The following is a 55233-nucleotide window of genomic DNA, read 5'->3' on the forward strand; positions in this document are numbered from 1 at the left end:
CAGGCAGTCTGCATCAGTCGGGAACCAAGCCTGAAACTCCCCAAGGGACTTAGGATAGTGGGTGCTGGCATGAGGAAGTTCCATTGCCCCAGTCTACGCTCAACTCCGGTTAAATGGATAACCCAGTCGTGAAAAATGGAATTGGAGGTGCGCGCTTCGATATCCCGGCGTACCGGCACGCACCGCCGACGCAATGGCGTCCCTCACCAAACCACAGTCCGGTGCTCCTGAAGAGGCGAGGCGCAATCCGGCCGGGATACGTGACCGATTATCGACGGATCGATCCACGCGCGCTATCGGTATCGCAAGCGCCCATGCACGCCCGCTTATTTACTCAATCACTCAACTGAGTAACAAATTCGCGCAGCACGTCGGCGATCGACTTGCCGTGCATGGCCGCGTGAACCTTCAGTTTCGTGTGCTCGGCGCGCGACAGGTCGAAATTCACGCGCACGGGCTTTTCCTGCTCGATGAAAACATTGGCCGGCGCCGCGGCGCGTGCCTTGCTCGGCCTGCCCGCTTTCAGTGCTGTTCCGTTTCTGGTGGACATGATGATTTACTCCGTTACTCAACTGAGTTTCGCGCGGATCTCGCCGGCCAGCGCGCGGATCTCGGCCGCCGCGTCGCTGGCGGGCTCGGCATCGAGCACGGTTGTGCCGCTCGCGGCCGTGCCGGGATAACTCACGCGCTGCGTGATGCGCGATTCGAGCACTGGCAGCCCGTAATCGGCCAGCGCGCCGGTGATCTCGTCGCCGATGCGTGTGCCCTTGATCGCGCGCGAAACGACGAACGCCGCCTGCAGTTTTCCGTCCGTGACCTCGATGCGCTGCTTGACGAGCTCGACAAGATCGGCCGTCGCCCAAACGTCGTAAGGCGAGGGCTGCACCGGAATCAGGATGAACGTCGCCGCCTTGATCGCGCTGATGGCGAGGTCGGCCGCCTGGGGCGCGCCATCGATCACGATGAAGTCGTGCGCCGCGACGCTTTTCAGGTCGCGCTCGATCGTCGAGCGGTCGATGCCGACCACCGGCACCGGCTGCTCCTCGCGCATGTCGGCCCAGTCGCGCGCTGCCCTGTGGACCGGAGTCGAGACGAGCAGCACGCTCGCGCCGTCGAGCTAGAGCGCCCGCGCGAGATGCGTGGCGATCGTCGTTTTTCCCGAACCGCCTTTTTGATTTGGAACCGCGATAACTTCCACGCCGCGCCTCCGGTTGTGTCTGACGCGGCCGAGTTTATACTCAGGCACTCGTTTGAGGAATTGAGTCGAAACTGCCAACGATGAAAAAAAGCAAAACGACGCTAGTTTCGCTTCTGGTATGCTTGGCCGGCCTCGCCGCATCGGGGAATGCATCGGCAATCTCAATCCGGGGCATGCGAAGCTGCGGAAAATGGACAGAGAGCCACGCCCCGGGCCAGTCTACATCCGTCGAGAGCGTAGCGCAGGAGGCTTGGCTCGCCGGATATCTCTCGGGCCTAGCCTCGGGGACAGGCATCGATCTCATCGCCGGAACGGATAGCCAATCCCTCTTTCTGTGGGTTACGAACTACTGCCGGGCCAATCCGCTGAACGATACAGCCGACGCTGCGAATGCGCTTGCGGATGAGCTGCAACGCCGACGGCGCTGAGCACGGACACTCCCGGCTGCGGATGGATCGCCCCGGAGGCTACGCGCTTTTCCTCATTTGAGTAAATGAGCGAAGAGTTTGTGGGGGAAACGCCGCGCCGGCAGGACGCGCCAGAATCGCGCGTAGCGCGGTGGCGGGTGCGCTGACATGCGCGTATATGGACCGACGCGTCAGACGGGCGCTTCTGGTGGGGGAAGGGGCCCGTTTTGTTGTGTCGGGAAACTGGAAACCCCGCAGCGGCAGCCCATCTCACGTTTCGCCCTGGCAGAGGCGGGGACAGCCATGTGAGCCCGCCGGAGTCCACGATAACCGGGATTGCGTGGCGCACCTCGCCACGGCGCCACCAGAACGCGCGCCGCGCTTGTGCTATCCCTTGCTCGACCTCGGCGCGCAATACCGCCTGCCCGGCATTCCTTCGCGCGTGACGCTCGCCCTGGGTTCCTGCCGCTCAATAGTTTCGCCCCCCGTGTAAAGCAACAGTGCCTTCGAGAGCAGGCGCGCCCCGAGGCGCTCGGTGGGTGCATCGGCGCGTCCGGCAATTTCCGTGAGCCTTTCGCGGTCGACATCGCTGAGCCAGACGACGATGAGCAAGCCAAATACGGGCATGATGGGACCTCCGCGCGAGGTAGTCGACCTCGTGATTGTCATGCCATGGCCAGACACCGGAACCGGCTGCGCGTTGACGCGAAATGCCTACACAGACCCAGAAAGCAAAAAGCCCAGCCGGTGAGGGCTGGGCTAAGTGCTTGAATTCTCTGGGGTGGCTGATGGGACTCGAACCCACGACGACAGGAATCACAATCCTGGACTCTACCAACTGAGCTACAGCCACCACTAACATCCGCTTGACTTGCTCTAAAAACCTGTCTCGCCGACGAAGAAACGAGATTATAGGGACTAGGTGGTGGTTTGCCTAGTCCTTTATTCAAAAATTTCGATGGGCTCGCGCAGATGCTGTCTTGCTTCGTCGAAGATGGTCAGATCACGGGCCGCAAGTCGCTTGCTGTCGGACAAAACTCGACGCCAACCACGCGCACCCGCTTCGCCGCGATACAGCCCAAGCGCATGGCGCATGATCGCGCCGAGATAGGTGCCGCGCGCCATTTCGGTCGCGCAATACCCGATCAGTTTCGCTTCGACCTGCTCGCGCGTCAGCGGCGCCTGCGCGGAGTCGTAGAAGCGCGCGTCGACATCGGCGAGCAGGTAGGGGTTGTGATACGCCTCGCGCCCGAGCATCACGCCGTCGACGTGCTGAAGATGCGCGTCGACTTCGTCGAGCGTCTTGATACCGCCATTGATGACGATTTCCAGCTGCGGAAAATCGCGCTTCAACTGATACGCGTAGTCGTACTTGAGCGGCGGAATCTCGCGGTTTTCCTTCGGGCTCAGGCCCTTCAGGATCGCGTTGCGCGCATGAACGATAAAGACTTCACAGCCGGCTTGCGCGATCGTGCCGACAAAATCGCGGACGAAGCCGTATTCCTCGACCGTATCGACGCCGATGCGGTGCTTGACCGTGACTGGCACCGATACGACGTCGCGCATCGCCTTCACGCAATCGGCGACGAGTTGCGGCTCGTTCATCAGGCATGCGCCGAACGCGCCGCGTTGCACGCGCTCGGATGGGCAGCCGCAATTCAGGTTGATTTCGTCATAGCCCCATTGCTCGCCGAGCTTGGCCGAACGCGCGAGATCGTCGGGCTCGCTGCCGCCGAGTTGCAGCGCGACTGGCGCTTCGTCGGGCGTGAATGCGAGATGACGCGGCACATCGCCGTGCAGCAGCGCGCCGGTCGTCACCATCTCCGTGTAAAGCCAGGTATGGCGCGAAATCATTCGATGCAGCGAGCGGCAATGGCGATCCGTCCAGTCCATCATCGGGGCAACGGACACGCGGCGGGGGCTGGGAGTGCGAGGTAAAGACATGGAGCGGCCAGGCGGCTTGAATCAAAACAATAATTTTACCGCAAGGCCAGAAACCGCCGGGCGCTGGAGCCATATCACTGTCGCGACAGAGGCGGGCACCGGTTCGTCAATGCGTCAATGCGTCAATGCCTTAATGCCTTAATGTCCATGTCCCCCCATCCCGCCGCCACTGCTCCACGAGCTGCCGCCGCCGTGCATGCCGCCGTATCCGCCACCGTGCCATCCGCCGTCCCCGCCATGCCATCCGCCGTGCCCGCCGTGCCCGCCACCGCCATGCCATCCGCCGCGCCCGTGCCAATACCCATGTCCGTAATAGCAGCACGACCCTCCGAAACCGCCATAGATACCAACCGAGCCGTACGCCGGTCCGTAGTAAGGCGGTCCATACGCGTAGGGATAGTAGGGTTGCGCATAGCCGTAGCCCGCTGGCGGCGCGACGACGCATCCAGTGATGCTCGCTGCCGCGGCCGCTAGCAGCGTCATCGATGCAATGAGCCTGGTCACGATTTTCTCCTTCCCTTCACGTAAACCTCAGAAAAACCGCGCGCAACGGAGTTCAGCCGCGTTTGTGTCCGAGCGTTACCGGCGCCGGCGCGGCGGTGCGCGCTCGGGGCTTCGACCACGCGAGCCGTTGCCGCGACGTTCGACCGTTTCGCCAATCTTCTCGCGCATTACCGAGCGGCGTTGCGGTAACACTTCGTTAACGATCTGATACGTTACTGAAGGCAGTGGCTGCTAACTTCCATCGGACGATTCGTCGTTTAAGTCGGAAGCGATTCGCGTGCCCGCCCCGTTCGATCATCTGCTCAAAGGCAACGTGCTGTATCGCCAGGGCATGCGCGACAACGAGGCGGAATCGCTTGGCGCGCTCGCGCGCTTTGCCGACAAATACCCGTTCAACTTCATCAACGTCGGCCTCATTCATCTCGCGCTGCCGAACGCGCGCATCAATCATGGCCGCCGCTCGCCATTACATTCTGTCTATCGATTTTCTCGCGCATTTTTACGACGTGGCGTTCGGCTGCCACCTCGGCGAGCTGGGCCGCTGTCAGCGCGCGTACGATGCGTTGATAACGCACTGGCGGCGCGTTCTACACGCGGGCGTGATGATCGAGATCGAGACGAGGAGCTGGTCGACGCTTGCGAAGCGAACGTGCGTCGCATGCTCGCGCATTGCGGGCTCGAGTGAGACGAACGTTGCCTCGCATTTCGCGAGACGATGCGGCGTGTCAGTACCGCGAGTTCCGCACAGATGCGCCGACCGTTGTATCGAACGTCGATGCGGCGCTGGCAGCCGCGAGGCGAATTGCGTGAACCGCTATGGGAAGGTCTCGGACCCCACCTGTTGGCGGCCGACACTCAACGCGCGATCACCGATACGTGATGCAGCCACGGGTACACGCCGGCAATGAACGCCGCGTAGATCGCGGCCATCGTCACGCCGGCGGCCGTGCCCCAGATGTCGCGCGAGGCGGCGCCCTGGCGAAAATGCACAGGCAGTCCGACCACGACGTAGCCGATCACGAAGAACAGGATGACCGCGCGCACCGGCGACAGATCGTGGCCGATGAATTCGAGCAACGCCGACAGGCTGAATTGCGACATGGACATGCAGGGAATCACGAAGGCGGGGGGATCGCACGGCGCCGGAACACATCGAAATTGTTCAGCGAATGACGACTGATCCGCTTCACTCTCGACGTTTCACAGCGCGACGACCTATGCCGATTAAAGGCCACGCAAACGCGATCCGCAAGAAAAAACCTGTATGAATTTGTACTGTCCTACATTGCTTGCAGTTTGCCTGCGCCGCGACTTTCAGCCGGCCTGGCAACGCTTTCACGGCCACGGTCTCAACGCTCCAGGGGCTTCGGTTTGCGCAAGGGGGCGAGCAGCGGTTTCAAGCCGTTGTGATCGATCTCGTGCATCAACGCGAGCAGACGGCCAATCTCGCCGGGCGGAAAGCCTTGGCTCGCGAACCAGTTCAGATAGTGGCCGGGCAGGTCGGCGATCACGCGGCCTTTATATTTCCCGTAGGGCATCACGCGCGTGACCAGCAATTCGAGGTGTTCGTGATTCATGGCAACGAAGTCATGATGAAACGCGCATCGAGAGCGCAAAGCGCGCAACGCGCAAGCACCAGGCGGCGCGCTGCAACGCATGGCCCCGCATTCTAGCCTTGCTGCAGGTAATGCGCCGGCGTGATAACGTCTGCGCTTTCCGTTCACCTCTTCAACAGGACAAGTTAGATGGAATACCGCAGACTCGGCGACTCCGACGTGCAGGTTAGCCTGATTGGTCTCGGCACGATGACGTGGGGCGAGCAGAACACCGAGCAGGAAGCGCATGCGCAGATCGACTACGCGCTCGATCACGGCGTGAACCTGATCGATACCGCGGAAATGTATCCGGTGCCGCCGCGCGCCGAAACGCAAGGCTCGACGGAGCGCTACATCGGCACGTGGCTCGCGCAGCACAGGAGCGCGCGCGAGAAGATCGTGCTCGCCACCAAGATCGCGGGCCCCGCGCGTCAGCCGCACAATCCGCGTCATATTCGCGGCGAGGGCAACCAGTTCGATCGCAAGAACCTGACCGAGGCGCTCAACGACAGCCTCGAACGTCTGCAAACGGACTACGTCGATCTGTATCAGCTGCACTGGCCCGATCGCAGCACGATGACGTTCGGCCGTCCGTCGTATCCCTGGGTCGACGACGCGTACACGGTGCCGATCGAGGAAACGCTGACGGTACTCGCCGAATTCGTGAAGGCTGGCAAGGTGCGCCATATCGGCGTGTCGAACGAAACGCCGTGGGGCGTCGCGCAGTTTCTGCGCGCGGCCGAAAGACTCGGCTTGCCGCGCATCGTCAGCATCCAGAATCCGTACAGCCTGTTGAACCGCACGTACGAAGTGGGTCTGTCGGAGTACGCGCATCGCGACAACATCGGTCTGCTCGCGTATTCACCGCTCGCGTTCGGCTGGCTGTCGGGCAAGTACGAAGGCGGCGCGCGTCCTGCCGGCGCGCGCATCACGCTGTTCGAGCGCTTCCAGCGCTATAGCAAGCCGCAAGCCGTGCAGGCGACCACGCGTTACGTCGAGCTCGCGAAGCGCCACGGCATGACCCCCGCGCAATTCGCGCTCGCGTTCGTCAATAGCCGGCCGTTCGTGACCAGCAATCTGATCGGCGCGACCTCGCTCGAACAATTGAAGGAAAACATCGCCAGCGCGGACGTGAAGCTGTCGCCGGAAGTGCTGGCGGAAATCGACAGGCTGCACGAGCTGCAGCCGAATCCGGCGCCTTGATGTCGAGGTAAGCGCGACGCGCTTGCCGCGGTGGCCCCGGTCGATTGCCGGGGCGGCCGCGCAAGGCGCGGCGAATCACTCGGCGTCGGCCGAACTCAACCCGCGGCCTTTGCCGTATCCACCGTCTCGCGCTTCGCCGCAAGCGGCGAATTCTCGCCGAGATCCCAGAACAGTCCCGCCATCATCTGCAGGCCCTCGCGCACCACCGGAGCCAGAAGGTGCTCGTTCGGCGCATGCTGCGAGCAGGCCGGATAAGAATGCGGCACCCAGATCGTCGGCAGACCGAGCGTGTCGGCGAATGCCTCGTTCGGCAGCGTGCCGCCGAGATTCGGCAGCAGCGCGGTCTTCTTGCCGGTGGTCGCTTCGAGCGACGCGATCGCCCACGTGACCCACGGATCGTCGGGATCCAGCCGCGTGGCAGGCGCGCCGCGTTCGACGTCGATTTCGACCAGCTGAAAACCGTGCGCATCGAGATGCGCGCGCAGGTGCTCGCCGAGGTTTTCCCAATCGGTGCCGACCACGAAACGCAACTGGCAGACCGCGAACGCCGACGGCGGAATCGCGTTGACCGGGTTCTCCGGATTGCCCGCCTTGAAGGCCAGCACTTCGAAGCTGTTCCAGCCGAACACGCGCTCGGGCGCGGAAAGACCCGGCTCGCCCCAGTTATCATCGACGGTGGGGTCGCCCGGACCGTTGCCCACCGTGATGTCGGCAAGTGCGCGGCGCACGGCCTCGGGGATCGGCGGCGGACGCAGGCCGTCGACTGCGATCACGCCGCGCGCATCGACGAGACTCGCGAGCGCGTTGGCGAGCACCGTCGCCGGATTGCGCAGCAAGCCGCCCCAGTTGCCCGAGTGATGCGCGCCGTCGCGCAGGTTCAGCGACAGCCTGAAATTGACCGCGCCGCGCGAGCCGAGAAACACGGTCGGACAACGCGCTGCGAGACGCGGACCGTCGGAGGCGATCAGCACGTCGGCGGCGAGTTCGTCGCGATGCGCATGGCAGATCGCGTCGAGCCCCGGTGAGCCGGTTTCCTCACCCATCTCGATCAACAGCTTCGTGTTGAAGCCGAGTTTGCCGTCGCGCGCGGCGAGCGTACTCGCGAGCGCGGCGAGGTTGATCGAGTGCTGGCCTTTGTTGTCGGCGGTGCCGCGACCGAACCAGCGCTCGCCTTCCACGGTCACCGCCCACGGCGTCAGCGGCGCGCGCCACTGGCTGTCGTAGCCGCGCACGACGTCGCCGTGGCCGTAGATCAGCACGGTCGGCAGATGATCGCCTTCGTGACGGTTGGCGATCAGGAACGGACCGAAGCCATCGACCGGGTTATCGACGATGCGCGTGCTGAAGCCGAGGCGCTCCGCTTCGGGCTGGATTTCGTCGGTCAGATAGGACAGCAGCAGTGCGCTGCGATCGCTTTCCTGGCTTTCGGTGCGAAAACCGACGCGACGGTTCAGATCGGCGAGAAAAGCGCCGGATTCGAAGTGCCGGGTGGCAAGCTCGATGGCCTGGTTGCGGCTCATGTCGATGTCTCCGATGCGGGGGATGGGTGAAGGGGCGGAGGGCCGCGAGGCTCGATGCTCGGCGCGGCGTTCAGGCGAATCGTCTGCAACGTGATTGCGACCGATTCTAGAAGCGCGCCATTTTTGTCACAATGATCATGTTTCGAAGCTTGCCTTGCCGGAAAAGCAAAGCGTCGCGCGTCGGCTCGAACCGCGGCACCCGCCCACCCATGGCACCGTTGCAACTGATTCGATCGAGGCGTCCAGGATGGCACGTTCACTGCATGGCATCGCGTTGCGTTATTTCGTCGAAGTCGCGCGCGGCGGCTCGCTGAGCGACGCGTCCGAGCGGCTGCACGTCGCGGTATCGGCGATCAGCCGGCAAATCGTGCGGCTCGAAAGCGAGCTCGGCGTGACGCTGTTCGAGCGGCGTCCGCGCGGCATGGCACTGTCCGAGGCCGGTGAGCGGCTGCTTGCGTACGCGCAACGCAGCCTGCTCGAAGCCGAGCACGTGATGAAAGAGATTAGCGGCCTCGCGAGCTTGCACGGCAGCCGGATCAAGATCGCGACCGCCGAGGGTTTTGCGGTCGACTTCCTGCCCGCCGCGATTGCGGATTTCCGCGCCGAGCACCCCGGCATCGATTTCACGCTGACCGTGATGTCGCCGGCCGACGCCACTCGCCACGTGCGCGACGGCGACGTCGATATCGCGCTGTCGTTCAGCCTCGCGCCGGAGAAGGGCGTGAAGGTCGAGCACACCGAACGCGCGCCGGTGTTCGTGCTGCTGCGCGCCGATCATCCCCTTGCGGCGCGCGCGAAACTGTCGCTCGCCGAGGTGAGTCGCTATCCGCTCGTGTTGTCGGAGACGGGCACGACGATTCGCCAGTTGATCGACATCGCGTGCGCGCTCGAAGGCATCCTCCTCGAGCCGGACCTGATCTGCAACAACAGCGGCGCGAGTTATCGCTACGCGCAGCGGTCCGGAGCGATCATGTTCACGGGGCTGCTGTCGGTGCGCGACCGCTATGCCGACGACGGCTTCGTCGTGATTCCGCTCACCGACCCGCAGATGCGCCAGCGCAGCATCCAGGTGCAGACGATGGCGGGGCGCGAGTTGCCCCCGTCGGTGCGCACGTTTCGCGACCATCTGATCGCGCGGATCGCGGATGCGAAGCCGGTCGGGGCGCAGGCGTCGAAGCTCGCCGGTGGGGGACGCGGTAAACGTACGCCGCGGCGCCCGCGAGCCGATGCATGAAATGCGACACTTGCCACGCACTAAGCGGCAAATGTTCTCCCGGAATCCGAATCACGACCTAAACTGTGGTGGACGGCAAGGACGGCCCTGAGAAAACGACCCTGATGGTGCGCGCCACGATCAGGGGAAACGCGGAACAATGACAGTCGAACCGCGGACCTGCCGCCCAGCCCGTGATGCTGCGATGCACACAAGCGGCAATAGATGGACCCAAATAGAAACGCGGCGCGTCGTCCCGATGGCGCGTTGCCCACGACAGAGCGATAGGACCAACACAGCCATGGCGCAACAGAAAACCAATCCAAAACTCGAGCAGGCTCTCACGCGCGGTGATCTCGCGATCCGTCAGGCGAACTCGGCGCGAGCGACCGCCTTGTTGCGTGCGCTCGCCAAGATGATCGTCGATGCGTCGGCGACCATCGGCGTGGAAGCCTTCACGCTGATTCACGACGGCGACAAGATCTACGATCCCGCCGATGGTCTATGGCCACAGGCGCTGCTGATTTCGCTCGACGGTCCGGTCGAGGACGCCGATCCCGACGAATTGCGCACGGTGCGGCTGATCGCGGATGATCCGGTCACCGTGTTCCGGGTGGAATGGCAGCGCGCCGATGGCAAGATCGGGCGTCACGAGGGCGGCCCGTTCGCGACGGTCGCGTTCATCTCCGACGTCGACATTCCGTGGACCGATGACGAGGACTGAGCGCGCGCAACGATAGCAAACACGCCGTGCGACGGCCGACGCGGCGTCGTCTTGCGGCGGGTGCAGGCGCAACGCGCCGCCCGCGCGTTCGGCTTACTTCATCATGCGACGCCGAAACAGGATCGCCGACACGATGAAGCCGCCGACTGCATAAGCGGCCAGCACGCTCACATGGAGCGCCGCGTGCTCCATCGGCCGACCGAGCATCGCCGGGCGCATCAGATCGACCGCATTGGCGAGCGGCAGCGCGGCAGTCACCGCTTGCGCGGCGCCGGGCAGTTGCGAGATCGGAAAGAACACGCCGGAGAGCAGCAGCATCGGCGTGAGCACGAGCGTCTGATAGAACATGAAAAAGTCGTATGACGGCGCGAGCGCCGTCACGATCATCGCGAGGCTCGCGAACGCGAGACCGGCCAGCACGATGACCGGCAGCGCGAGCAGCATCGACGGAAAACTCGCATAGCCGAGCGCGCCCGCCACCAGCATGATCGCCACACCCGACAACACCGATTTGCTGGCGGCCCACACCACCTCGCCGAGCACGATATCGCCGAGCGTGAGCGGCGTATGCATGATCGCTTCCCACGTGCGCTGCACGTGCATGCGCGAAAAGCCCGAATACATCGACTCGAAGCTCGCCGACATCATCACGCTCGACGCCACCGTGCCCGCCGCGAGGAACGAGATATACGACACGCCGTCGACGTGCCCGACCATCAGCCCGAGCCCGAGGCCTAGACCGAACAGATAGATCATCGGATCGGCGAAGTTGCCGAACATCGACGCGATCGCGAGCTTTTTCCACACCAGGTAATTGCGGCGCCACACCGCGATCCAGTTCGTGGCATTGGCGGGGAAGGCACCGAACGGTTCTTGCGCCGATGGCGTGCCGTCGTGGGTTTCGTAAGTACGTGCGTCCATCAAGTGTCTCGCTATGGGTTCAGTCCTGCATTTCGCGACCGGTGAGCCGCAGAAACACATCCTCGAGATTCGCCGGCCGATGCAGATAGCGCAAATCGGCGCGCTGCTTGAGGCGCATATGCACGGGCTGCGCGTCGTTCACGTAACAGAACAGCGTCTCGCCGCTGATCTCGGTGCGCTCGGCGAGCGGCGCGAGTTCGTCGCGCAACGCAAACGGATCGGGGCCGTAGATCTCGATCACGTCGCAGCCGATTTCGGACTCGATCAACTCGCGCGGCGCGCCTTCGGCGATCTTGCGGCCTTCCTCGATCACGCACAGTCGATGACAGAGCCGTTCGGCTTCTTCCATGAAGTGCGTGGTCAGCAGGATGGTCTTGCCGCGCGCGAGCAGCGAGCGCAGCCGCTCCCAGATCAGATGGCGCGCTTGCGGATCGAGACCGGTGGTCGGCTCGTCCATGATCAGCACGTCGGGATCGTTGATCAGCGCACGCGCGAGCGTGAGGCGCCGCTTCATGCCGCCCGACAGTTCGCTCACGCGCGCGTCCGCCTTGTTCTCGAGGCGAGCGAATTCGAGCAGACCCGGCACCGCCGCGCGACACTGCGCGGCGCTCATACCGAAGTAGCGACCGAATACGAGCAGATTTTCGCGCACCGTGAAATCGGGATCGAGGTTGTCGAACTGCGGCACCACGCCGACGCGCGAGCGCGCGAGGCGCGCGCGGCCCGGGATCGGCTCGTCGCACAGCCGGATCGCGCCGGCGTCGGGCGCCGCAATGCCGAGCAGCATGCGCAATGTCGTGGTCTTACCGGCGCCGTTGGGGCCGAGCAGCCCGAAGCATTCGCCGGTGTTCACATGAAACGACAATCCGTCGACGACCGTTTTTTCGCCGTAGCTTTTCCTGACCTGATGGAATTCGATGGGGGCGGTGGGCATGGCTCGAGCAAGGTTCCGGAAAAAGACACAACGTATGCGCACGACACACAACATACCTGCGATGCACGCATTGCGCACGCGAAGCCGCTTACTCCAGGTATCGGATCGCTGATGCGAGCGGGTGTCCGGGAACGCGTCATGCGTGGGGTGCGATGCGCTCGTCGGTGTCGATTGGCGCCGCTGATTGGCGGTGCACGACTGGCACGTCAACAGGCCCGCAGTGTGTCGACGCAGCGTTCGCAAACGAAGTTTTGCAGTGCGGCATACGTGTGCAAACGCTGCGTCGGGTCGCCCAACGCTTGTGCAGACTGGATCGGCATGCACCGAGTATGCACTTAGCGTTTTCCATCCCTTGCAAGCCGAATTGCGGCGCACCATGATTGATTCAGACCGCGCTTTCCGCGCGAATGGAGAAAACAGATGGCGAGCTACCAGAAAATCCTGTTGTGCTACGACGGCTCGCGCGAAGGCCGGAAAGCCCTGCGTTGCGGTGCCGATCTGGCGTTGGAACTGAAGGCGGAAACGCATCTGCTGTCGGTCGTCGACATGCGTTCGAGCATCGCGCAGAGCGCGGGCCTGTTGACGGACGTCGCCTGCAGCAGCTTCGAAAAAACGGCCCGCGAGATTCTGCAGGAGGGCGTGAACTGGCTGACCGAGCGAGGCGTGAGCGCGCAAGGGCATTTCGCATTCGGTCATCCGATCGACGAGATCGCCAATCTTGCCAACGAGTTGCAGGTCGACCTCGTGGTGGTGGGTCATCGCTGCCGGACTGGTTTGTCGCGGTGGTGGATGGGGGCGGGCAACACGCCACTGCTCGACCGCGTGTCGTGCAGCATTCTGGTGGCGTGCTCGTCCGCGCAGGAGCAGCAGCAGGCGGCTGCGGCGTAATAGGCTAGTGAGGGACGCGAAGCCGCGCGCCCCGTCATCTAGCCCAGATGTGAATAGACCCTGTCGCGTGGCCGGCCCCGATGGCCAGCCACGCATCCCATCCGGCCAGGCTTCATCTCACTCGTTCAGATTGATCGCCGCGAGCTTCCACGTGACCAGACCTTCGCGACGAAAGATTGCCGAATAATTCGCGTTACCTTCGCCACGCCGGTACGTGATGACAAACTCGTTGAGACTGCGATAGCCGGCCGTGCTTTGACGCCCGGGCGGCGGTGCGCTTGCCTGCGTGGTGGTGTCGCCCGCGGCTGGTGCGGCCGGCGCTTCGCCGCCCGCGGCTGGCGGCGCGGACGGTTGCTCGCCCGGCGTGCCACGCGGCGGCATGCCGTTCAGCAGCGCCGCGACGCCGTCGGGTGTCGCATAGGCATCGACGAGCGGGCCGATCAGCGTCACGCCGATCACCGCGCCGATCGTGGCCATCTTGTTGCCGGCATCCGCCTCGAGCCGGCGTGTCAGCATGGCGCCCACCTGTTGCTTCAGGCTATCGCGTAGCGCGGGAAAGTCCACGTACTGATTGACGGTTTGCACGTCGCGCGCATCGGCGGCGCGTTTGAGATTGTTCACCGCGAGATACGGTGACGCATAAATAAAGCCCAGCGCGGCAATCACGATCACCACGATCAGCGTGATCAGCAGCGGCCGGGTGGCGCTGCCCTGTGTGCGTTTCCGAATTGGCATCGAATGGGACTCCACGTCAGTGATGATCAACGTCGAGCACGGCGAGGTCGGAACGATCCCATCCCACGCGAATCTCTGAACATCCGAAGTGCTTGTTGCATGCGTACTCAGGATTCGCTCAGGCTTCGAACACCGCGCCGTGCACGTTGGCTTCGTCGGCTATGCAGCGATCGATCATACGGCATACGGCGTCGACCGTGCCGACCATGATCAGTCGCGACGGTCCATGATAGACCCGCACCGGCGCGCGACGCGCGGGCTCGGCGATGTTCAGCGCCGAATTCAGCGACACGCGCGCGAACGCCGGCAACGACGACGGCAGACCGGAAGCTTCGGCAGCCGCGTCGAACAGCGACGGCGTGCGCGCAGCGGGCGCCTCGATTAGCGCGCAGGGCGTGAGCTTGCGCAGATGGCGCAGACGGCCGAACTGGCGAAAGGGCAACAGGCGGGCAAGGCGTTCCATGAGTCTCTCCAGGCGATTCGGCGTAGATGCGGGCGTAGATGCAGGCGTAAATGCGGCTTGGGTCGGACAAACCGGCGCAAGCGTTCTGGCGACAGCGAAAGATCAGAACTCGCTGGGGCGGATCAGCCCGACCGCGATCCCTTCGAGCGCGAAATCGGCGCTGCCGGTTTCCACGAAGATGTTGTCGTAATCGGGGTTTTCGGCGATCAGTTCAATGCCGTTCGGCCGGCGCTTCAGACGCTTGACCGTCACGTCGTCGCCAAGCCGCGCAATGATGATCTGGCCGTCCTTCGCTTCGGTGCGCTTTTGCACCGCGAGCAGGTCGCCGTCGAGAATGCCCGCGTCGCGCATCGACAGGCCGCGCACCTTCAGCAGGTAGTCGGGCTTGCTCGAGAACAGCGCCGGGTCACACGCGTAGTGCTGCGAGATATGTTCCTGCGCGAGGATCGGGCTACCCGCCGCGACCCGGCCGATCAGCGGCAACGACAACTGCATCAGGCCCGCATGCGGCAGGGTGAACTGATACGGCGCGTCCTCCTGCCCGGACAGCAGGCGGATGCCGCGCGACGCGCCGGCCGCGAGTTCGATCACGCCCTTGCGCGCCAGCGCGCGCAGATGCTCTTCCGCGGAATTGGCCGAGCTGAACCCGAGTTCGGCGGCAATTTCCGCGCGAGTGGGCGGAAAGCCGGTGCGTTCGATCGCGCGGCGGATCAGATCGAAAACCTGCTGCTGTCGTGCGGTGAGTTTTGTCATGGCCACTGTATGTATGAACAGGTGACTGTATTTTTATACAGTATTCGGCGCATTTCAAGCTTTACTTTAAGTTCGGCGCAAGGGCCACGCTGGGGCGTCGTTTATCGGCGACATGACGGCGTTGTCGGCGTCCCAACCGCCGGCGCATCTGTCGTTACCACTTTTGAGTATTAAAAAATGAAGAAACATTATTTTTAATAATGAAAGCGCTTCGATAGACTGGCCTCCGGTTGGCGCTCATGTGCACGTGACCGCGACGCAGAACAACACCAGACGCTCATCAGCGGACCATCACGCGGAGAAAAATTGAAATGAACCATCGGCATATGGGGCTTGCGGCTCGAACCGGAAAACTGATCGCGGCGCTCGCCGTCGGCGCGGCGGGTGCGTTCGGCATGTTGGGCGCAAGCGGCGTCGCGCACGCCGACACCACGCTGTTAAACGTGTCCTACGATCCGACGCGCGAGCTGTATCAGGACATCAATCAGGCATTCGGCAAGGAATGGAAGGCCAGGACCGGCGAAGCCGTCACCTTCAGGCAGTCGCACGGCGGCTCGGGCGCGCAGGCTCGCTCGGTGCTCGACGGACTGCAGGCCGACGTCGTGACGCTTGCGCTCGCCTATGACATCGACGCGCTCGCGAACAAGGGGCTCGTCGACAGGAACTGGCAAAAGCGTCTGCCGGACAACGCATCGCCGTACACGTCGACGATCGTGTTTCTGGTGCGCAAGGGCAACCCGAAGCACATCAAGGATTGGGACGATCTGGTGAAACCGGGCGTGTCGATCGTGACGCCGAATCCGAAGACCTCGGGCGGCGCGCGCTGGAACTACCTGGCCGCGTGGGCGTACGCCGAGCATCAACCGGGCGGCAACAACCAGAAGGCCAGGGAGTTCGTCGGCAAGCTGTACAGGAACGCCGGCGTGCTCGATTCGGGCGCGCGCGGCGCGACCACGAGCTTCGTGCAGCGCGGTATCGGCGACGTGCTGATCGCGTGGGAAAACGAGGCGTTCCTCGCGCTGAAGGAGTTTGGTCCGGACAAGTTCGAGATCGTGGTGCCGTCGGTGAGCATTCTGGCCGAGCCGCCGGTCGCGGTGGTCGACAAGGTCGTCGACAAACACGGCACGCGCAAGCTGGCCGAGGCATATCTGAACTTCCTGTATAGCGAGCAAGGTCAGGAGATCGCCGCGCGCAATTTCTATCGTCCGCGTTCCAGCAAGGTGCCCGCCGATCTGACCGCGAAGTTTCCGAAGCTGAAGCTGTACACGATCGACGATTCGTTCGGCGGTTGGACCAACGCGCAGAAGACCCATTTCGCGGACGGCGGCGTGTTCGATTCGATTTATCAGCCGCAGTAAGAACCACCGCCTGAATCACAGCCAGGGGAAAAAGGCGCGCCCAATGGGCGCGCTCGGCTAACCGGGGTCCGGTGGCCAGCAGTGCGGCAGTACCGCAGTACGGCAGCACGGCAAAACGAACAACCGCGCGAGCATCAACCATGAACGAGTATCCAGCATGACCACGTTGACCTTCCGCAAGCCGAGCGCATTGCCCGGTTTTGGCCTGACACTCGGCATCACGGTGGCTTATCTGAGCGTCGTAGTGCTGATTCCATTGGCGGCGACCTTTCTGAAAACCGCGACGCTCGACTGGGATCAGTTCGTGCGCGCGGTCACGTCGCCGCGTGTGCTCGCGTCGTATCGGCTGACGTTTTTCTCGGCGCTAGGCGGCGCGCTGATCAACGCGGTGTTCGGCTTTCTCGTCGCGTGGGTGCTGGTGCGCTACACGTTTCCGTTCAAGCGTATCGTCGATGCGGTCGTCGATCTGCCGTTCGCGTTGCCCACCTCGGTGGCGGGCATTTCGCTCGCGGCCGTGTATGCGGGCAACGGCTGGATCGGCCAGTTCCTCGCGCCGCTCGGCATCAAGATCGCGTTCACGCCGGCGGGCGTGCTGGTCGCGCTGACGTTCATCGGCCTGCCGTTCGTCGTGCGCACCGTGCAACCGGTGCTCGAGGAGTTCGAGCGCGAGCAGGAGGAGGCGGCCGCGTGTCTCGGCGCGTCGCGCTGGCTCACGTTTCGCCGCGTCGCGCTGCCGGCCGTGTTGCCGGCGCTGCTGACCGGCTTCGCGCTCGCCTTTGCGCGCGCGCTCGGCGAATACGGCTCGGTAATCTTCATCGCCGGCAATGTGCCGATGAAGTCGGAGATCACGTCGCTCCTGATCATCACGAAGCTCGAGCAATACGACTATGCGGGCGCGACGGCGCTCGCGGTCGTGATGCTGGTCGTGTCGTTCCTGATGCTGCTGTCGATCAACACGCTGCAGTGGTATCTGCAGCGGCGCACGAGCCGCGGCAAGACGGGATCGGCGCCAGTGGTCACGAGCGTCGCCGCTATCGGTGGGGGTGTGCAATGAGCCGCGTTCCGACCCACCCGGCGAGCGTGGCGCGTCGCCCCGATCCGGTCAGCGAGCCGGCGCTCGTGCGCCGGCTGCTGATCGGCCTCGCACTGCTGTTTCTCGCGCTGTTTCTGGCCGTGCCGCTCGCCGCGGTGTTCTACCAGGCGCTGAACAAGGGGCTGCGTTTTTACTTCGAAGCGCTCGCCGATCCGGATGCGCTGTCGGCGATCAAACTGACGCTGCTCACCGCGGCGATCGCGGTGCCGCTGAACCTCGTGTTCGGCCTTGCGGCGTCGTGGTGTATCGCGAAGTTCGAATTCCGCGGCAAGGCGCTGCTGACCACGTTGATCGATCTGCCGTTTTCGGTGTCGCCGGTGATCTCCGGCCTGATCTACGTGCTGATGTTCGGCGCGCAGGGCTGGTTCGGCCCGTGGCTCGAAGATCACAACGTGCAGATCATCTTCGCGGTGCCGGGCATCGTGCTCGCGACGATCTTCGTCACGTTCCCGTTCGTCGCGCGCGAGCTGATTCCGCTGATGCAGGCGCAGGGCAACGACGAGGAAGAAGCCGCGCACGTGCTCGGCGCATCGGGCTGGCAGACGTTCCGTCGCGTCACGCTGCCGAACGTCAAGTGGGGTCTGCTGTACGGCGTGATTCTGTGCAATGCGCGCGCAATGGGCGAGTTCGGCGCGGTGTCGGTCGTGTCGGGCCATATTCGCGGGCAGACCGACACGATGCCGCTGCACGTCGAAATCCTCTACAACGAGTACAACTTCTCGGCCGCGTTCGCCGTGGCCTCGCTGCTCGCGCTGCTGGCGCTGGTCACGCTGGGACTCAAGTTGCTGGCCGAGCGTCATATGTCGGCGGAACTGTCGGCGGCGCGCGAAGTGCCTGCGTACGCGGGGCCCGTGTCGCCGTCCGGCGCTTCGCAGGCCAATAGCGCGCAGTCCGCTTCGCATTCGTTTTTCGTCAACGCCACGCCTGCGTCGCAGCGACATCCGCTCAAGCAAGGAGAGCTGTAAATGGGTATCACCGTTCGTAACCTGCAAAAGCGCTTCGGCGATTTCGTCGCGCTCGACAACGTGTCGCTCGACTTTCCGCCGGGCGAACTCGTCGCGCTGCTCGGGCCGTCCGGTTGCGGCAAGACGACGTTGCTGCGTGTGATCGCCGGCCTCGAATACGCGGACGGCGGCCGGGTCGAGCTGCAAGGCCAGGATGTCGCGGCGGTCGGCGCGCGTGAGCGCGAGGTGGGTTTCGTGTTCCAGCACTACGCGCTGTTCCGGCATATGACGGTGTTCGAAAACGTCGCGTTCGGGCTGCGCGTGAAGCCGCGCAAGGAACGTCCGTCCGAGAAGGTGATTCGCGAGAAGGTGCATGAGTTGCTGAAGCTCGTGCAGCTCGACTGGCTCGCGCAGCGCTATCCGTCGGAGCTGTCCGGCGGCCAGCGCCAGCGCATCGCGCTCGCCCGTGCGTTGGCCGTGGAGCCGAAGGTGCTGTTGCTCGACGAGCCGTTCGGCGCGCTCGACGCGAAGGTGCGCAAGGAACTGCGCAGCTGGTTGCGTCGCCTGCACGACGATCTGCATATTTCGACGATCTTCGTCACGCACGATCAGGAAGAAGCGCTCGAAGTGGCGGACCGCATCGTCGTGCTCAATCGCGGGCATGTCGAGCAGGTCGGCAGCCCACAGGAGGTGTACGACCATCCGCAGACGCCGTTCGTCTACGAGTTTCTCGGCGCGGCGAACCGCCTGCACGGCAGCGTCGATGCGCAAGGCTTCGTCGTCGATGGCGCGGCGCTGCCGGTCGCTATCGCGGCGGGTTTTAGGGGCCCGGCGTTCGCCTATGTGCGGCCGCACGATCTGCAGTTGTATCCGCAGGCGGCGGGGCATCGCGAGGGCATCGTCGTCGACGTGCGGCGCGTGGTGACGCTCGGCGGTTCGGTGCGCGTCGAGCTCGCCGGTCGTGAGGGCAATCTGCTCGAAGCCGAACTCGATCGCGAAACGTGGCGTGATCTGCAACTCGCGATCGGCGATGGCGTCACCGCGGTGCCACGCGCGCTGCGGGTGTTTCCGGCGCAGTGAGGTGGCGGCGCCGCTGTGCGGCGCTGATGACAAGAGAGAACGTATCGGCCGTACCGCGTGGATCGCCTGGCATGTGCGGCTCCAATAACTCAACTCTGGCGGAACCGGAGACACAACGATGAATTTCCAGCAATTGCGCTTCGTGCGCGAAGCCGTGCGGCAGAACATGAACCTGACCGAAGTGGCGAACGTGCTCTACACGTCGCAGTCGGGCGTATCGAAGCAGATCAAGGATCTCGAGGACGAACTCGGGGTCGACATCTTCATCCGCCGCGGCAAGCGTCTGACCGGGCTCACCGAACCGGGCAAGGCCGTGCATCAGTTGATCGAGCGGATGCTGCTCGATGCGGAGAATCTGCGCCGCGTCGCGCGTCAGTACGCGGATCAGGACAGCGGCCACCTCGTCGTCGCGACCACCCACACGCAGGCACGCTACGCATTGCCGAAGGTGATTCGGCAGTTCACGTCGGTGTTCCCGAAAGTGCATCTGGCGCTGCGCCAGGGCAGCCCGCAGCAGATCGCGCAAATGATCATCAACGGCGAGGCGGATATCGGCATCTCGACCGAGGCGCTCGACCGTTTTCCCGACATCGTCACGTTCCCGTGCTATTCGTGGCATCACGTCGTGGTGGTGCCGAAGGATCATCCGCTCGTCGGCCGAGCGAATCTGACGCTCGACGAGATCGCCGAATTCCCGATCGTCACCTACGACCAGGACTTCACCGGCCGCTCGCATATCGATCAGGCGTTCGCGAAAGCGGGTGCGTTGCCCGACGTCGTGCTGACCGCGATCGACGCCGACGTGATCAAGACCTACGTCGAACTCGGCATGGGCATCGGCGTGGTCGCGGCAATGGCCTACGACCCGAAGCGCGACAGCGAACTCGTCGCGCTCGACACGCAGCATCTGTTCGAGGCGAGCACGACGCGTGTCGGCTTGCGCAAGGGGGCGTTCCTGCGCGCGTACGCCTATCGGTTGATCGAGATGTTCGCGCCGCAGTTGAGCGAGGCGGACATCGCGGCGCAGTTGCGCGAGGCGGCTTAGGGCTGCGAGCAGCTTAGGGTGGGACTTGCACCCGTCGTCGATACTTGTGGTGATGAGTGCAATTGGGCACCGCATGAGATTTAAGCCCGCTCGCGCGTTGCGCACGCTCGCGCAAGCCGAACCCGCGTCCGGTCTTCCACGCATGGCGACGCGAAGCGCATCGCTTACAATCGCCGCCATGAATACCTCGACTTCTCCCCCTCTCCCGATTCCCCCCGGCCATAGCACCGCGCCGACGCTGCCGCGCATCGCGGTGCTCGCGACCGGCGGCACGATCGCCGGCGCGGCCCCGGATGCGGCCAATACATCGGGCTATCAGGCGGGCGTCGTCGGCGTCGATCAACTGCTCGCGGCGGTGCCGGCGCTGTCCGCGGTCGCGCGAATCGCGCCCGAGCAGATCGCCAGCGTCGACAGCAAGGACATGTCGCTGCCGCTGTGGACCACGCTCGCGCAACGTATCAACACGCTGCTCGCGACGGACGACGTAGACGGCGTGGTGGTCACGCACGGCACCGATACGCTCGAGGAAACCGCCTATCTGCTGCATCTGACCGTCAAATCGGACAAGCCGGTCGTGCTGACCGCGGCGATGCGCCCAGCGTCGGCACTCTCCGCCGACGGTCCGCTGAACCTGCTAAACGCGGTGACGGTCGCCGCGCACGCGGCGGCACGCGGGCAGGGCGTGCTGGTTGCGTTCAACAACCGGATTCACAGCGCGCGCGACGTCGTGAAAACGAGCACCTATGCGGTCGATGCTTTCCAGTCGCCTGAGATTGGCGCGCTCGGCTGGGTGCAGGATGGCCGCGTCGAGTTCCAGCGCGGCGTGGTGCGCGCGCATACGGTCGCGAGCGAATTCGCAATCGATGCGGCGTGGCCGCAGGTGGAGATCGTCACGAGCTATGCGGGCGTGTCGCGGATCGCCATCGATGCGCTGGTGGCCGCGGATGTGCGCGGCATCGTCGTGGCGGGAACGGGCAATGGCTCGATCCACCAGTCGTTGCAGCAGGCACTGGCGGATGCCGCGTTGCGCGGCGTGGCGGTGGTGCGCTCGTCGCGCGTGGGTTCGGGGCATGTGATGCGCAACGGCGCGGCGGCCGACGATGCGCTCGGTTTCGTCAGCGCCGGTTCGCTGAATCCGTACAAGGCGAGGGTGCTGGTGATGCTGGCGCTGGCCGCGGGCCACACTGCGCCGGCGGCGTTGCAGAAGGTGTTCGATACGTATTGATTGGCGAATCCGACAGCCGGACACCCGACGACGACGTCTGACCGACCAAGGCTTCCCCGTCACCGACGGGTGCCGCTGCGGACCCCACTTGCCGCTCTCAGCCCAGAGCGGCGCGATTTGCCCGTTACGCCGCGCCGGCAACCCAAGCTGCCGTGCAACGAACGGGCGCCCCACCTGTGTTCACCGTGACGTCTCCGATGCCGAAGCGGCAACCGGCGGAATCAACGGCGAGCTGAACTGAAGAGGAAGCACGAAGACCTCAAGCCGCCTTCGCTTCCTCGCTATCCGGCGCCTGCGCGACCTCATGATTCGCCATGATTTCGAGCGCGCGCACCATCGCCGAGTGATCCCACGCCTTGCCGCCGTTCGCGGCGCAGACGCTGAACAGTTGCTGCGCGCTCGCGGTATGCGGCAGCGCGATGCCGAGCTTACGCGCGCCATCGAGCGCGAGATTCAAGTCCTTCTGATGCAGCTCGATCCGGAAACCCGGATTGAACGTGCGCTTCGTCATGCGCTCGCCATGCACTTCGAGAATCCGCGACGACGCGAAGCCGCCCATCAGCGCGCGCCGCACGCGCTCTGGGTCGGCGCCCGAGCGCGACGCGAACAGCAGCGCTTCCGCGACCGCTTCGATGTTCAGCGCGACGATGATCTGGTTCGCGACCTTGCAGGTCTGACCCGCGCCGTTGTCGCCGATCAGCGAGATGTTCTTGCCCATCAGTTCGAACAACGGCTTGGCCAGCGCAAAGGCTTTCTCGGGACCGCCGACCATGATCGTCAGCGACGCATCCCGCGCGCCGATTTCGCCGCCGGACACCGGCGCATCGAGATAGTCGACGCCGAGCGCGTTGATCTTCTTCGCGAACGCCTGGGTGTCGAGCGGCGAGATCGAGCTCATGTCCATGACGAGCTTGCCTTTGGTGAGGCCGGCGGCGACGCCGTCGTCGGCGAACAGCACGTTGGCGACGTCCGGCGTGTCCGGCACCATGATGATGACGATGTCGGCGGCCTGCGCGACCGCGGTCGAACTGGCGACCACGCTCGTGCTCTTCGCGATGTCGTCCGGTACCGGATACGCGCCGTTCACGAACAGCGAGTGACCGCCCTTGATGAGGTTGCGCGCCATGTGCGCGCCCATGATGCCGAGTCCGATGAAGCCGATCTTTGCCATGTGTGTGAATCTCCAGGGTTATAGGGGGCGTGCGTTGAGGCTTCAGGGTTCCATCAGGAACCCCAAGGCGCCTCAAGCCGCCGCATGCGCCGCGCCGCGCCACGCACCTGACCTGCCACGCTTTGCACCCAGCCGAGGCCGGCATCGGTCGTCGTGCGCGGCTTGTATTCGCAACCGACGTAGCCGTCGTAGCCGAGCGAGTCGAGCAGCGCGAACAGATACGGATAGTTGATCTCGCCGGTGCCCGGTTCGTGCCGCCCGGGGTTGTCCGCGAGCTGGATATGCGCGATCTGCGCGAGGTTCTTTTCGATCGTCGCCGCGAGTTCGCCTTCCATCCGCTGCATGTGATAGATGTCGTATTGCAGGAACAGATTGTCCGAGCCGACCTCGCGAATCACGTCGAGTCCATCGCGCGAACGGTTCAGCGCGAAGCCCGGAATGTCGTACGAGTTGCATGGCTCGACGAGCAGCCGGATGCCGGCCTTCTTGAGCTCGCGCGCGGCAAAGCGCAGGTTGTCGACGATCGTTGCGCGGGCGGTGTCGGCGTCGACGTTCGCGCCCGGAATGCCGACGAGGCAGTTCAGTTGCGGCACCTTCAACGCGCTTGCGTATTCGATCGCGCGGCCCACGCCTTCCTGAAACTCGGCGACCCGATCGGGCAGGCACGCGATGCCGCGTTCGCCGGCTTCCCAGTTGCCGGCCGGCAGGTTGTGCAGCACCAGCTTGAGGCGGTTCTGTTGCAGACGTGCGCTCAATTCGGCGATCGAATACGGGTAGGGAAACAGGAATTCGACGGCATGAAAGTCGGCGTTGGACGCTGCCGCGAAACGGTCGAGGAACGGCACTTCGTTGAACAGCATCGTCAGGTTCGCTGCGAATTTAGGCATGGTGCTTTTGTCTCTCAGGTCGGTCAGGGAGTGGCGCGCTGGTCGTGATGAGGCGAGGGCGCGGAGCATGAACTCAGCCCTCGCGCATCGAGCGCGCTGAATGCTGCGAATACCGCGAAGACGCAACGCTCAATCGAGCAGGCTGATCGCCGTCGGCGCGTCCTCGCGCTTTTCCGCGAGTTCCTCGAACTCGTTGATCGCGTCGATCTCGGTGCCCATCGAGATGTTGGTCACGCGTTCGAGAATCACTTCGACGATCACCGGCACGTTGAACTCGGCCAGCATCGACTGCGCTTTTTGCAGCGCCGGTTTCAGCTCTTCCGGCTTGAACACGCGAATCGCCTTGCAGCCGAGACCTTCGGCGACGGCGACGTGATCGACGCCATAGCCGTTCATCTCCGGCGAGTTGATGTTCTCGAAGCCGAGCTGCACGCAGTAGTCCATTTCGAACGCGCGCTGCGCCTGGCGAATCAGCCCGAGGTACGAGTTGTTCACGACGACATGCACGTACGGCAGCTTGAATTGCGCGCCGGCCGCGAGCTCCTCGATCATGAACTGGAAGTCGTAGTCGCCCGACAGCGCGACGATCGGCCGTTGCGGATCGGCCGCGCGCACGCCGAGCGCCGCCGGAATCGTCCAGCCGAGCGGGCCGGCCTGGCCGCAGTTGATCCAGTTGCGCGCCTTGTACACGTGCAGGAATTGCGCGGCGGCGATCTGCGACAGGCCGATCGTGCTCACGTAGCACGTGTCGCGGCCGAACACCTGGTTCATCTCTTCGTAGACGCGCTGAGGCTTCATCGGCACGTTGTCGAAGTGCGTCTTGCGCAGCATCGTGCGCTTGCGTTGCTGGCAATCGGCAACCCACGCGGCGCGATCCTTCAGCTTGCCCGCGGCCTTCCATTCGCTGGCGACTTCGACGAACAGTTCGAGCGCGGCCTTCGCGTCCGACACGATGCCGAGATCCGGGCCGAACACGCGGCCGATCTGCGTCGGTTCGATATCGACGTGCACGAACTTGCGCCCCTTCGTATAGACATCGACGCTGCCGGTGTGACGGTTGGCCCAGCGGTTGCCGATGCCGAGCACGAAGTCGGACGCGAGCATCGTCGCGTTGCCATAGCGATGCGAGGTCTGCAGACCGACCATGCCGGCCATCAGCGGATGGTCGTCGGGAATCGCGCCCCACGACATCAGCGTCGGGATCACCGGCACGCCGAGCGTTTCGGCGAACTTCACGAGCAGGTCTTCGGCTACGGCGTTCAGCACGCCGCCGCCCGACACGATCAACGGCTTGTCGGCATCGTTGAGCAGCGTCAGCGCTGCCTCGATCTGCTTGCGGGTCGCCTTCGGCTTGTAGACCGGCAGCGGCTCGTACGTGTCGATGTCGAATTCGATTTCGGCGAGCTGCACGTCGATCGGCAGATCGACCAGCACCGGGCCCGGGCGGCCCGAGCGCATCAGATGGAACGCCTGCTGGAACACACGCGGCACCAGCGCCGGCTCGCGCACGGTCACGGCCCACTTGGTGACGGGCTTGGCGATCGATTCGATATCGACGGCCTGGAAGTCTTCCTTGTACAGACGCGCGCGCGGCGCCTGGCCTGTGATAGCCAGAATAGGAATCGAGTCGGCCTGCGCGGAGTACAAACCGGTGATCATGTCGGTGCCGGCGGGGCCCGAGGTGCCGATGCACACGCCGATGTTGCCCGGCTGCGCGCGGGTGTAGCCCTCGGCCATGTGCGATGCGCCCTCCACATGGCGCGCGAGCACGTGGCTGATGCCGCCGGCTTTGCGCATCGCCGAGTAGAACGGGTTGATCGCGGCGCCCGGCACGCCGAACGCCGTATCGATGCCTTCTTTTTCGAGCACCAGAACAGCGGCGTCGACGGCTCTCATTTTGGCCATGAATGTCTCCTCAAGGTCGGGAATTACGTCGGTTGAGGGACACTGTAGGCCTGCGCCAAAGGTTTGATAAGATCAGTCCGGGTCGCTTATTCCGAAACAAAAAGTATGGAATGACGTGAAGCCCGGCGCACGGCCGGCATCAGCCCGACAAGAGACAGGTGGGAGACGAGCATGGACCGCTTCAAACAGATCGAAACCTTCGTGCGGGTCGCCGATGCGGGCAGTCTCGCGGCGGCGGCGCTTGAGGAAGGGGTGTCACCGGTGATTCTCGGGCGGCGCATCGATGCGCTCGAGAAGCGCCTCGGCGTGAAGCTGATGTATCGCACGACACGGCGGCTCGTCGTCAGCGAGGACGGCGCCGCGTTTCTCGAACGCTGCCGCGGGCTTCTCAGCGAATGGGATCAGGCGGAAAACGAACTGAGCGCGGGGCGCCGCGCGGTGAACGGCCATCTGATCGTGTCGGCGCCCGCCGCGTTCGGGCGTAAGCACGTCGCGCCGCTCGCGCCTGCATTTCTGCGCGACAAACCCGAGTTGCAGATGTCGTTCAATCTGACCGACCGGGTCGTCGATCTGGTGCGCGAGGGCTACGATCTGTCGATCCGCATCGGCGGCGCGGTCGATCCGAACTTCGTCGCGGTGAAGCTCGCGTCGAACCGGCGCGTGGTGTGCGGTACGCCCGACTATTTTCGCCGACACGGCAAGCCGAAGACGCTCGAGGATCTGCCGGCCCACAACTGTCTCGCGTTCAATCTGCAAGGCGGGCAGAACCGCGGCTGGTATTTCCGCCGCAACGGCAAGCTCGCGACGGTGCGGGTGGGGGGCTCGCTCGACTGCAACGATGGCGAACTGCTGCATCGCTGGGTTTCGGAGGGGCTCGGACTCGGCTGGCGTTCGACGTGGGAAATCCAGCGGCAGCTCGCGCGCGGCGAGCTCGAAACCGTGCTCGACGAATATGCGCTGCCCGATTACGACATTCTTGCGGTCTATCCGCAGCAGCGCTTCGTGCCGGCGCGCGTGCGCTATTTCATCGACTATCTGAAAGACGTGTACGCGAGCGACGACTACTGGAACCGGCCATCGTACTAGCTGGCGAGCGGGGCGCGCAGGCGATCGCGATCTTTCTTGCGAATGGTCGCCTGAGTCGGGAATAAACTCGGTCTATGGCCAGTTCTGCTGTGAAAGACACGTCAGGAACGACACCGCGCGGGACGCGCGACAGCGACCCGCACGACGCAGCCGCCATGCCCTTGGAGGGGCTCACGTGGTCCAGACCGATTCAGACGCCGATGCCGATGCAGCGAAAAGCCGCCGCTTCCAGCAGCTGGCGTTGCCGCATCTCGACGCCGCGTACAACCTCGCGCGCTGGCTGTGCGGCAATCCGAACGATGCCGAGGACGTCGTGCAGGAAGCGTTCATGCGCGCGTTCCGCTTCTTCGATACGTTTCGCGGCGACTCTGCGCGGCCGTGGCTGCTCGCGATCGTGCGCCGCACCTGGTACACGGAATGGCGCCGTCGCGCGCCGTCGCACGACATGCTCGAATTCGACGAAACGATGGACGACGCGACCCTCGACGGCTGGAGCGCGGGCGGCGACGATCCGCAGACGCTGCTGATCCGCGACGAGGATGCACGCCAGGTACACGACGCGTTGGCGCGTTTGCCGGTCGAGTATCGCGAGGTGCTGATCTTGCGCGAGCTCGAGGAGATGGGATATCGGGAGATCGCGGTGGTGGCCGATGTGCCGATCGGTACGGTGATGTCGCGGCTCGCGCGTGGGCGGCGCAAGCTGGCGGAGGTGTTGATGGCGCTGCAGCGAGGCGGGGGGGAGTCGGTTGGCGGGGGGCGCAAAGGCGGGCAGGGTGATCGGCGCGGGTCGACGCAAGCGCCGCTGGAGCAGGGGGCGCAGTCCGGGCGAGTCGTGCAGTCGGCGGCAGTCGCGCCCTCGGGGTCGTCCACGCCCTGCGCGCCGTCCGACCGGCCACCGCGAAGTTCCGGCGACGGCCGCGCGGCATCATCGGCGGTCGTGCCCGCCACCGCAACAGTGACGCAACTCCGGGCGTTTGCCGACGGCCGGCCCCTCAACATTCCCGGCGCTGCCGCCGACCCCGCTCAGGAGACGCCGGATGGACTGTAACGAAGCTCGGCCGCTCCTCGAGGCGAATGCCGATCACGAACTGCCGGCACCCGATGCGCGCCGGGTCCAGCAGCATATCGAGAGCTGCGACGACTGCCGGCGCGCGAGCGACAACCTGCGCGCGCTGAGCGGCGCGCTGCGCGCGGCGCCGTATCATCGGGCGCCGCAGTCGTTGCGGGCGCGGATCGTGGCGGGCTTGCCCGGCGCGGTCGAGGGAGGAACTGCGGGGTTGGCCACGACGGCGGCGCCTGAAGATGCGGAGGAGGAGTCTACCGGCAGCGCTAGCGCCGGGCTGACCGACATGGCGACGTACCAACCTCAGCGTCAGCGTCGTTGGGCGCGGCGGCCCGCGTGGCTTGACCGGTGGCTCAGTGGCTTCAGCGGTCCGGGTCGCTCGGGCGATTCACGCGGCCGGCTAATCGGCTTCAACGGACCGCATGCCGCTGGCGGCGCCAACCGCGTGGTCGCGCGCGGCGGTCTCGCGGTGCTCGTGATTGCGCTGTGTGTGGCCACCGCTGTCCTGACGCTGACGCTGCGCGGTCCCGCCGAATTCACGCCATTCACCGACGAACTCATCGAAAGCCATGTGCGCGCGCAGGTTTCCGGCCGCGACATCGACGTAATTTCGACCGACCGTCACACGGTCAAGCCATGGTTCAACGGTCGGCTCGACTATTCGCCGCCGGTCGAGGACCTCGCGGCGGCTGGCTTCGCGCTGGAGGGGGGCCGGCTCGACTACCTCGCGCACCAGCGGGTCGCGGTGCTCGTGTACCGCTACGGCAAGCACGTGATCGACGTGTATGTGTTTCCGCAGTCCACGACGCGTGGCATTGACGGCGCGGCGCCGGCATCGCTCGCCCACGACGGCTATTCGATCGCGCACTGGGACGCGGCGGGCATGACCTGGTGGGCGATCTCGGACGCCGCACCCGATGCGCTCAAGGGACTCGAAGCGGCGCTCAGAGCGCGTTTGCAGAGCGGCAGCCAGCGCACGGAAGCGGGTTGAGGGGCAAGGACGGCCCGACTTCCGCGACCCCCCACCCTAAGCTCTTGAAAACACATCCGATTCCGCCGCCGAATCGGCGGAATTCCTTGCAACCCGTCCCCATTCGGGTTAGACTCTTGGGCTTCTCACTTGCCGCACCGGTTCCGACGCCCGGGCGGCTTCTATCCAAAAGTCAGCACAAGGAGTGTGTAATGCGTCATTACGAAATCGTCTTTATCGTGCATCCCGATCAAAGCGAGCAGGTGCCCGCCATGATCGAGCGTTACAAGAGCACGATCACGTCGCACGGTGGTCAGATCCACCGCGTCGAAGACTGGGGCCGTCGCCAACTGGCCTACATGATCGAGAAACTCGCGAAGGCTCACTACGTCTGCATGAACATCGAGTGCGACCAGACCACGCTCGACGAGCTGGAACACGCGTTCAAGTTCAACGACGCCGTTCTGCGTCACCTCATCGTCAAGATGAAGAAGGCCGAAACCGGCCCGTCGCCGATGATGAAGGAAGTGCAGCGCGAAGAAGCCAAGAAGTCGGCAGCAGCTCAGCCGACCGAAGCGCAGGCTTAAGACTCGTTATTTAAGCTGCCAGACACGCAGCGTCGCTCCGCTCACGTACACGAAGACATAAACAGGTACATGAACCGGCTGCAACTTACGGCGAGCGTCGTCGAACGCGAACCGGTGCGGTACACCCCCGCCGGCGTTCCGATTGCAAGCTGCACGTTGCACCACCGCACGGAAGTCGTCGAGGCGGGCATTGCCCGTCAGGTCGAACTGACCATGCAGGCGGTCGCCGCGGGCGAAGCGAGCGGTAAGCTCGAAAACTGTCGGATGGGCGTCGAAACGCTCTTCACAGGTTTTCTGGCTAAAAAGCACCGTAACGCGCGAACTCTGGTATTTCACATCACAGCATTGCAGGACATTGGAAAGGACTAATCATGCCCCGCCCGACTGGTAAGAAATTCGACAAGCGTCGTCAGCAACAGAACCCGCTCTTCAAGCGCAAGAAGTTCTGCCGTTTCACGGCTGCTGGCGTCGAGTACATCGACTACAAAGACATCGAAACGCTGAAGGACTTCATCGGCGAGAACGGCAAGATCACGCCGGCACGTCTCACGGGTACCAAGGCGCATTATCAACGCCAGTTGGACACGGCTATCAAGCGCGCACGTTTCCTCGCGCTGGTGCCGTACACCGACCAGCACAAGGCCTAACCCGACGACGCGATAAGGAGCATCCGAATGCAAATCATTCTTCTGGAAAAAGTCGTCAATCTGGGTAACCTCGGCGACATCGTGAAGGTCAAGGACGGTTACGCACGTAACTTCCTGATCCCGAACAAGAAAGCTCGCCGTGCAACGAAGGAAGCCCTCGCTGAATTCGAAGTGCGCCGCGCAGAACTCGAAAAGCACGCCGCTGAAAAGCTGGCAGCCGCTCAGGCTCAAGGCGAAAAGCTGGCAGGCCAGACCGTTCAGATCAAACAGAAGGCTGGCGTCGACGGCCGTCTGTTCGGCTCGGTGACGAACGCTGACATCGCCGAAGCGCTCGGCAAGCAAGGCTTCGCAGTGGAAAAGGCGCAAGTGCGTCTGCCGGAAGGCCCGCTGAAGATGGTTGGCGAGCACCCGGTTCAGGTTTCGCTGCACACCGACGTTCTCGTCGATGTGACGGTGGCCGTGATCGGCGAGCACGTCTAAGCTGACCGCATCTAAGCATCAGGCAGGATCAGCCAGCGTATTGCTGGTGAAGAGCAGGGGCCGGGAAACCGGCCCCTGCTTTTTTTGTGCCCGACTATCTCTCGTATATCCCCGTATTTGCGTTTTTTCCGCTCGCAGCCGTCGCCGGATTGCCCGATAATTCCTCCCCATGAACGCACCGTCCAAAGATCCCCAACTCGAGTCGCTGAAAGTCCCGCCGCATTCGATCGAAGCCGAGCAATCGGTGCTGGGCGGCCTGCTGCTCGATAACGCGGCCTGGGACCGCATCGCCGACTTCCTCGCGAAAAGCGACTTCTACCGCTACGACCACCGCATCATCTTCGAGCACATCGGCAAGCTGATTGCGGCCACGCGGCCGGCCGACGTGGTCACCGTCTACGAAGCGCTCGGCACCTCGGGCAAGGCGGAAGAGGTCGGCGGCCTCGCTTACCTGAACGCGCTCGCGCAGAACACGCCGAGCGCGGCCAACATCCGCCGCTATGCGGAAATCGTGCGCGACCGCGCGGTGCTGCGCCGGCTCGTGTCGGTCGCCGATGAAATCTCCGCCGACGCGTTCAACCCGCAAGGCAAGGAAGTCCGGCAATTGCTGGACGAAGCGGAATCGAAGGTGTTCTCGATCGCCGAAGACGGCGCGCGCGGCACCCAGGGCTTTCTCGAGATCGGACCGCTGCTGACCCAGGTGGTCGAGCGGATCGACACGCTCTATCACACCGCCAATCCGAGCGACGTGACCGGCACGCCGACCGGCTTCGTCGATCTGGATCGTATGACCTCGGGCATGCACGGCGGCGAGCTGATCATCGTCGCGGGCCGTCCGTCGATGGGTAAGACGGCGTTTTCGATGAACGTCGGCGAATACGTCGCGGTCGAGTACGGACTACCCGTCGCGGTGTTCTCGATGGAAATGCCGGGCACGCAGCTCACGATGCGTATGCTGGGCTCGGTCGGCCGGCTCGATCAGCATCGCATGCGAACCGGGCGTCTGACCGACGAGGATTGGCCGAAGCTCACGCATGCGGTGCAGAAAATGAGCGAGGCGCAGATCTTCATCGACGAAACCGGCGGTCTGAACCCGATGGAACTGCGCTCGCGCGCGCGCCGACTATCGCGCCAGTGCGGCAAGCTCGGACTGATCATCATCGACTATCTGCAGCTGATGAGCGGCTCGTCGTCGGGCGAAAACCGCGCGACCGAAATCTCGGAAATCTCGCGTTCGCTGAAGAGCCTCGCGAAGGAGCTCGACGTGCCGGTGATCGCGTTGTCGCAGCTGAACCGCGGTCTCGAGCAGCGGCCCAACAAGCGGCCAATCATGTCGGACCTGCGCGAATCGGGCGCTATCGAACAGGACGCCGACGTGATCCTGTTCATCTACCGCGACGAAGTGTACAACCCGGACAGCCCCGACAAGGGCACCGCGGAGATCATCATCGGCAAGCAGCGGAACGGTCCGATCGGTCCCGTTCGGCTCACTTTCCACGGCCAATACACGAAGTTCGACAACTTTGCGGGCGCGCAGAACTTCTACGGCGGCGAGTGACGCAAGGCGCCGTGGGCTGTTGTAACGGCGCTGTCGCGAGTGCGGCAATGATGGCGGATCGGTACAATATGGCGGTTTTATGTCAGCCATAACGTGACCCATTTCCAGGATCCCAATGTTCGGTCGATTCATGCCCACCGAGGGCAAGTTCTTTGAAATCTTCAATTCGCACGCAACGTGCATCATTTCGGCAAGCCGCGAACTCGAGCTCCTGATCGACAATCTGCAGGACGCCGAAACCCACAAGCAGAACGTACAAAAGGCCGAGAAAGCGGCCGACAAGCTCACGCACGAAGCCATCGACCTGCTGCACAAGACCTTCATCACGCCGCTCGACCGCGACGAGATCCACAAGCTGATCACGACGATGGACGACATCCTCGACCTGATGGAGGACGTCGCCACCGCGATCTCGCTGTACGACGTGCAAGCGGTCACGTCGGAGGCGAGCCAGCTCGCGCATATCTGCACGGCGACCTGCGAGCGCGTGCAGTTCGCGGTCAGCCTGCTGTCGGACATGAAGCAGGCGAGCCAGATCCTGAAGGCCTGCGAGGACATCGACCGGCTCGAATCGGAAGCCGACAGCGTGCTGCGCGCGGCGATGTCGAAGCTGTTCCGCGAGGAAGACGACGTCAAGGTCCTGATCAAGCTCAAGGCGATCTACGAGCTGCTCGAAACGATCACGGACAAGTGTGAGGATGTGGCCAACATCATCGAAGGCATCGTGCTGGAAAACGCATAATGCAATCGATACAACTCGCTATCTGGGTCGTCACCGGCCTGGTTGCCATTGCTTTGGTGTTCGACTTCATGAACGGCTTTCACGACGCGGCGAATTCGATCGCCACGGTCGTGTCGACCGGCGTGCTGAAGCCACAGCAGGCGGTGGCGTTCGCGGCGGCGTTCAACGTCATCGCGTATTTCGTGTTTCACCTGAAGGTGGCCACGACCGTCGGCAAGGGCACGATCGACCCGGACATCGTCGACCACTACGTGATCTTCGGCGCGTTGGTCGGCGCGATCGCGTGGAACGTGATCACCTGGGTCTACGGCATTCCGTCCAGTTCGTCGCACGCGTTGATCGGTGGCCTCGTGGGTGCGGCGCTCGCGAAGTCGGGCTGGGGATCGCTGAACTGGGATGGCCTGATGAAGACCGTCGCGTTCATCTTCATTTCACCGCTGCTCGGCTTCGTGCTCGGCTCGTTTTTCATGCTGCTGGTGTCGTGGCTGTACTTCCGCACGCCGCCTAGCAAGGTCGACCGTCGCTTCAGGCGTCTGCAATTGTTCTCCGCTGGCCTGTACAGCCTGGGTCACGGTGGCAACGACGCGCAGAAAACCATCGGCATCATCTGGATGTTACTGATCGCCACCGGCTTCGCGTCGATGAAGGCGGACGCACCGCCGCTGTGGGTGATCGGCGGCTGCTATCTGTCGATGGGTCTCGGTACGCTGTTCGGTGGCTGGCGCATCGTGCGCACGATGGGGCAGAAAATCACGAAATTGAAGCCGGTCGGCGGCTTCTGCGCGGAGGCGGGCGGAGCGATCACGCTCTTTACCGCCTCGGCGCTCGGCATTCCCGTCTCTACCACGCATACGATCACCGGCGCGATCGTCGGAGTCGGCGCGACGCAGAAGCTGAGCGCGGTGCGCTGGGGTGTCGCCGGCAACATCGTCTGGGCCTGGATTCTGACGATCCCGGCTTCCGCGGTGCTGTCCGGCGGGGCCTGGTGGCTGGGCCACCACTTCCTGTAATCACCATGCGATGCAGATCTGCGCTGCCGGGTTCGGCTGAGTTTGGCTGAACAGCACGCGCGGGCTTCGGCTACATGCCGCCCATGGCATCGCACCGGTGTCCCTACGCAGTTCGACTAAAAAGCGCGTTGCACGACGCGTTCAGATCAGCGGCGCATTCGCACCATCCATCGGAATGATCGCGCCCGTCACATAGCTCGCGCGGCGGCTCGCGAGGAACAGCGCCACGTCGGCGATTTCCTCCGGCTTTGCATAGCGCCCGAGCGGCATCCGGGCCTGGCCGCGCGCCAGCGCTTCGTCATTGCCGATGCCTTGCTGCGCCGCTTCCAGCCGGACCGCTTCCTCGACGCGCTCGGTCAGCGTCGAGCCCGGATTGATCGCGTTGATGCGGATGCCATAGCGCGCGTAGTAGTGCGCGAGGCCGACGGTCGCGAGCATCAGCGCCGCGTTGGCCGCGCCGCCTGCGATATGGATGTCGCTCGCGACCTTGCCGCCCATGCCGATGATATTGACGATCGTGCCCGGCTCGGCACCGCCGTTGGCTTTCGCGCGCTCGGCCATACGGCGCAGCACTTCCTGCTGCGGATAGATATACGGGAAATACTTCGCTTCCATCGTCGCGCGGAATGCGTCGGCATCGAGCGTCTCGGGGTCGTACCGGCGCGCGGCGCCGGCACTGTTGATCAGTACGTCGATCGGGCCCACGGCGGTGCTGACTTCCTCGACGATATCGGCGGCGCTGTGCGCTTCGTGCAGGTCGGCGCGCGTGCGGTGCACGTGGAATCCTTCCTGTTTCAGCTGTTCGTAGGCGCGCGCAAGGTTGGCGGGGTCGCGCGACACGATCGCGACCCTCGCGCCTTCCTGTGCGAAGGCGCGCGCGCAAGCGAAACCGATGCCTTTGCTGCCGCCGGTGATGAGCACCACCTTATTTCTGAGCCCGAGTTCCATGGTCGTTACCCGCCGTCGAAAGAATATCGATGACGATAGCAGATCACGGCGTCAGAAGTTGCCGTTCGCGAAACGGGCGATCGGGTCGTCGCTGCTTTGCGTGGGTGCGGGCGCGCCGTGGGAAGCCGTCGACGCACGCATGAGCTGCACGGATCCAGTGCCTTCGGTCTGCTGCATCTGCCGGGCCTGGCGTTCCGCGATGGAGGCGGGTGGCGGCGGTTCGAATGCATCGGCGGCGGCGTCGATCGGGTCGGGCGAAGGTTGGGCAAGGGTGCGGGCGGTCGTCGCGGACTGCATCGGTTGAGCGGGCGAACGAGCGCCGCTTTCAAACGTGCTCGCCTGAGCCGCGGGGACCATCGTCGCTGCCACGGCGCCCGCTGAGCGTGCCTGCAGCTGCGCGGTGCCGAGGCCCGACGGTGGCGGCTCGAATTGATCGGCTTGCACGACGGGCGTGCCGCCGCCTGCACGGGTCGCCGGCGTCGCGCTCGCGACCGGCCGGGCCGTTGCCATCGACTCCGGGCTGGACAGCGCCGTCGGGCCCGCGTAGGTCGACGCTGCCGGAACTGCCACGGTTGTTGCCGTGCCCGTCGCCGCGGCCGCAGCACCTCGCTCGGTTTGCGGCGCCGCAGCCTGATAGCTCGGCGGATCGAACGGCGCCGGCGTTGCCGCCGGTCCCGCCATCCGGCGGATGCCGTCGAAGCGCTTCGCCCAGTAGGGATTGGTCAGATAGTCGAGCCGCACGGTGCCGCCCGTCGATGGCGCGTTGACGAAGCGCAGCTTGCCCACGTAGATGCCGACGTGCGAATGCGCGCGCCCCGTCGTGTTGAAAAAGATCAGATCGCCTGGCGCGATTTCGTCCGGTTCGATCGACTCGCCGCGCCCGCTCATCTCGGCCGTCGTGCGCGGCAGGTTCACCGACGCCGCGCGCAGCACGACGTACCGCACGAGCCCGCTGCAATCGAAGCCGCTGTCGGGCGTATTGCCGCCCCACCGGTAGGGCACGCCGACGAGACTCATCGCCTGAATGGAGATTTCCTCGCGGCCGATGCTGTGATCGACGAAGTGGGGAAAGCCGGGCGGCGGCGCGCGATAGGCGCCGTTCGCGACGACGCTGCCGCCTGACCCGCGCGACGTCTTCTGCGGCGCGCCGGCACAGGCGGCGAGCAGCAGGACGGGCAGCAGCGATAAGGCGAGTCGGCGCATGAAGACGGCACGGGCGGTAAGCGCCCATTTACTCACTGACGATGTCGGGATGGTAGCCGCCCAACAAGGCTGCGGCAAGAATTGTTGATAAATTACTTGAAGTTTGTGCGCTAAGTGTTGCCTGCGTGGAACGCCGCGCAATAAAAAGGCCGCGTCCGGAACGAACCGGACGCGGCCTGCGATCAAAAGCCGGAAAAAAAACCGGCGAACCTCTAGAGAATCTCCGACGCGTAGTCAGCGAGGCGCGAGCGCTCGCCGCGCGCGAGCGTCACGTGTCCGCTGTGCGCCCAGCCCTTGAAGCGATCGACCACATAGGTCAGGCCCGAACTGCCCTCGGTCAGGTAAGGCGTATCGATCTGCGCGATGTTGCCAAGGCAGATGATCTTCGTGCCCGGACCGGCGCGCGTGACGAGCGTCTTCATCTGCTTCGGCGTCAGGTTCTGCGCCTCGTCGATGATCAGATACTTGTCGACGAACGTGCGGCCGCGCATGAAGTTCATGCTCTTGATCTTCAGGCGCGAGCGGATCAGCTCCTGGGTCGCGGCGCGGCCCCATTCGCCGGCGGCGTCGTCGGTTTTCTGCAGCACTTCGAGGTTGTCGTCGAACGCACCCATCCACGGCTGCATCTTTTCCTCTTCGGTGCCCGGCAGAAAGCCGATGTCTTCGCCGACCGGCACCGTCGCGCGCGTCACGATGATCTCGTTGTAGCGCTTGTCGTCGAGCACCTGCGCGAGACCCGCCGCGAGTGCGACCAGCGTCTTGCCGGTGCCGGCCTGGCCGAGCAGCGTGACGAAGTCGATGTCCGGATTCATCAGCAGGTTCAGCGCGAAGTTCTGCTCGCGATTGCGCGCCGTGATGCCCCACACGTTGTTCTTGTGGTGGCCATAGTCACGCAGCGTTTGCAGCAGCGCGGTCTTGCCGTTCAGTTCGCGCACCAGCGCATGAAACGCGGGCTCGCCGTTCTGCGGCTCCAGATAAACGAACTCGTTGACCAGCATCGATGCGCACAGCGGACCCGTCACGCGGTAGTACGTGGTGCCGGTTTTCGTGTCCTGCCAGCTTTCCATGCCCTTCGCGTGCCTGGTCCAGAAGTCTTGCGGCAGCGCGCGGATACCCGTGTACAGCAGGTCGCTGTCCTCGAGCACCTGGTCGTTGAAGTAGTCTTCGGCGGGCAGACCGAGCGCATGCGCCTTGATGCGCATGTTGATGTCTTTCGACACCAGCACGACCTGGCGATCCGCGCGATCGCGCTGCAGCGCGCGCACGACGCCGAGGATCTGGTTGTCGGCCTTGCCTTCGGGCAGACCTTCGACCGGCTCGATCGCGGTCAGCCGGGTCTGGAAGTACAGCCGCCCGGAGGCCTCGCGGCTGCCCAGACGCGCGAGCGAAATGCCGTCGGCCATGTCGCCCGCGTTCGCGACGAGCGCGTCGAGCGTGCGGCTCACCTGACGCGCGTTACGCGCGACTTCCGACATTCCCTTCTTGTGGTTGTCGAGCTCTTCCAACGTCATCATCGGCAGATAGACGTCGTGCTCCTCGAAGCGGAACAGGCAGCTCGGATCGTGCATCAGCACGTTGGTGTCGAGCACGAAAAGCTTCTGCACCTCGGCTGGCGTGGCGCCCGCGCCACGTTTCTTGCGCGTGGCGGCAGGGCTCGCTGCGGCGGGCGCGGCGGCTGTTTCGTCCGTCCGCTGCTTCGCGGCAGGCGCGCGTGCGACGATCGGCTGCGCTTCTGTCGCGTCGGCTTCGAACTGCGGGCGTGCGGACGGAACCGGCTGCAACAGCGCGGCGGTCTGCCTCGCCTTGCGGCCGCGCGCGGGCGCGGGTTGCGCGGCGGGCGGCGACTCGACGGCGGGCACGGGCCACAACGTGGTGGCGGCGTTGGCAGCGTGCGCCATCGGTGTGGCGACATTGACGCGGCCGTAATCGGCCGACTCTGCGGATTCCCCTTCACGCGCCTGTTTTTTCGCGGTGGAGCGCGCGGGCGTGACGGCTTTGGCCTTGTATTCGTCAGGCGACAAAAGATTGCCGAGCTTGTTGGGGGGAGTAGGCAAAGGCATGGTTTCCCTCGGAATGATCGGGTCACATATCGTGCGCCGCCCGTCGCATTCTGACGATGCCCTCATGGGACATCGAGTCTGCGCGAGGAGGCGCGCATTCGGTCTAGAGATGCCGGTTCGCCTGGTTTTCGATAGGCTCCTTGACGGAAGCGCGCGAACCAATGAACGAACGGTCGCGCGCAATTAAAAAAGCCGCCGCCCCGGCATTCGGGGCAAGCGGCTCGACGATGATGCTCACGTTGCGCCTCACGCTCCGAACGGCACCGGTGGATCCGGTCAGGCGGCCGTCAGGGCTGACGCAGCGGAGAACAATGTGGGGTGGACAGGCACTCATTGCGGGCCAATATAACGCGCATCAAAGCGCTTGTACAGCCTCCAGAATGTCGTCGACGTGGCCCGGCACTTTAACGCCGCGCCACTCGTGGCGCAGCACGCCATCGGCGTCGATGAGGAACGTGGAGCGCTCGATTCCCCGTACCTCTTTGCCATACATTTTCTTCATTTTAATGACGGCGAAGAGGGCGCACAGCGTTTCTTCCGGGTCGGAAATCAGCGGGAAGGGTAGTTCGAGCTTAGCCTTGAAGTTGTCATGCGAACGCAGGCTGTCGCGCGACACGCCGATCACTTCCGCGCCGGCTTTCTTGAACTTCGGATACAGATCGCGGAACTGCAACCCTTCGGTCGTGCAGCCCGGCGTGTTGTCCTTCGGATAGAAATACAGCACCACCTTCTTGCCCCGCAGCTTTGACAGCGTGATTTCGCCGCCCGTCGCGGCGGCGGTGAAGTCGGGGATGGGTTGGTCGACTGCGATGGACACGAGGTTCTCCGGTTGTTGGGGCTGGCGTCGCTAGGTGCCGCGGCGTCGGCCGGTCTGTCGTCGAGGTTGTTGTTGTTCGGGAATACGGTCGGCGCGCGGCTGTCCGATCGTCAGACCCGGCAAGGAAGCGGGTAACAGGCGGGCAACAGGCGGGCAATGGGCGAGCAACAAGCGGCGCGCCTTCTAACGACTCCCGCGTCGCGGGCCTTCAGGGCTGGACGATCAGTTCGCCGGAGCGTCCCGGAATCTCGCCCCACGCGACAGGGTACGATGGCAGCGTGTCGCGGTCTAGCGTGGCGTAGTAATCGCCCATCGTCGCGAACGTGTGGCCCTGGGCGCGCCAGCCTTCGAGCAACTGTTCGAAAACCGGCGCGAGTTTCTGTCCTTCGAGTTCCGCGTGCAGCGTGAACACCTGGTCGTGCGGATTTTTTTCAGTTCGTTTCAGCATCCACGCGGCGACGTTGTGCGTATCGACACCATCGACACCGAGCACTTCGTCGAGCGTCGGGAGCGTGGTCGGCATCTGCACGTGCTTCAGCGTCCTGCCGTCGACCACCGGCAGATATGGCGAGTGGCCGCGGCCGTCGGAAGCGTAGCGCATGCCCCACGCGTCGATCTGCTCGAACGCGTGGCCGTTCATCTGCCAGCCCGCGGCGCCGTGCGTGACGGGCGGCGCGCCGAATATCTCGATGAACCGCGCGTGGCTCCGCTGCATCTGCGCGACGGTCCACGCGCGATCTTTGGCGCGCACGTTGTCCTGCCAGTACACGTGATCCCACGTATGGATGCCGCACTCGAAGCCGGCTTCGTGGATCGCGCGCATCTCGGCCGCGGCCTTCGCGCCGATGTCCGGACCGGGCAGCAGCACGCCGTACATCAACTGCCTGAGGCCGTAATGCTCGACCACCGACGTGCGCGACACCTTCTTCAGAAAGCCCGGCCGCAGCACGCGGCGCATCGCCCAACCGGTGTGGTCGGGCCCGAGGCTGAACAGGAAGGTGGCGCGCGCCTTGAAGCGGTCGAAGATGCGCGCGAGATTCGGCACGCCTTCGCGGGTGCCGCGCAGCGTGTCGACGTCGATCTTCAGGACGATGCGAGCCAAGGACGCGCCCTTATTGCTGTTCGACGAGTGCGCGGGCTTCCGCGACGTGGCCGCGATACGCTTCGAAAATCTTGCGCAGCGCTTCGTCGAAAGTCGACGTGGGTGCCCAGCTGAGTTCCTGTTTCGTGTTGTCGATCTTCGGCACGCGGTTCTGGACGTCCTGATAGCCGTTGCCGTAGTACGCGCCCGACGACGTTTCGACCAGTTGCACTTTCCTGGCCAAGTCCGCGTATTCGGGGAATTCGGCCGCGAGTGCCAGCATCTTGTGCGCGAGCTCACGCACCGAGAAGTTGTTGATCGGGTTGCCGATGTTGTAGATCTTGCCGGTGGCGACGCCGTTCTTGTTCTCGATGATCTTCATCAGCGCGCTGATGCCGTCGTCGATGTCCGTGAACGCGCGCTTCTGCGCGCCGCCATCGACGAGGCTGATGTTCTCGCCGCGCACGATGTGGCCGAGGAACTGCGTGACCACGCGCGAGCTACCTTCCTTCGGCGTGTAGATCGAGTCGAGGCCTGGGCCGATCCAGTTGAACGGACGAAACAGCGTGAAGTTCAGGCCTTCCATGCCGTAGCCCCAGATCACGCGGTCCATCAGCTGCTTCGAGCACGCGTAGATCCAGCGCGGCTTGTTGATCGGGCCGTACGACAGCTGCGATTCTTCCGGATCGAACTGCTCGTCCGTGCACATGCCATAGACCTCGGAGGTCGACGGAAACACCAGATGCTTGCCGTACTTGACGGCTGAACGCACGATCGGCAGGTTCGCCTCGAAGTCGAGTTCGAACACGCGCAGCGGCTGCTTCACATACGTTGCGGGCGTGGCGATCGCGACGAGCGGCAGAATCACATCGCACTTCTTGACGTGATATTCGACCCATTCCTTGTTGATCGTGATGTCGCCTTCGAAGAAGTGCATCCGCTCATGATTGACGAGGTCGCCGAGACGTTCGGTCTGCATGTCCATCCCGAACACTTCCCAGTCGGTGGTTTCGAGAATGCGTTTGGACAGGTGATGGCCGATGAAGCCATTCACACCCAGAATCAGGACTTTTTTCATGAATGAGATTGGATGAGCTGGGCGAATTCCGCCGGACTGACGGCAGACTCGCCGCCGTCGTGCTGATGCCGCAATTCGTGGATGTTGATCGCGCGGCCGTCGCCGCAGATCGCGAATACGGCATTATCGCTTACGTGCAGGCCCAGGGGCAAATCCGAGCGGAGCGCGCCGGGCGCGGCCAGACGCGCGCGCGCGACGATGAAACGGCGCCCGTTCAGCTCGGTGAAAGCGCCCGGATACGGCGGCGCGACCGCGCGGATCAGGTTGTAGACCTGTTGCGCGGACTGATTCCAGTCGATGCGGCCGTCCTCCGGTTTGCGCCCGCCGTAGTAGCTGCCATGCGCGAGATCGTTCGGCAGATGCGGCGCCTCGCCCGCGAGCAGCGCCGGCAGCACGCGCCACAGCGTTTGCTCGGCGGCGACCGTGACCTTGTCGAAGACCTGCGCGGCGGTGTCGTCGGGCAGGATCGGCACCGGTGTTTGCGCAATGATCGCGCCGGCGTCGGGCTTCGCGGCCATTTCGTGCAGCGTTGCGCCGGTTTCGCTTTCGCCGTTAAGCACCGCCCAGTTGGTCGGCACGCGGCCGCGATACTTCGGCAACAGCGAGCCGTGCATGTTGTAAGCGCCCCGTGCGGCGATTGCGAGCAGGTCGAGCGGCAACATGTGGCGGTAGTAGAACGAGAAGATGAAGTCCGGCCGCGCGGCGCTCACCGCGGCGCGCAGTTCGGGGCTCTTCGGATCGGCCGGCGTGACGACGGCAATGCCGTGCCCGGCTGCCACCGACGCGACGCTGCCGAACCAGATGTTCTCGCTCGGGTTGTCTTCGTGGGTCACGACGAGCGCGACCTCGACGCCGCGCGCGAGCAGCACCTGCAGGCAGCGCACGCCGACGTTGTGATACGCGAATACGACGGCGCGCGGCTTCATGGATGGTGTCCCTGGTCGGCGACCGGCACCGGCTGCACGCCTTGCACGACGGTCTGACGCGGCGCTTCGGCGACGGCCCCGCCGTCGCGTTGCTCGAGAATGGTCTGCACCAGATAACGCGGCCGCGCACGCACCTGCTGATAGATCCGGCCGATGTATTCACCGAGCAGGCCGAGCGCGAAGATGATCACGCCGAGCAGGAAGAACGTGATGGCGAACAGCGTGAATACACCTTGCACTTCCGCGCCGATGATGAAACGGCGAATCAGCAGCAGGACGAACAGCGCCGCGGACCCTAGCGACAGGATCACGCCGATGAACGACAGCCATTGCAGCGGCACCACCGAGAAGCCGGTGACGAGGTCGAAATTCAGACGGATCAGCGAGTACAGCGAGTACTTCGACTCACCGGCGAAGCGTTCCTCGTGCGCGACCTCGATTTCCACCGGATTCTGCGCGAACGTGTACGCGAGCGCCGGGATGAACGTGTTGATTTCGCCGCAGCGGTTGATCGTATCGACGATATGGCGGCTGTAGGCGCGCAGCATGCAGCCCTGGTCGGTCATCTTGATGCGCGTGATGCGCTCGCGCAGATGATTCATCGCGCGCGACGCCTTGCGGCGCCACAGGCTGTCCTGGCGCTGCCGACGGATCGTGCCGACGTAGTCGAAACCTTCGCGCATCTTCGCGACGAGCTTGCCGATTTCCTCGGGCGGATTCTGCAGGTCGGCGTCGAGCGTGATCACGATGTCGCCGCGCGACTGCTCGAAGCCCGCGAGAATCGCCATGTGCTGGCCGTAATTACCGTTCAGCAGGATCACGCGCGTGGTGTCGGGGCGCGCGCGGAACTGCCCGGCGAGCAGCGCCGCGGATTTGTCGCGGCTGCCGTCGTTGATGAAGATCACTTCATAACCGGTGCCGAGCGCGTCGAGCGCCGGATAGAGGCGCGCGAACAGCGCGGCCAGTCCGGCTTCCTCGTTGTACACCGGAATGATGATCGACACTTCCGGTGCGACGGCGCGATGTTCCGAATAAGTCATGTCCGCTTATTTTCCGTAGTGTTCGCAAATTTCGTTGACCGCGCGGCACACGCGCTCGACGTCGCCTTCGTTCATCAGCGTGAAGAGTGGCAGCGTGACGGTGGTGGCGCCGAAGCGCTCCGCGTGCGGGAACATGCCTTCCTTGAAGCCGCGCGCGCGGTACAGGGAAAACAGGTGCAGCGCCGGGTAGTGCACGCCCGAGCCGATGCCGCGCTCCTTCAGCTCGCCCATGAAGCCGGCGCGGTCGATCGACAGCTTTTCGAGCGGCAGCGTGATCTGGAACATGTGCCAGTTGCTGTTTTCGAAGTCCGCGGGCGGCAGGCCGACGCCGAGCTGAACGGCCGCGCCGCCTTCGAGTTGCGCGAAGTACGCGCGCACGAGCTTCTTGCGCTGCGCGATGAAGCGCTCGAGATGCGGCAGCTGGCCGAGGCCGACACGCGCGGCGACGTCGGTCAGGTTGTACTTGCCGCCGAGCACGTCGCAGTCCATGCCGTCGAAGCCGGTGCGCGTGATGCCCTGCAGCCGGTACTTCTGCGCGAGCACCGCTTCTTCCTCGTTGTTCAGCACCAGCGCGCCGCCTTCGACCGAGGTCAGGTTCTTGTTCGCGTGGAAGCTGAACGACACGATGTCGCCGAGCTTGCCGATGCGCTCGCCGTTCCAGGTGGAGCCGAATGCCTGCGCGGCGTCTTCGATCACGCGCAGCTCGTGCGCGCGGGCGATCCCGTACAGACGGTCCATGTCGACCGGCAGGCCCGACAGGAACACCGGCAGCAACGCCTTGGTGCGCGGCGTGATCGCTTTTTCGAGCAGGTCGAGATCGATGTTGCGCGTGATCGGGTCGATGTCGGCGAACACTGGCGTCGCGCCGGTTTCGAGGATCACGTTGCAGGTCGACACCCAGGTGGCCGGCGTCGTGATCACTTCGTCGCCGGGACCGACGCCGGCGATGCGCAGGCCGATTTCGAGCGTCGCGGTACCGGAATTGAAGGTGCGCACCGGGCGGCCGCCGCAGAACCCGGACAGCGCGGCCTCGAACTTCTGGTTCTGCGGGCCGGTGGTGATCCAGCCGGAACGCAGCACGTCGGCGACGCCCTGGATCGTTTCCTCGTCGATCTCGGGTTTGACAAACGGCAAAAACGGGACTTGTGACTGGCTCATGAATGCATCGCTCGATTGAAAGGGGCGCGGCCCGACGGGCGCGAAGTAAACCACAAACTACCCGCAAACCCAAGGCCGCGGCTTAAAAAACGCAACCGCTCGGCTTACCGCGGCCTACCTTACGTCACGCTTAGGCTGCGCGTGTGCCGCGCCGGTTCCTACGCGGGGCGCCGCGCCTAGCTGCGCGCGAGCACGACCACGCCGACGAGAATGATGCCGATGCCGACCAGCTTCTGCACCGACATCACTTCGCCGAACAGGTACCACGCGGCGATCGCGTTGACGACGTAGCCCAGTGACAGCATCGGATAGGCGATCGACACGTCCACGCGCGAGAGCCCGATGATCCACACCGCCACGCTGATCACGTAGCAGGCGAGTCCGCCGATGATCGGCGGCTGGGTTGCCAGCTTGAAGCCGATGGGCAGGATGTTCGCACGGGTGAATTCGAAGTGTCCAACGGCATTCGTGCCGGCCTTGAGCAGCAGCTGCGCGCCGGCATTCAGCGTGACGCCGGCCAGGATGCAGAACAGGGAAATCGGGTTCATCGAACGGTCTGGTTCTCGAAAGGGTTAGGGCTTTGCCGCGGGCGTGGAGACGGGGGCCGGCGTGGCCGATGCCGCGGGCCTCACTTCCACGACTGCCGAGGCGGCGTTAGCGGGGGTAGCGGGCGCTGCCGCTGCCGCCGCCGCTGCGGCCGGGGCGGCGGCAGCCGCGTCGGCGAGCGGCTTCATCACCACCACGCGGCGCGGATCGCGCGCGATCACCTGCATCGGCACGCCTTGCTTGACGAGGCGGTCGTAGGTCGGCGGCGGGATCAGCGCGAGGGCGTAGCGATCGGCCTTCCAGCGCTCGATCCACGCGTCGATCGTCGGCACCCATTTTTGCGGCTCGACGGACACGCCGAATGCGAGCTCGTCCGGGTGCGCGACCATGATCATCGTGTGGCCGACGTAGAACGGCAGCGTGTGGTCGAGCACGCCGACCGAGTAGAACGGCGTGTCGGGCGGCAGCTTCGCGAGCTCGGCCTTGATCGCGGGCGCGAGCGGCGCGCCGGAGCTCAGGCGCCCGAACACGTCGTGGCCGGTGCCCGCGATGGTGCCGAGCAGCAGCCAGCCCGCGCCGAACGCGGCGAGGCTGCCGAGACCGACTCGCGCGTTGGCGCCCACGCCGCCCTGGCCGCGGCGGTTCAGCCACAGCGCGAACAGCGTGAGCACGAACGCGACGGCTAGCGCGGCGAGCACCCACACGCGGTATTCGGCATACAGCTCGGCCGGATTGCGCGCAGTGCCGAAGCGCGGCAGGAACAGCGCCGCGAACGCGGCGACCACGAAAAACAGCGCGTAGCCCGCCAGATGCCGGCGCAGCTGCTCGCGCGTGACGAGCGGCAGATACATGCCGATCAGCATCGCGATCGGCGGCGCGATCGGCAGCGTGTAGGACAGCAGCTTCGAATGCGACGCGCTGAAGAACAGGAAAATGAAGACGATCCACGTGAGCATCAGCGTGACCGGCGCGAAGCTGTTCGGCTGACGCGGCTGGCGCCACGCGTGGCGCACGCTTTGCACGGTTACCGACAGCCACGGCAGGAAGCCCACCAGCAGTACTGGCACGAAGTAGTAGAACGCGCCGGGGCGATTCTGCTCGGGCGTCAGATAGCGCTTGAACTGCTGAATGACGAAGAAGAAGTTCAGGAATTCCGGATTGCGCTGCTGCACGAGGACGAACCACGGCGTCACGATCGCGAGAAAAACGATCAGCCCGCTCACCAGATGCAGACGCTTCCACAGCGCCCAGTCGCGCGCGATCAGCGTGTAGAGCACCAGCACCGCGCCCGGCAGGATCAGCCCAACCAGGCCCTTCGAGAGCACCGCCAGCGCCATCGACGCCCAGCACACCCACATCCAGCCGCGCACGCATGGGGGCCGCAGGTTCGGGCGCTGGGCGAGCAGCAGCGCGCACAGCGTGAGCGCCATCCAGAGCGACAGGCCCATGTCGAGCGTATTGAAGTGGCCCATCAGGTTCCAGTACGGCGAACAGGCGAGCACGAGTGCCGCGAACACGCCGGTCGCCGCGTTGAACACGCGGGCGCCGGTAAAGCCGATCAGCAGCACGCCGGCGAAGCCCGTCAGCGCGGTGTAGAGACGCGCCTGCCATTCGCCGATGCCGAACCACGCGAACGTCAGCGCGTTCGCCCAGGTTTGCAGCGGCGGCTTCTCGAAGTACTTGTAGCCGTTGTAGCGCGGCGTGATCCAGTCGCCGGTCAGGAACATTTCGCGCGCCATTTCGGCGTAGCGGCCTTCGTCGCTCGGCAGCAGATGGCGCCAGCCGAGCGGCACGAACCAGATCACGGCGAGAACCAGCACCAGCAACAGGATCGCGGTGCGATTGAGCGGTAGCCTCGACGGCGTATCGTTCATGAAATATCAACCCTTCTTGTTATCGACGGCGCGCGCACGGGCGCGACGCGGGGGGCCAGAACCGGGCCGGCCGGGCGCGCCGGCGCCAGGCACGCTCAGGCCTCGATCAGCAACGCGGCCGCGACCTTGCGGCCCTCGGCCATCAGAATGTTGTAGGTGCGGCAGGCGGCCTTGAAGTCCATCGTTTCTACGCCGATGCGTTTCGCGGTCAGCGCGGCGGTCAGGCGCGGGTGCGGAAAGCGCAGCCGCTCGCCGCTGCCGAACACGACCACTTCGGGCGCGGCGTCGACCAGCATCGCGAAATGCTCGGCGCTCAACTGCTCGAACGAGGAGACGGGCCAGGGAATGACCGGCGCGTCCGGCAGCACGAGAATACTGCCCGCGTGACGCACCAGATTGATTTCGACGTAGTCGGCGCCATAGCCGGTAACGGTATTGAGCGCGCCGCTGGAATCCTGATGTAGTTTCAAATTGGTTTTCCGAAGTCGTCGTGAGACGTCATGCGTGTTGCCGGCCTGGCTGCACGTCGCACAGGCCGCGCGGTTCGACGCGTGTCACACACGAGAAGGCCGAAAAGGCTTGCCGATGCGGGTGGTGCATTGCGGAAGTCGGCCAAAATCCGCTAAATTATAACTTTTTAGCCGCCTTGCGGCGCCCCTCGCTCAAGTGCCGCCACAAGCCGCGCTGGGCGCATCGGCGTGGCCCACCGGCCACCTGGGTTGGCATCGCCCGCTTTCGCTGCGTTTTTTTCCACGCCGGAACCCGGAAAGCCGCGGCCGCTCGACAGTTCGACCCATTTCGCGGCTGGCCGCCGTCGCCGTCGCGTCCGAATTCCCCGTAGCGGTGAATCAGAGCGGCCCGGCGTCGTCAGCCAGGCCCCGTTTGCCCAAGGTTTGCCCCAGCCATCAACCAGGATGAAGTGCCCGCCGTGAAACCGATTCTCAAATCCAACAAGTTGTTGAATGTCTGCTACGACATTCGCGGGCCCGTTCTCGAACATGCGAAGCGGCTCGAAGAAGAGGGTCACCGCATCATCAAGCTGAACATCGGCAATCTGGCACCGTTCGGCTTCGAGGCGCCGGACGAGATCATTCAGGACATGATCCTGAACCTGCCCAGCTCGTCGGGCTACTCCGACTCGAAGGGCGTGTTCGCCGCGCGCAAGGCGATCATGCACTACACGCAGAAAAAGGGCGTGCACGGCGTCGAACTGGACGACGTCTACCTCGGCAACGGCGCGTCCGAGCTGATCGTGATGGCGCTCCAGGGCCTCGTCAACGACGGCGACGAAGTGCTGCTGCCCGCGCCCGATTACCCGCTGTGGACCGCCGGCGTGAGCCTCGCGGGCGGCACGCCGGTGCACTACATCTGCGACGAGTCGAATAGCTGGATGCCCGACCTCGATGACATCCGCGCGAAAATCACGCCGAACACGCGCGCGCTGGTCGTGATCAACCCGAACAACCCGACCGGCGCGCTGTACTCGGACGAACTGCTGCTCGGCCTGATCGAGATCGCGCGCCAGCACGGCCTCGTGATCTTCGCCGACGAGGTGTACGACAAGATCGTCTACGACGGCAAGACGCACACGTCGCTGGCGTCGCTGTCCGAAGACGTGCTGACCGTCACGTTCAACAGCCTGTCGAAGAGCTACCGCTCGTGCGGCTATCGCGCCGGCTGGATGGCCATTTCGGGCCTGACCGGCGAGAACCGCCGGCTCGCGAAAGACTATCTGGAAGGGCTCGGCATCCTCGCGTCGATGCGGCTGTGCCCGAACGTGCCCGGCCAGTACGCGATCCAGACCGCGCTCGGCGGCTATCAGAGCATCAACGACCTGATCGTGCCGGGCGGGCGCCTGTACAAGCAGCGCGAGCTCGCCTACGACATGCTGACGGCGATCCCCGGCGTGAGCTGCGTGAAGCCCGAGGCGGCGCTGTACATGTTCCCGCGCCTCGACCCGAAGGTGTATCCGATCCAGAACGACCAGCAGTTCATCCTCGACCTGCTGCTCGAAGAGCGCGTGCTGCTCGTGCAGGGCACTGGCTTCAACTGGAAGACGCCGGATCACTTCCGTGTCGTGTTCCTGCCGAACGTCGACGACCTCGCGGATTCGATCAACCGGATCGCGCGCTTCCTCGACGGCTACCGCAAACGTCACACAGCCTGAGCCGGCCTCGCGTACGATGTGGCGCCTGATGTGTCAAATGAGGCGCGCCGCTCGTGCCACCCCCGACACCCTTTTCAAACCTCTACTAGATACACACGCTGCATGGAACCGATCAAAGTTGGACTGCTGGGCTTCGGCACGGTAGGCAGTGGGACCTTCACGGTACTGCGCCGCAATCAGGAAGAAATCAAACGTCGCGCGGGTCGCGGCATCGAGATTGCGCGCATTGCCGTGCGCAACCCGGCCAAGGTGACCGCGGCGCTCGGCGGCGAAGCCGGCAGCGTGGCACTGACCGATGACTTCAACGCGGTCGTCGACGATCCTTCGATCGCGATCGTCGCGGAAATGATCGGCGGCACCGGCATCGCGCGCGACCTCGTGCTGCGCGCGATCAACAACGGCAAGCACGTGGTCACCGCCAACAAGGCGCTGCTCGCGGTGCATGGCACGGAGATTTTCGAGGCGGCGCGCGCGAACGGCGTGATGGTCGCGTTCGAGTCGGCGGTGGCGGGTGGCATTCCGATCATCAAGGCACTGCGCGAAGGGCTGACGGCGAACCGCATCCAGTACATCGCGGGCATCATCAACGGCACGACGAACTACATCCTGTCGGAGATGCGTGACCGCGGGCTCGATTTCGCGACCGCGCTGAAGGCCGCGCAGGAGCTCGGCTACGCAGAAGCCGACCCGACCTTCGACATCGAGGGCGTCGACGCGGCGCACAAAGCGACGATCATGAGCGCGATCGCGTTCGGCGTGCCGGTGCAGTTCGACCGCGCGTACGTCGAAGGCATCAGCAAGCTCGCCGCGATCGACATCAAATACGCCGAGGAGCTCGGCTACCGCATCAAGCTGCTCGGCATCACGCGACGCACCGACAAGGGCATCGAGCTGCGCGTGCACCCCACGTTGATTCCGGAAAAGCGCCTGCTCGCGAATGTGGAAGGCGCGATGAACGCGGTCGTCGTGCATGGCGACGCGGTCGGCACGACGCTGTACTACGGCAAGGGCGCGGGCGCCGAGCCGACGGCTTCCGCCGTGGTCGCCGATCTCGTCGACGTGACGCGTCTGCACACGGCCGACCCCGAGCACCGTGTGCCGCATCTGGCATTCCAGCCGGACAGCCTGTCGAACACCCCGATCCTGCCGATCGAAGAAGTCACGAGCGGCTACTACCTGCGCCTGCGCGTTGCCGACGTGACCGGCGTGCTCGCCGACATCACGCGCATTCTGGCGGACACCGGCATTTCGATCGACGCGCTGCTGCAAAAGGAATCGGAGCTCGTCGACGCGAACGGCAAGGGCGAAACCGACATTCTGCTGATCACGCACGAGACGGTCGAAAAGCAGGTCAATGCCGCGATCAGGTCGATCGAGGCGCTCGAGACCGTCGTCTCGCAAGTCACGAAGCTGCGCATGGAAGCGCTGAACTAGGCCGAACTATGAACTACCTCTCCACGCGCGGCGCCGGAGCCGGCGAGCGCCATACCTTCTCCGAGATCCTGCTCGGCGGTCTCGCGAAAGACGGCGGCCTGTATCTGCCGGCCGACTATCCGCGCGTCACCCCGGACGAACTCACGCGCTGGCGCACGCTGCCGTACGCGGATCTCGCCTTCGAGATCCTGTCGAAGTTCTGCGACGACATTCCCGCCGACGACCTGCGCGCACTGACGGGCAAGACCTACACGGCGGCGACCTACTGCAACGTGCGCGACGACGAAAGCGCCGCGCAGATCACGCCGCTGAAGACGCTCGGCGTCGAAGACGGCGCGCCGCTGTCGCTGCTCGAACTGTCGAACGGTCCGACGCTCGCGTTCAAGGACATGGCAATGCAGCTGATCGGCAACCTGTTCGAGTACGCGCTCGCGAAGCATGGCGAAACGCTGAACATTCTCGGCGCGACGTCGGGCGACACCGGCAGCGCCGCTGAATACGCGATGCGCGGCAAGAAGGGCATCCGCGTGTTCATGCTGTCGCCGTACAAAAAGATGAGCGCGTTCCAGACCGCGCAGATGTACAGCCTGCAAGACCCGAACATCTTCAACCTCGCGGTGCAAGGCGTGTTCGACGACGCGCAGGACATCGTGAAGGCGGTGTCGAACGATCACGCGTTCAAGGCGAAGTACAAGATCGGCACGGTCAACTCGATCAACTGGGCGCGGGTCGTCGCGCAGGTCGTCTATTACTTCAAGGGCTACTTTGCCGCGACGAAGTCGAACGCCGAGCGCGTGTCGTTCACGGTGCCGTCGGGCAACTTCGGCAACGTGTGCGCGGGTCATATCGCGCGCATGATGGGTCTGCCGATCGAGAAGCTCGTCGTCGCGACCAACGAGAACGACGTGCTCGACGAGTTCTTCCGCACTGGTATTTACCGCGTACGCAAGGCGGCCGAGACGTATCACACGAGCAGCCCGAGCATGGACATCTCGAAGGCATCGAACTTCGAGCGCTTCGTGTACGACCTGCTCGGCCGCGATCCGGCGCGCGTGCTGCAACTGTTCCGCGACGTCGAGGAGAAGGGCGGTTTCGATCTCGCGGCAAGTGGCGACTTCGCGCGCGTAAAGGAGTTCGGTTTCGTGTCAGGCAGCAGCAGCCACGACACCCGCGTCGACACGATCCGCGACGTGTTCCAGCGTTACGACACGATGATCGACACGCACACGGCCGACGGCGTGAAGGTCGCGCGCGAGCATCTGCAGCCCGGCATTCCGATGATCGTGCTCGAGACCGCGCAGCCGATCAAGTTCGGCGAGACGATCCGCGAGGCGCTGCTACGCGAGCCGGAGCGGCCGGCGGCGTTCTCGGGGCTCGAGTCGCTGCCGCAGCGCTTCGAGGTCGTGCCCGCGGATGCGCAGCGGGTGAAGGACTTCATCGTCGCGAATACCGGCGAATAAGGGCGAGCGGGCCGCGTGTCGCTTCGCGTTGATCGACGCTCACGCCCGCACTACGAGAAAACGCTGGCCGCACCCTCCGCGGCCACGCATCGAAAAACACCCAAAGCTCCCCATAACGCCCGGCCGCCCAGGCTAACGGCATCGGCCGCTACAATGTTCTTTTAACCTGCGGCTTCCACCCTCCAGATGTCCACACCCACGCCCCGCGCCCCGATGCTCGCCACTGCCGATGCGCTGGCGATCCTGCTCGACGCCGCGCGCGCGCTCGACGGTATCGAAACACTGCCGACGCTCGACGCGCTGAATCGCGTGCTCGCCACCGACGTCACGTCGCCGCTCGACGTGCCGCCGATGAACACGAGCGCGATGGACGGCTACGCGGTCCGCATCGCCGATCTCGCGCACGGTAGCCGCCTGCCGGTCTCGCAACGCATTCCGGCCGGCCATGCGCCGACGCCGCTCGCGCCCAACAGCGCGGCACGCATCTTCACCGGCGCGACGGTGCCCGCCGGCGCGGACGCGGTCGTGATGCAGGAGCAGACCGAGGCGGCTGGCGACGAGGTGACGATCGTGCATCGTCCGCAGGCGGGCGAGTGGATCACCGCACAGGGCGCCGATATTCGCGCGGGCTCGGTGATCCTGCCGGCCGGCACGCGGCTCACGCCGCAGGCGTTGGGGCTTGCCGCGTCGGTCGGATGCGCGCGGCTCGAGGTGCGCCGCCGCGTGAAAGTCGCCGTATTCTTCACCGGCGACGAACTGACGATGCCCGGCGAGCCGCTGAAGCCCGGCGCGATCTACAACTCGAATCGCTTCACGCTGCGCGGCCTGCTCGAGAAGCTCGGCTGCGACGTGACCGACTATGGCATCGTCGCCGATCAACTCGACGCGACCCGCGCGACGCTGCGCGAAGCCGCCGAGGCGCACGATCTGATTCTCACCTGCGGCGGCGTGTCGGTCGGCGAGGAGGATCACGTGAAGCCAGCGGTGGAGGCGGAAGGGCGTCTGTCGATGTGGCAGATCGCCATGAAGCCGGGCAAGCCGCTCGCGTTCGGCGCGGTGCGGCGTGGTGCGGGTGGTGCGGGTGGTGCGGGTGGTGCAAATGGGGGCGAGCCGGCCGAAACGTTTTTCATCGGCCTGCCCGGCAATCCGGTGTCGAGCTTCGTGACGTTCCTGCTGTTCGTGCGTCCGTTCGTACTGCGGCTGGCCGGCGTGCAGGCGGTCGCGCCGCGCGCGTTGTCGCTGCGCGCGGACTTCACGCAGGGCAAGGCCGATCGCCGCAACGAGTTCCTGCGCGCGCGCGTCAACGTGGCGGGAGGGCTCGATCTGTTTGCCAATCAGAGTTCGGCCGTGTTGACGTCGACCGTGTGGGGCGACGGTCTGATCGACAATCCGCCGAACCACGCGATCAGCGCCGGCGAAACCGTGCGCTTCATTCCGTTTTCCGAACTGTTGAACTGAGGCCGGTCGTGCGCGGCATGCGCGGCGTAGACCGGCGGTATCCCGATGAAGATCGAACTCCGATATTTTGCGAGCGTGCGTGAAGCGCTCAATACGTCCGACGAAAGCGTCGAGGTGCCCGACGGCATCGCGACCGTCGGCGATGTGCGTGCGTGGCTGCGCGTGCGTGGCGGCATCTGGGCCGAGACGCTCGCCGAAGGCCGCGCGCTGCGCATGGCCTGCAACCACGTGATGACCGGCGCGAGCACCCGCATCACCGAGGGCTGCGAGGTCGCGTTCTTTCCGCCCGTCACCGGCGGCTGAACCGCGCTCTCGCACATCACGTTCACGCCAGCGACAAAAGCCCTCAGGAGCCGTCCATGCCCGTTCGCGTCCAGACCGAAGACTTCGACCTCAGCGCCGAGGTGGCCGCGCTGCGCGCGCGCAATCCGAGGATCGGCGCGCTCGCGTGCTTCGTCGGCACCGTGCGCGATCTCAACGAGGGCAGCGCGGTCGAGACGATGGAGCTCGAGCATTATCCGGGCATGACGGAGAAGTCGCTCGAGGCGATCGTCGAGCGTGCGCGCGAACGCTGGCCGGGCATCGAGGTGCTGATCGTGCATCGCGTCGGCAAGCTGTATCCGCTCGATCAGATCGTGCTCGTTGCGACGACGGCCGCGCATCGCGGCGACGCGTTTGCGTCGTGTGAATTCGTGATGGACTATCTGAAGACCGAAGCGCCATTCTGGAAGAAGGAGAAAACCGACGCGGGCGAGCGCTGGGTCGACGCGCGCGTGACCGACGATGCCGCGCTCGCGCGCTGGGGAATCGAATCGGGAAATCGGACTCCGGAGTAAACGAGTCGCGGGCCGCGGAGTTGCGACGGCGCACGCGGCGTCTTTGTGTGAGGGGCGTCGGCGCGTCGACGTTCACTCGTCCCGCGAGCGTCCGATGATTGGCACCGGGAACGGCTCCCCAGCCGGTCGCGACGGATGCTCGCCATCGTCGTCAACGTCGCCATCTCGCGGCCGACGCTTCGGCGCCACCCGCTCGAGCAGCGCCTGCTGCTCCGGCGGGATCTTGTAATCCCAGCCGAAACGGCTCAGTTGCAGACTCTGCGCGATCCGCAGCGCCGGCTCCATGAAACGGACCGCCGCGGCCGGCTGATAGCGCGATTCGACCGTATCGAGGAACAGATACAGCCAGCGGCTGAAATGCTGCGGCTCGATGCCTTCGAGCGGCTGATGCGCCTGCTGCACGTTGCCGCGATACTGCTTCGCGCCGAGCACGAGGCTGCTCCAGAATGTGCACATCTTCGGCAGATGGTCGTCCCCGCGGCCCGCGAGCTTCGCGTCGAAGACCGGACCGAGCAGCGGGTCGGCACGCACGCGATCGTAAAAGCCATAGACGAGGTCGCCGATATTGGCGTCGGTGGGTTCGGCCGCGCGTTCGACCGGCGGCGCGGCGGGGAAAGACGGATTCATGCGGATTCCGGAAAATTGCGGTTGCCGATGACGGCTGAACTGAACCTTGACCCCCCCGTTTTTCTAACAAACGGTTGATGCGGAAAAAGCTACTATTGCTATCCGAAACAGTTTTGCAGCGCGATTCGGGGAACGACGCCCGCCGGCCAGTCATGCCAGCCAGTCGTGTCAGGGCGTAGCGCTCGTTCCCGGCAACCCGTGCCTCGACGCGGTTATCGGGACGTTCAAGGCACTTGCTCGCCGCCTTTCAAGCTATACCGGGACCTATGAGACTTACCGACTATACGGATTACGCGCTGCGCGTGCTGCTGTACCTCGCGGTGCGGGGCGACGGATTATCGACGATTCAGGACATTTCGCAAGCCTACGGCATCTCGAAGAACCATCTGATGAAGGTCGTGCAGCAGCTGGGCGAGCTCGGCTGGGTCGAAACCGTGCGCGGCCGCAACGGCGGCTTGCGGCTCGGCGCGCAATCGCTGTCGCTGAGCGTCGGCGACGTGGTGCGGGTCACGGAAAGCGACTTTGCGCTGGTCGGCTGTCTGCCGGACCGGCAGGGCCGACAGCGGCCTTGCGTCATCACGACGCAGTGCCGGCTGCGTGGCGCGTTGCAGGCGGCGAACCTCGCTTTTCTCGCCGAGCTCGATCGTTTTACGATCGGCGAAGTCGC

At 64.6% G+C, this 55233-nt stretch carries 59 protein-coding genes and 1 tRNA gene (1 of these 60 only partly in view); 28 read left to right on the top strand and 32 right to left on the bottom strand.

The window, feature by feature from the left end:
- Positions 1-334: 334 nt before the first annotated feature.
- The 7 genes from F6X37_RS28895 to F6X37_RS28920 all read right to left on the bottom strand — a co-directional run bounded on the left by F6X37_RS28895 (position 335) and on the right by F6X37_RS28920 (position 4053).
- A complete protein-coding gene (locus F6X37_RS28895; protein ID WP_187613674.1) occupies positions 335-550 on the bottom strand; it encodes a plasmid partition protein ParG in 216 nt (71 codons plus the stop codon).
- A gap of 18 nt (positions 551-568) precedes the next feature.
- On the bottom strand, positions 569-1102 hold the full coding sequence (gene parA, locus F6X37_RS37215) for a ParA family partition ATPase (protein ID WP_316252006.1): 534 nt from the start codon (positions 1100-1102) through the stop codon (positions 569-571).
- A 15-nt stretch (positions 1103-1117) separates the two neighbouring features.
- Complete coding sequence (locus F6X37_RS38055; protein WP_410451437.1) at positions 1118-1351, bottom strand: hypothetical protein; 234 nt, start codon at positions 1349-1351, stop codon at positions 1118-1120.
- 641 nt (positions 1352-1992) lie between these two features.
- On the bottom strand, positions 1993-2232 hold the full coding sequence (locus tag F6X37_RS28905; RefSeq protein ID WP_187613675.1) for a hypothetical protein: 240 nt from the start codon (positions 2230-2232) through the stop codon (positions 1993-1995).
- A gap of 150 nt (positions 2233-2382) precedes the next feature.
- A tRNA-His gene (locus F6X37_RS28910) sits at positions 2383-2458 on the bottom strand.
- A gap of 89 nt (positions 2459-2547) precedes the next feature.
- Positions 2548-3549, bottom strand: a complete 1002-nt coding sequence (gene dusA, locus F6X37_RS28915) for a tRNA dihydrouridine(20/20a) synthase DusA (protein ID WP_187613676.1) — start codon at positions 3547-3549, stop codon at positions 2548-2550.
- 138 nt (positions 3550-3687) lie between these two features.
- Positions 3688-4053, bottom strand: a complete 366-nt coding sequence (locus F6X37_RS28920) for a hypothetical protein (RefSeq protein WP_187613677.1) — start codon at positions 4051-4053, stop codon at positions 3688-3690.
- Positions 4054-4384: 331 nt separating this feature from the next.
- On the opposite strand from F6X37_RS28920, the gene F6X37_RS28925 reads away from it, so the two are divergent.
- Positions 4385-4738, top strand: a complete 354-nt coding sequence (locus F6X37_RS28925) for a sulfotransferase (RefSeq protein WP_187613678.1) — start codon at positions 4385-4387, stop codon at positions 4736-4738.
- A gap of 170 nt (positions 4739-4908) precedes the next feature.
- Here the strand turns inward: F6X37_RS28925 and F6X37_RS28930 are convergent, their stop codons facing one another.
- The gene (locus tag F6X37_RS28930) at positions 4909-5154 is read right to left on the bottom strand and encodes a hypothetical protein (RefSeq protein WP_018418199.1); all 246 of its coding nucleotides are present in this window, start codon (positions 5152-5154) and stop codon (positions 4909-4911) included.
- Positions 5155-5402: 248 nt separating this feature from the next.
- Positions 5403-5630, bottom strand: coding sequence for a DUF3820 family protein (locus tag F6X37_RS28935; RefSeq protein ID WP_184029242.1), 228 nt, complete (start codon positions 5628-5630; stop codon positions 5403-5405).
- Positions 5631-5798: 168 nt separating this feature from the next.
- Between F6X37_RS28935 and F6X37_RS28940 the strand changes: the two genes are divergently transcribed.
- Positions 5799-6851 (top strand): NADP(H)-dependent aldo-keto reductase, encoded by a 1053-nt coding sequence (locus F6X37_RS28940; RefSeq protein ID WP_187613679.1) that lies wholly within the window; start codon positions 5799-5801, stop codon positions 6849-6851.
- Between the two features lie 95 nt (positions 6852-6946).
- Here F6X37_RS28940 and F6X37_RS28945 read toward each other — a convergent pair whose 3' ends face one another.
- Positions 6947-8371: a M20 family metallopeptidase gene (locus F6X37_RS28945; protein WP_187613680.1), complete on the bottom strand. Its 1425-nt coding sequence runs from the start codon at positions 8369-8371 to the stop codon at positions 6947-6949.
- A 247-nt stretch (positions 8372-8618) separates the two neighbouring features.
- Between F6X37_RS28945 and F6X37_RS28950 the strand changes: the two genes are divergently transcribed.
- Positions 8619-9605 carry a LysR family transcriptional regulator gene (locus F6X37_RS28950; RefSeq protein ID WP_187613681.1) on the top strand — a complete coding sequence of 329 codons (987 nt, stop codon included), beginning with the start codon at positions 8619-8621 and terminating at the stop codon, positions 9603-9605.
- Positions 9606-9885: 280 nt separating this feature from the next.
- Complete coding sequence (locus F6X37_RS28955) at positions 9886-10308, top strand: hypothetical protein (protein ID WP_090804526.1); 423 nt, start codon at positions 9886-9888, stop codon at positions 10306-10308.
- A 93-nt stretch (positions 10309-10401) separates the two neighbouring features.
- Here F6X37_RS28955 and F6X37_RS28960 read toward each other — a convergent pair whose 3' ends face one another.
- The gene (locus F6X37_RS28960; RefSeq protein ID WP_187613682.1) at positions 10402-11229 is read right to left on the bottom strand and encodes an ABC transporter permease; all 828 of its coding nucleotides are present in this window, start codon (positions 11227-11229) and stop codon (positions 10402-10404) included.
- A gap of 19 nt (positions 11230-11248) precedes the next feature.
- Positions 11249-12163 (bottom strand): nodulation factor ABC transporter ATP-binding protein NodI, encoded by a 915-nt coding sequence (gene nodI, locus F6X37_RS28965; protein WP_187613683.1) that lies wholly within the window; start codon positions 12161-12163, stop codon positions 11249-11251.
- A gap of 420 nt (positions 12164-12583) precedes the next feature.
- On the opposite strand from nodI, the gene F6X37_RS28970 reads away from it, so the two are divergent.
- Positions 12584-13051, top strand: a complete 468-nt coding sequence (locus F6X37_RS28970; protein ID WP_090804531.1) for a universal stress protein — start codon at positions 12584-12586, stop codon at positions 13049-13051.
- A 117-nt stretch (positions 13052-13168) separates the two neighbouring features.
- Here F6X37_RS28970 and F6X37_RS28975 read toward each other — a convergent pair whose 3' ends face one another.
- The 3 genes from F6X37_RS28975 to lexA form a co-directional block, all read right to left on the bottom strand.
- Complete coding sequence (locus tag F6X37_RS28975) at positions 13169-13786, bottom strand: DUF2939 domain-containing protein (protein WP_187613684.1); 618 nt, start codon at positions 13784-13786, stop codon at positions 13169-13171.
- A gap of 118 nt (positions 13787-13904) precedes the next feature.
- Positions 13905-14249, bottom strand: coding sequence for a hypothetical protein (locus F6X37_RS28980; RefSeq protein ID WP_184043952.1), 345 nt, complete (start codon positions 14247-14249; stop codon positions 13905-13907).
- Between the two features lie 102 nt (positions 14250-14351).
- Positions 14352-15002 (bottom strand): transcriptional repressor LexA, encoded by a 651-nt coding sequence (lexA, locus tag F6X37_RS28985; RefSeq protein WP_026225415.1) that lies wholly within the window; start codon positions 15000-15002, stop codon positions 14352-14354.
- A 311-nt stretch (positions 15003-15313) separates the two neighbouring features.
- Here lexA and F6X37_RS28990 point away from each other — a divergent pair, with 311 nt between their 5' ends.
- The 6 genes from F6X37_RS28990 (at position 15314) to F6X37_RS29015 (ending at position 21747) form a co-directional block, all read left to right on the top strand.
- Positions 15314-16360 (top strand): sulfate ABC transporter substrate-binding protein, encoded by a 1047-nt coding sequence (locus tag F6X37_RS28990; RefSeq protein ID WP_187613685.1) that lies wholly within the window; start codon positions 15314-15316, stop codon positions 16358-16360.
- 157 nt (positions 16361-16517) lie between these two features.
- A complete protein-coding gene (cysT, locus tag F6X37_RS28995) occupies positions 16518-17414 on the top strand; it encodes a sulfate ABC transporter permease subunit CysT (RefSeq protein WP_187613686.1) in 897 nt (298 codons plus the stop codon).
- Complete coding sequence (gene cysW, locus F6X37_RS29000) at positions 17411-18418, top strand: sulfate ABC transporter permease subunit CysW (RefSeq protein WP_187613687.1); 1008 nt, start codon at positions 17411-17413, stop codon at positions 18416-18418. Before cysT ends, cysW begins: the two co-directional genes overlap by 4 nt.
- A complete protein-coding gene (locus F6X37_RS29005; protein WP_187613688.1) occupies positions 18419-19477 on the top strand; it encodes a sulfate/molybdate ABC transporter ATP-binding protein in 1059 nt (352 codons plus the stop codon).
- Positions 19478-19595: 118 nt separating this feature from the next.
- Positions 19596-20522 (top strand): CysB family HTH-type transcriptional regulator, encoded by a 927-nt coding sequence (locus F6X37_RS29010; protein ID WP_090804544.1) that lies wholly within the window; start codon positions 19596-19598, stop codon positions 20520-20522.
- A 178-nt stretch (positions 20523-20700) separates the two neighbouring features.
- Complete coding sequence (locus F6X37_RS29015; RefSeq protein WP_187613689.1) at positions 20701-21747, top strand: asparaginase; 1047 nt, start codon at positions 20701-20703, stop codon at positions 21745-21747.
- 259 nt (positions 21748-22006) lie between these two features.
- Here the strand turns inward: F6X37_RS29015 and F6X37_RS29020 are convergent, their stop codons facing one another.
- From F6X37_RS29020 to gcl, 3 genes are all read right to left on the bottom strand, one after another.
- Positions 22007-22918, bottom strand: a complete 912-nt coding sequence (locus tag F6X37_RS29020; protein ID WP_187613690.1) for a 2-hydroxy-3-oxopropionate reductase — start codon at positions 22916-22918, stop codon at positions 22007-22009.
- Positions 22919-22971: 53 nt separating this feature from the next.
- Entirely contained in the window at positions 22972-23805 is an 834-nt protein-coding gene (gene hyi, locus F6X37_RS29025) for a hydroxypyruvate isomerase (protein WP_187613691.1), read from the bottom strand.
- 129 nt (positions 23806-23934) lie between these two features.
- Positions 23935-25710 carry a glyoxylate carboligase gene (gene gcl / locus F6X37_RS29030; RefSeq protein WP_187613692.1) on the bottom strand — a complete coding sequence of 592 codons (1776 nt, stop codon included), beginning with the start codon at positions 25708-25710 and terminating at the stop codon, positions 23935-23937.
- A 171-nt stretch (positions 25711-25881) separates the two neighbouring features.
- On the opposite strand from gcl, the gene F6X37_RS29035 reads away from it, so the two are divergent.
- From F6X37_RS29035 to F6X37_RS29080, 10 genes are all read left to right on the top strand, one after another.
- Positions 25882-26796, top strand: coding sequence for a substrate binding domain-containing protein (locus tag F6X37_RS29035; RefSeq protein WP_184043936.1), 915 nt, complete (start codon positions 25882-25884; stop codon positions 26794-26796).
- A 175-nt stretch (positions 26797-26971) separates the two neighbouring features.
- Positions 26972-27844 (top strand): RNA polymerase sigma factor, encoded by an 873-nt coding sequence (locus tag F6X37_RS29040; RefSeq protein WP_187613693.1) that lies wholly within the window; start codon positions 26972-26974, stop codon positions 27842-27844.
- Entirely contained in the window at positions 27834-28850 is a 1017-nt protein-coding gene (locus F6X37_RS29045) for an anti-sigma factor family protein (RefSeq protein WP_187613694.1), read from the top strand. Before F6X37_RS29040 ends, F6X37_RS29045 begins: the two co-directional genes overlap by 11 nt.
- Before the next feature lie 191 nt (positions 28851-29041).
- Positions 29042-29416, top strand: coding sequence for a 30S ribosomal protein S6 (rpsF, locus tag F6X37_RS29050; RefSeq protein WP_013089311.1), 375 nt, complete (start codon positions 29042-29044; stop codon positions 29414-29416).
- Positions 29417-29485: 69 nt separating this feature from the next.
- Positions 29486-29785, top strand: coding sequence for a primosomal replication protein N (priB, locus tag F6X37_RS29055; protein WP_187613695.1), 300 nt, complete (start codon positions 29486-29488; stop codon positions 29783-29785).
- Between the two features lie 2 nt (positions 29786-29787).
- Positions 29788-30063, top strand: coding sequence for a 30S ribosomal protein S18 (rpsR, locus tag F6X37_RS29060; protein ID WP_013588504.1), 276 nt, complete (start codon positions 29788-29790; stop codon positions 30061-30063).
- A 27-nt stretch (positions 30064-30090) separates the two neighbouring features.
- A complete protein-coding gene (gene rplI, locus F6X37_RS29065; RefSeq protein ID WP_090804561.1) occupies positions 30091-30543 on the top strand; it encodes a 50S ribosomal protein L9 in 453 nt (150 codons plus the stop codon).
- Between the two features lie 169 nt (positions 30544-30712).
- Positions 30713-32101, top strand: a complete 1389-nt coding sequence (locus tag F6X37_RS29070; RefSeq protein ID WP_184064847.1) for a replicative DNA helicase — start codon at positions 30713-30715, stop codon at positions 32099-32101.
- A 115-nt stretch (positions 32102-32216) separates the two neighbouring features.
- Positions 32217-32843, top strand: coding sequence for a DUF47 domain-containing protein (locus tag F6X37_RS29075; RefSeq protein WP_090804567.1), 627 nt, complete (start codon positions 32217-32219; stop codon positions 32841-32843).
- On the top strand, positions 32843-33853 hold the full coding sequence (locus F6X37_RS29080; protein ID WP_184029113.1) for an inorganic phosphate transporter: 1011 nt from the start codon (positions 32843-32845) through the stop codon (positions 33851-33853). The genes F6X37_RS29075 and F6X37_RS29080 overlap by 1 nt, the downstream gene beginning before the upstream one ends.
- A 141-nt stretch (positions 33854-33994) precedes the next feature.
- Here F6X37_RS29080 and F6X37_RS29085 read toward each other — a convergent pair whose 3' ends face one another.
- From F6X37_RS29085 to F6X37_RS29140, 13 genes are all read right to left on the bottom strand, one after another.
- Positions 33995-34801 (bottom strand): SDR family oxidoreductase, encoded by an 807-nt coding sequence (locus tag F6X37_RS29085; RefSeq protein WP_184003379.1) that lies wholly within the window; start codon positions 34799-34801, stop codon positions 33995-33997.
- Between the two features lie 51 nt (positions 34802-34852).
- Positions 34853-36004 carry a C40 family peptidase gene (locus tag F6X37_RS29090; RefSeq protein ID WP_187613696.1) on the bottom strand — a complete coding sequence of 384 codons (1152 nt, stop codon included), beginning with the start codon at positions 36002-36004 and terminating at the stop codon, positions 34853-34855.
- 212 nt (positions 36005-36216) lie between these two features.
- The gene (locus F6X37_RS29095; protein WP_187613697.1) at positions 36217-38064 is read right to left on the bottom strand and encodes a PhoH family protein; all 1848 of its coding nucleotides are present in this window, start codon (positions 38062-38064) and stop codon (positions 36217-36219) included.
- Between the two features lie 103 nt (positions 38065-38167).
- On the bottom strand, positions 38168-38302 hold the full coding sequence (locus F6X37_RS37220) for a hypothetical protein (RefSeq protein ID WP_260321379.1): 135 nt from the start codon (positions 38300-38302) through the stop codon (positions 38168-38170).
- Positions 38303-38419: 117 nt separating this feature from the next.
- Positions 38420-38881 (bottom strand): peroxiredoxin, encoded by a 462-nt coding sequence (locus tag F6X37_RS29100; protein WP_090804577.1) that lies wholly within the window; start codon positions 38879-38881, stop codon positions 38420-38422.
- Positions 38882-39089: 208 nt separating this feature from the next.
- Complete coding sequence (locus tag F6X37_RS29105; RefSeq protein ID WP_090804579.1) at positions 39090-39983, bottom strand: polysaccharide deacetylase family protein; 894 nt, start codon at positions 39981-39983, stop codon at positions 39090-39092.
- A 10-nt stretch (positions 39984-39993) separates the two neighbouring features.
- Positions 39994-41040, bottom strand: coding sequence for a bifunctional UDP-4-keto-pentose/UDP-xylose synthase (locus tag F6X37_RS29110; protein WP_090804581.1), 1047 nt, complete (start codon positions 41038-41040; stop codon positions 39994-39996).
- Positions 41037-41966 carry a formyltransferase gene (locus F6X37_RS29115; RefSeq protein ID WP_187613698.1) on the bottom strand — a complete coding sequence of 310 codons (930 nt, stop codon included), beginning with the start codon at positions 41964-41966 and terminating at the stop codon, positions 41037-41039. The genes F6X37_RS29110 and F6X37_RS29115 overlap by 4 nt, the downstream gene beginning before the upstream one ends.
- Positions 41963-43006 carry a glycosyltransferase gene (locus tag F6X37_RS29120; RefSeq protein WP_184029067.1) on the bottom strand — a complete coding sequence of 348 codons (1044 nt, stop codon included), beginning with the start codon at positions 43004-43006 and terminating at the stop codon, positions 41963-41965. Before F6X37_RS29120 ends, F6X37_RS29115 begins: the two co-directional genes overlap by 4 nt.
- A gap of 6 nt (positions 43007-43012) precedes the next feature.
- The gene (locus tag F6X37_RS29125) at positions 43013-44164 is read right to left on the bottom strand and encodes a DegT/DnrJ/EryC1/StrS family aminotransferase (RefSeq protein WP_187613699.1); all 1152 of its coding nucleotides are present in this window, start codon (positions 44162-44164) and stop codon (positions 43013-43015) included.
- Between the two features lie 176 nt (positions 44165-44340).
- On the bottom strand, positions 44341-44712 hold the full coding sequence (locus F6X37_RS29130; RefSeq protein WP_013089326.1) for an SMR family transporter: 372 nt from the start codon (positions 44710-44712) through the stop codon (positions 44341-44343).
- A gap of 24 nt (positions 44713-44736) precedes the next feature.
- Positions 44737-46584 (bottom strand): ArnT family glycosyltransferase, encoded by a 1848-nt coding sequence (locus tag F6X37_RS29135; RefSeq protein ID WP_187613700.1) that lies wholly within the window; start codon positions 46582-46584, stop codon positions 44737-44739.
- A gap of 95 nt (positions 46585-46679) precedes the next feature.
- Positions 46680-47054: an Mth938-like domain-containing protein gene (locus F6X37_RS29140; protein WP_090804589.1), complete on the bottom strand. Its 375-nt coding sequence runs from the start codon at positions 47052-47054 to the stop codon at positions 46680-46682.
- Positions 47055-47503: 449 nt separating this feature from the next.
- Here F6X37_RS29140 and F6X37_RS29145 point away from each other — a divergent pair, with 449 nt between their 5' ends.
- From F6X37_RS29145 to F6X37_RS29170, 6 genes are all read left to right on the top strand, one after another.
- Positions 47504-48751 carry a pyridoxal phosphate-dependent aminotransferase gene (locus F6X37_RS29145; protein ID WP_090804591.1) on the top strand — a complete coding sequence of 416 codons (1248 nt, stop codon included), beginning with the start codon at positions 47504-47506 and terminating at the stop codon, positions 48749-48751.
- Positions 48752-48853: 102 nt separating this feature from the next.
- Complete coding sequence (locus tag F6X37_RS29150) at positions 48854-50185, top strand: homoserine dehydrogenase (RefSeq protein WP_187613701.1); 1332 nt, start codon at positions 48854-48856, stop codon at positions 50183-50185.
- An 8-nt stretch (positions 50186-50193) separates the two neighbouring features.
- On the top strand, positions 50194-51645 hold the full coding sequence (gene thrC / locus F6X37_RS29155) for a threonine synthase (protein WP_187613702.1): 1452 nt from the start codon (positions 50194-50196) through the stop codon (positions 51643-51645).
- 213 nt (positions 51646-51858) lie between these two features.
- Positions 51859-53103: a gephyrin-like molybdotransferase Glp gene (gene glp, locus F6X37_RS29160; protein WP_187613703.1), complete on the top strand. Its 1245-nt coding sequence runs from the start codon at positions 51859-51861 to the stop codon at positions 53101-53103.
- Positions 53104-53148: 45 nt separating this feature from the next.
- Entirely contained in the window at positions 53149-53406 is a 258-nt protein-coding gene (moaD, locus tag F6X37_RS29165) for a molybdopterin converting factor subunit 1 (RefSeq protein ID WP_090804599.1), read from the top strand.
- 56 nt (positions 53407-53462) lie between these two features.
- On the top strand, positions 53463-53939 hold the full coding sequence (locus tag F6X37_RS29170; RefSeq protein WP_184064873.1) for a molybdenum cofactor biosynthesis protein MoaE: 477 nt from the start codon (positions 53463-53465) through the stop codon (positions 53937-53939).
- Positions 53940-54011: 72 nt separating this feature from the next.
- Here F6X37_RS29170 and F6X37_RS29175 read toward each other — a convergent pair whose 3' ends face one another.
- Positions 54012-54566, bottom strand: a complete 555-nt coding sequence (locus F6X37_RS29175; RefSeq protein WP_187613704.1) for a group III truncated hemoglobin — start codon at positions 54564-54566, stop codon at positions 54012-54014.
- Positions 54567-54832: 266 nt separating this feature from the next.
- Between F6X37_RS29175 and F6X37_RS29180 the strand changes: the two genes are divergently transcribed.
- On the top strand, positions 54833-55233 hold the 5' portion of the coding sequence (locus tag F6X37_RS29180) for an Rrf2 family transcriptional regulator (protein WP_187613705.1). It continues 130 nt past the right edge of the window; the window shows 401 of its 531 coding nt (coding positions 1-401); the start codon lies at positions 54833-54835; its stop codon lies off the right edge, out of view.

Source organism: Paraburkholderia sp. 31.1 (assembly GCF_014397645.1).
GTDB classification, from domain to species: Bacteria; Pseudomonadota; Gammaproteobacteria; order Burkholderiales; family Burkholderiaceae; genus Paraburkholderia; species Paraburkholderia tuberum.

What these genes read in the sequence shown, in the direction of transcription:
- F6X37_RS28895 (WP_187613674.1), bottom strand. Translation starts at nt 550, where the DNA reads ATGTCCACCAGAAACGGAACAGCACTGAAAGCGGGCAGGCCGAGCAAG.
- F6X37_RS38055 (WP_410451437.1), bottom strand. Translation starts at nt 1,351, where the DNA reads ATGCATTCCCCGATGCGGCGAGGCCGGCCAAGCATACCAGAAGCGAAA.
- F6X37_RS28905 (WP_187613675.1), bottom strand. Translation starts at nt 2,232, where the DNA reads ATGCCCGTATTTGGCTTGCTCATCGTCGTCTGGCTCAGCGATGTCGAC.
- dusA (WP_187613676.1), bottom strand. Translation starts at nt 3,549, where the DNA reads ATGTCTTTACCTCGCACTCCCAGCCCCCGCCGCGTGTCCGTTGCCCCG.
- F6X37_RS28925 (WP_187613678.1), top strand. Translation starts at nt 4,385, where the DNA reads ATGCGCGACAACGAGGCGGAATCGCTTGGCGCGCTCGCGCGCTTTGCC.
- F6X37_RS28930 (WP_018418199.1), bottom strand. Translation starts at nt 5,154, where the DNA reads ATGTCGCAATTCAGCCTGTCGGCGTTGCTCGAATTCATCGGCCACGAT.
- F6X37_RS28935 (WP_184029242.1), bottom strand. Translation starts at nt 5,630, where the DNA reads ATGAATCACGAACACCTCGAATTGCTGGTCACGCGCGTGATGCCCTAC.
- F6X37_RS28940 (WP_187613679.1), top strand. Translation starts at nt 5,799, where the DNA reads ATGGAATACCGCAGACTCGGCGACTCCGACGTGCAGGTTAGCCTGATT.
- F6X37_RS28945 (WP_187613680.1), bottom strand. Translation starts at nt 8,371, where the DNA reads ATGAGCCGCAACCAGGCCATCGAGCTTGCCACCCGGCACTTCGAATCC.
- F6X37_RS28950 (WP_187613681.1), top strand. Translation starts at nt 8,619, where the DNA reads ATGGCACGTTCACTGCATGGCATCGCGTTGCGTTATTTCGTCGAAGTC.
- F6X37_RS28955 (WP_090804526.1), top strand. Translation starts at nt 9,886, where the DNA reads ATGGCGCAACAGAAAACCAATCCAAAACTCGAGCAGGCTCTCACGCGC.
- F6X37_RS28960 (WP_187613682.1), bottom strand. Translation starts at nt 11,229, where the DNA reads ATGGACGCACGTACTTACGAAACCCACGACGGCACGCCATCGGCGCAA.
- nodI (WP_187613683.1), bottom strand. Translation starts at nt 12,163, where the DNA reads ATGCCCACCGCCCCCATCGAATTCCATCAGGTCAGGAAAAGCTACGGC.
- F6X37_RS28970 (WP_090804531.1), top strand. Translation starts at nt 12,584, where the DNA reads ATGGCGAGCTACCAGAAAATCCTGTTGTGCTACGACGGCTCGCGCGAA.
- F6X37_RS28975 (WP_187613684.1), bottom strand. Translation starts at nt 13,786, where the DNA reads ATGCCAATTCGGAAACGCACACAGGGCAGCGCCACCCGGCCGCTGCTG.
- F6X37_RS28980 (WP_184043952.1), bottom strand. Translation starts at nt 14,249, where the DNA reads ATGGAACGCCTTGCCCGCCTGTTGCCCTTTCGCCAGTTCGGCCGTCTG.
- lexA (WP_026225415.1), bottom strand. Translation starts at nt 15,002, where the DNA reads ATGACAAAACTCACCGCACGACAGCAGCAGGTTTTCGATCTGATCCGC.
- F6X37_RS28990 (WP_187613685.1), top strand. Translation starts at nt 15,314, where the DNA reads ATGAACCATCGGCATATGGGGCTTGCGGCTCGAACCGGAAAACTGATC.
- cysT (WP_187613686.1), top strand. Translation starts at nt 16,518, where the DNA reads ATGACCACGTTGACCTTCCGCAAGCCGAGCGCATTGCCCGGTTTTGGC.
- cysW (WP_187613687.1), top strand. Translation starts at nt 17,411, where the DNA reads ATGAGCCGCGTTCCGACCCACCCGGCGAGCGTGGCGCGTCGCCCCGAT.
- F6X37_RS29005 (WP_187613688.1), top strand. Translation starts at nt 18,419, where the DNA reads ATGGGTATCACCGTTCGTAACCTGCAAAAGCGCTTCGGCGATTTCGTC.
- F6X37_RS29010 (WP_090804544.1), top strand. Translation starts at nt 19,596, where the DNA reads ATGAATTTCCAGCAATTGCGCTTCGTGCGCGAAGCCGTGCGGCAGAAC.
- F6X37_RS29015 (WP_187613689.1), top strand. Translation starts at nt 20,701, where the DNA reads ATGAATACCTCGACTTCTCCCCCTCTCCCGATTCCCCCCGGCCATAGC.
- F6X37_RS29020 (WP_187613690.1), bottom strand. Translation starts at nt 22,918, where the DNA reads ATGGCAAAGATCGGCTTCATCGGACTCGGCATCATGGGCGCGCACATG.
- hyi (WP_187613691.1), bottom strand. Translation starts at nt 23,805, where the DNA reads ATGCCTAAATTCGCAGCGAACCTGACGATGCTGTTCAACGAAGTGCCG.
- gcl (WP_187613692.1), bottom strand. Translation starts at nt 25,710, where the DNA reads ATGGCCAAAATGAGAGCCGTCGACGCCGCTGTTCTGGTGCTCGAAAAA.
- F6X37_RS29035 (WP_184043936.1), top strand. Translation starts at nt 25,882, where the DNA reads ATGGACCGCTTCAAACAGATCGAAACCTTCGTGCGGGTCGCCGATGCG.
- F6X37_RS29045 (WP_187613694.1), top strand. Translation starts at nt 27,834, where the DNA reads ATGGACTGTAACGAAGCTCGGCCGCTCCTCGAGGCGAATGCCGATCAC.
- rpsF (WP_013089311.1), top strand. Translation starts at nt 29,042, where the DNA reads ATGCGTCATTACGAAATCGTCTTTATCGTGCATCCCGATCAAAGCGAG.
- priB (WP_187613695.1), top strand. Translation starts at nt 29,486, where the DNA reads ATGAACCGGCTGCAACTTACGGCGAGCGTCGTCGAACGCGAACCGGTG.
- rpsR (WP_013588504.1), top strand. Translation starts at nt 29,788, where the DNA reads ATGCCCCGCCCGACTGGTAAGAAATTCGACAAGCGTCGTCAGCAACAG.
- rplI (WP_090804561.1), top strand. Translation starts at nt 30,091, where the DNA reads ATGCAAATCATTCTTCTGGAAAAAGTCGTCAATCTGGGTAACCTCGGC.
- F6X37_RS29070 (WP_184064847.1), top strand. Translation starts at nt 30,713, where the DNA reads ATGAACGCACCGTCCAAAGATCCCCAACTCGAGTCGCTGAAAGTCCCG.
- F6X37_RS29075 (WP_090804567.1), top strand. Translation starts at nt 32,217, where the DNA reads ATGTTCGGTCGATTCATGCCCACCGAGGGCAAGTTCTTTGAAATCTTC.
- F6X37_RS29080 (WP_184029113.1), top strand. Translation starts at nt 32,843, where the DNA reads ATGCAATCGATACAACTCGCTATCTGGGTCGTCACCGGCCTGGTTGCC.
- F6X37_RS29085 (WP_184003379.1), bottom strand. Translation starts at nt 34,801, where the DNA reads ATGGAACTCGGGCTCAGAAATAAGGTGGTGCTCATCACCGGCGGCAGC.
- F6X37_RS29090 (WP_187613696.1), bottom strand. Translation starts at nt 36,004, where the DNA reads ATGCGCCGACTCGCCTTATCGCTGCTGCCCGTCCTGCTGCTCGCCGCC.
- F6X37_RS29095 (WP_187613697.1), bottom strand. Translation starts at nt 38,064, where the DNA reads ATGCCTTTGCCTACTCCCCCCAACAAGCTCGGCAATCTTTTGTCGCCT.
- F6X37_RS29110 (WP_090804581.1), bottom strand. Translation starts at nt 41,040, where the DNA reads ATGAAAAAAGTCCTGATTCTGGGTGTGAATGGCTTCATCGGCCATCAC.
- F6X37_RS29115 (WP_187613698.1), bottom strand. Translation starts at nt 41,966, where the DNA reads ATGAAGCCGCGCGCCGTCGTATTCGCGTATCACAACGTCGGCGTGCGC.
- F6X37_RS29120 (WP_184029067.1), bottom strand. Translation starts at nt 43,006, where the DNA reads ATGACTTATTCGGAACATCGCGCCGTCGCACCGGAAGTGTCGATCATC.
- F6X37_RS29125 (WP_187613699.1), bottom strand. Translation starts at nt 44,164, where the DNA reads ATGAGCCAGTCACAAGTCCCGTTTTTGCCGTTTGTCAAACCCGAGATC.
- F6X37_RS29130 (WP_013089326.1), bottom strand. Translation starts at nt 44,712, where the DNA reads ATGAACCCGATTTCCCTGTTCTGCATCCTGGCCGGCGTCACGCTGAAT.
- F6X37_RS29135 (WP_187613700.1), bottom strand. Translation starts at nt 46,584, where the DNA reads ATGAACGATACGCCGTCGAGGCTACCGCTCAATCGCACCGCGATCCTG.
- F6X37_RS29150 (WP_187613701.1), top strand. Translation starts at nt 48,854, where the DNA reads ATGGAACCGATCAAAGTTGGACTGCTGGGCTTCGGCACGGTAGGCAGT.
- thrC (WP_187613702.1), top strand. Translation starts at nt 50,194, where the DNA reads ATGAACTACCTCTCCACGCGCGGCGCCGGAGCCGGCGAGCGCCATACC.
- glp (WP_187613703.1), top strand. Translation starts at nt 51,859, where the DNA reads ATGCTCGCCACTGCCGATGCGCTGGCGATCCTGCTCGACGCCGCGCGC.
- moaD (WP_090804599.1), top strand. Translation starts at nt 53,149, where the DNA reads ATGAAGATCGAACTCCGATATTTTGCGAGCGTGCGTGAAGCGCTCAAT.
- F6X37_RS29170 (WP_184064873.1), top strand. Translation starts at nt 53,463, where the DNA reads ATGCCCGTTCGCGTCCAGACCGAAGACTTCGACCTCAGCGCCGAGGTG.
- F6X37_RS29175 (WP_187613704.1), bottom strand. Translation starts at nt 54,566, where the DNA reads ATGAATCCGTCTTTCCCCGCCGCGCCGCCGGTCGAACGCGCGGCCGAA.